The 57,671-nt window shown below is 50.8% G+C and carries 50 protein-coding genes and 1 tRNA gene (2 of these 51 cut by a window edge); 24 read left to right on the top strand and 27 right to left on the bottom strand.

The window, feature by feature from the left end; genetic code table 11:
• Nucleotides 1–579: the 3' end of a M3 family metallopeptidase gene (locus tag GmarT_RS03030; protein ID WP_002644422.1), read on the top strand. The gene continues 1,512 nt to the left of window position 1, outside the view; the window shows 579 of its 2,091 coding nt (coding positions 1,513–2,091); the start codon falls outside the window, past its left edge; its stop codon occupies nucleotides 577–579.
• 185 nt (nucleotides 580–764) lie between these two features.
• Nucleotides 765–2,084 (top strand): nucleotide sugar dehydrogenase, encoded by a 1,320-nt coding sequence (locus GmarT_RS03025; RefSeq protein WP_002644423.1) that lies wholly within the window; start codon nucleotides 765–767, stop codon nucleotides 2,082–2,084.
• 68 nt (nucleotides 2,085–2,152) lie between these two features.
• On the opposite strand, the gene GmarT_RS03020 is transcribed toward GmarT_RS03025, so the two are convergent.
• Together GmarT_RS03020 and GmarT_RS03015 are read right to left on the bottom strand one after the other, a co-directional pair.
• Complete coding sequence (locus GmarT_RS03020) at nucleotides 2,153–2,728, bottom strand: DUF1802 family protein (protein ID WP_002644425.1); 576 nt, start codon at nucleotides 2,726–2,728, stop codon at nucleotides 2,153–2,155.
• Between the two features lie 31 nt (nucleotides 2,729–2,759).
• A complete protein-coding gene (locus GmarT_RS03015; protein WP_002644426.1) occupies nucleotides 2,760–4,697 on the bottom strand; it encodes an FG-GAP repeat domain-containing protein in 1,938 nt (645 codons plus the stop codon).
• Between the two features lie 151 nt (nucleotides 4,698–4,848).
• Here GmarT_RS03015 and GmarT_RS03010 point away from each other — a divergent pair, with 151 nt between their 5' ends.
• On the top strand, nucleotides 4,849–6,411 hold the full coding sequence (locus tag GmarT_RS03010; protein WP_002644427.1) for a TrkH family potassium uptake protein: 1,563 nt from the start codon (nucleotides 4,849–4,851) through the stop codon (nucleotides 6,409–6,411).
• 76 nt (nucleotides 6,412–6,487) lie between these two features.
• On the opposite strand, the gene GmarT_RS03005 is transcribed toward GmarT_RS03010, so the two are convergent.
• Nucleotides 6,488–7,465 carry a ThuA domain-containing protein gene (locus tag GmarT_RS03005; protein ID WP_002644428.1) on the bottom strand — a complete coding sequence of 326 codons (978 nt, stop codon included), beginning with the start codon at nucleotides 7,463–7,465 and terminating at the stop codon, nucleotides 6,488–6,490.
• A gap of 217 nt (nucleotides 7,466–7,682) precedes the next feature.
• On the opposite strand from GmarT_RS03005, the gene GmarT_RS03000 reads away from it, so the two are divergent.
• Nucleotides 7,683–8,897, top strand: coding sequence for an SGNH/GDSL hydrolase family protein (locus tag GmarT_RS03000; protein WP_002644429.1), 1,215 nt, complete (start codon nucleotides 7,683–7,685; stop codon nucleotides 8,895–8,897).
• 29 nt (nucleotides 8,898–8,926) lie between these two features.
• Here the strand turns inward: GmarT_RS03000 and GmarT_RS02995 are convergent, their stop codons facing one another.
• Nucleotides 8,927–11,335, bottom strand: a complete 2,409-nt coding sequence (locus GmarT_RS02995) for an alpha/beta hydrolase (RefSeq protein WP_002644430.1) — start codon at nucleotides 11,333–11,335, stop codon at nucleotides 8,927–8,929.
• Nucleotides 11,336–11,617: 282 nt separating this feature from the next.
• Entirely contained in the window at nucleotides 11,618–12,508 is an 891-nt protein-coding gene (locus GmarT_RS02990; RefSeq protein ID WP_002644431.1) for a phosphoribosylaminoimidazolesuccinocarboxamide synthase, read from the bottom strand.
• A 369-nt stretch (nucleotides 12,509–12,877) separates the two neighbouring features.
• Between GmarT_RS02990 and GmarT_RS02985 the strand changes: the two genes are divergently transcribed.
• Nucleotides 12,878–14,383 carry an endo-1,4-beta-xylanase gene (locus GmarT_RS02985; protein WP_002644432.1) on the top strand — a complete coding sequence of 502 codons (1,506 nt, stop codon included), beginning with the start codon at nucleotides 12,878–12,880 and terminating at the stop codon, nucleotides 14,381–14,383.
• Between the two features lie 198 nt (nucleotides 14,384–14,581).
• Entirely contained in the window at nucleotides 14,582–15,067 is a 486-nt protein-coding gene (bcp, locus tag GmarT_RS02980) for a thioredoxin-dependent thiol peroxidase (RefSeq protein WP_002644433.1), read from the top strand.
• A 47-nt stretch (nucleotides 15,068–15,114) separates the two neighbouring features.
• Here the strand turns inward: bcp and GmarT_RS02975 are convergent, their stop codons facing one another.
• The 4 genes from GmarT_RS02975 to GmarT_RS02960 all read right to left on the bottom strand — a co-directional run bounded on the left by GmarT_RS02975 (nucleotide 15,115) and on the right by GmarT_RS02960 (nucleotide 18,783).
• Nucleotides 15,115–16,191 (bottom strand): Gfo/Idh/MocA family protein, encoded by a 1,077-nt coding sequence (locus tag GmarT_RS02975; protein WP_149302423.1) that lies wholly within the window; start codon nucleotides 16,189–16,191, stop codon nucleotides 15,115–15,117.
• On the bottom strand, nucleotides 16,188–17,054 hold the full coding sequence (gene lpxA, locus GmarT_RS02970; protein ID WP_044239451.1) for an acyl-ACP--UDP-N-acetylglucosamine O-acyltransferase: 867 nt from the start codon (nucleotides 17,052–17,054) through the stop codon (nucleotides 16,188–16,190). Before lpxA ends, GmarT_RS02975 begins: the two co-directional genes overlap by 4 nt.
• A gap of 84 nt (nucleotides 17,055–17,138) precedes the next feature.
• Complete coding sequence (gene lpxC / locus GmarT_RS02965) at nucleotides 17,139–18,020, bottom strand: UDP-3-O-acyl-N-acetylglucosamine deacetylase (protein WP_002648209.1); 882 nt, start codon at nucleotides 18,018–18,020, stop codon at nucleotides 17,139–17,141.
• 115 nt (nucleotides 18,021–18,135) lie between these two features.
• Complete coding sequence (locus tag GmarT_RS02960) at nucleotides 18,136–18,783, bottom strand: OmpH/Skp family outer membrane protein (protein WP_230682376.1); 648 nt, start codon at nucleotides 18,781–18,783, stop codon at nucleotides 18,136–18,138.
• Nucleotides 18,784–19,326: 543 nt separating this feature from the next.
• Here GmarT_RS02960 and GmarT_RS02955 point away from each other — a divergent pair.
• Complete coding sequence (locus GmarT_RS02955; RefSeq protein WP_002648212.1) at nucleotides 19,327–20,751, top strand: hypothetical protein; 1,425 nt, start codon at nucleotides 19,327–19,329, stop codon at nucleotides 20,749–20,751.
• A gap of 90 nt (nucleotides 20,752–20,841) precedes the next feature.
• Here GmarT_RS02955 and GmarT_RS02950 read toward each other — a convergent pair whose 3' ends face one another.
• The gene (locus tag GmarT_RS02950; RefSeq protein ID WP_002648213.1) at nucleotides 20,842–22,143 is read right to left on the bottom strand and encodes a nucleoside permease; all 1,302 of its coding nucleotides are present in this window, start codon (nucleotides 22,141–22,143) and stop codon (nucleotides 20,842–20,844) included.
• 503 nt (nucleotides 22,144–22,646) lie between these two features.
• Between GmarT_RS02950 and GmarT_RS02945 the strand changes: the two genes are divergently transcribed.
• On the top strand, nucleotides 22,647–23,060 hold the full coding sequence (locus GmarT_RS02945; protein ID WP_002648214.1) for a hypothetical protein: 414 nt from the start codon (nucleotides 22,647–22,649) through the stop codon (nucleotides 23,058–23,060).
• Nucleotides 23,061–23,133: 73 nt separating this feature from the next.
• Here the strand turns inward: GmarT_RS02945 and GmarT_RS02940 are convergent, their stop codons facing one another.
• Nucleotides 23,134–24,006: a hypothetical protein gene (locus tag GmarT_RS02940; RefSeq protein ID WP_002648215.1), complete on the bottom strand. Its 873-nt coding sequence runs from the start codon at nucleotides 24,004–24,006 to the stop codon at nucleotides 23,134–23,136.
• 710 nt (nucleotides 24,007–24,716) lie between these two features.
• On the opposite strand from GmarT_RS02940, the gene GmarT_RS02935 reads away from it, so the two are divergent.
• From GmarT_RS02935 to GmarT_RS02925, 3 genes are all read left to right on the top strand, one after another.
• Nucleotides 24,717–25,538 (top strand): DUF1571 domain-containing protein, encoded by an 822-nt coding sequence (locus tag GmarT_RS02935; protein ID WP_002648216.1) that lies wholly within the window; start codon nucleotides 24,717–24,719, stop codon nucleotides 25,536–25,538.
• A gap of 290 nt (nucleotides 25,539–25,828) precedes the next feature.
• Nucleotides 25,829–27,205, top strand: a complete 1,377-nt coding sequence (locus GmarT_RS02930; RefSeq protein WP_002648217.1) for a Gfo/Idh/MocA family protein — start codon at nucleotides 25,829–25,831, stop codon at nucleotides 27,203–27,205.
• Between the two features lie 959 nt (nucleotides 27,206–28,164).
• Nucleotides 28,165–28,647: a division/cell wall cluster transcriptional repressor MraZ gene (locus GmarT_RS02925; protein WP_002648221.1), complete on the top strand. Its 483-nt coding sequence runs from the start codon at nucleotides 28,165–28,167 to the stop codon at nucleotides 28,645–28,647.
• A gap of 265 nt (nucleotides 28,648–28,912) precedes the next feature.
• Here the strand turns inward: GmarT_RS02925 and mutY are convergent, their stop codons facing one another.
• Nucleotides 28,913–30,139 carry an A/G-specific adenine glycosylase gene (gene mutY, locus GmarT_RS02920; protein ID WP_002648223.1) on the bottom strand — a complete coding sequence of 409 codons (1,227 nt, stop codon included), beginning with the start codon at nucleotides 30,137–30,139 and terminating at the stop codon, nucleotides 28,913–28,915.
• Between the two features lie 55 nt (nucleotides 30,140–30,194).
• Entirely contained in the window at nucleotides 30,195–31,301 is a 1,107-nt protein-coding gene (locus GmarT_RS02915) for a GTP-binding protein (protein ID WP_002648224.1), read from the bottom strand.
• A gap of 176 nt (nucleotides 31,302–31,477) precedes the next feature.
• Here GmarT_RS02915 and GmarT_RS02910 point away from each other — a divergent pair, with 176 nt between their 5' ends.
• On the top strand, nucleotides 31,478–32,668 hold the full coding sequence (locus tag GmarT_RS02910) for a DegT/DnrJ/EryC1/StrS family aminotransferase (protein WP_002648225.1): 1,191 nt from the start codon (nucleotides 31,478–31,480) through the stop codon (nucleotides 32,666–32,668).
• Nucleotides 32,669–32,773: 105 nt separating this feature from the next.
• Here GmarT_RS02910 and GmarT_RS02905 read toward each other — a convergent pair.
• The 3 genes from GmarT_RS02905 to GmarT_RS02895 all read right to left on the bottom strand — a co-directional run bounded on the left by GmarT_RS02905 (nucleotide 32,774) and on the right by GmarT_RS02895 (nucleotide 34,125).
• A tRNA-Glu gene (locus GmarT_RS02905) sits at nucleotides 32,774–32,848 on the bottom strand.
• Nucleotides 32,849–33,030: 182 nt separating this feature from the next.
• Nucleotides 33,031–33,264: a carbon storage regulator CsrA gene (csrA, locus tag GmarT_RS02900; RefSeq protein ID WP_002648226.1), complete on the bottom strand. Its 234-nt coding sequence runs from the start codon at nucleotides 33,262–33,264 to the stop codon at nucleotides 33,031–33,033.
• Between the two features lie 528 nt (nucleotides 33,265–33,792).
• Complete coding sequence (locus GmarT_RS02895) at nucleotides 33,793–34,125, bottom strand: HU family DNA-binding protein (protein ID WP_044239454.1); 333 nt, start codon at nucleotides 34,123–34,125, stop codon at nucleotides 33,793–33,795.
• Nucleotides 34,126–34,546: 421 nt separating this feature from the next.
• Here GmarT_RS02895 and GmarT_RS02890 point away from each other — a divergent pair, with 421 nt between their 5' ends.
• From GmarT_RS02890 to rsmD, 3 genes are all read left to right on the top strand, one after another.
• A complete protein-coding gene (locus tag GmarT_RS02890; RefSeq protein WP_002648228.1) occupies nucleotides 34,547–35,110 on the top strand; it encodes a response regulator transcription factor in 564 nt (187 codons plus the stop codon).
• A gap of 203 nt (nucleotides 35,111–35,313) precedes the next feature.
• Nucleotides 35,314–35,892 carry an FHA domain-containing protein gene (locus tag GmarT_RS02885; RefSeq protein WP_002648229.1) on the top strand — a complete coding sequence of 193 codons (579 nt, stop codon included), beginning with the start codon at nucleotides 35,314–35,316 and terminating at the stop codon, nucleotides 35,890–35,892.
• A 108-nt stretch (nucleotides 35,893–36,000) separates the two neighbouring features.
• Nucleotides 36,001–36,606, top strand: coding sequence for a 16S rRNA (guanine(966)-N(2))-methyltransferase RsmD (rsmD, locus tag GmarT_RS02880; RefSeq protein ID WP_002648230.1), 606 nt, complete (start codon nucleotides 36,001–36,003; stop codon nucleotides 36,604–36,606).
• A 137-nt stretch (nucleotides 36,607–36,743) separates the two neighbouring features.
• Here rsmD and GmarT_RS02875 read toward each other — a convergent pair whose 3' ends face one another.
• The 3 genes from GmarT_RS02875 to GmarT_RS02865 form a co-directional block, all read right to left on the bottom strand.
• On the bottom strand, nucleotides 36,744–39,659 hold the full coding sequence (locus GmarT_RS02875) for an efflux RND transporter permease subunit (protein ID WP_002648231.1): 2,916 nt from the start codon (nucleotides 39,657–39,659) through the stop codon (nucleotides 36,744–36,746).
• A 533-nt stretch (nucleotides 39,660–40,192) separates the two neighbouring features.
• Nucleotides 40,193–40,993 carry an MBL fold metallo-hydrolase gene (locus GmarT_RS02870; protein WP_002648234.1) on the bottom strand — a complete coding sequence of 267 codons (801 nt, stop codon included), beginning with the start codon at nucleotides 40,991–40,993 and terminating at the stop codon, nucleotides 40,193–40,195.
• A 243-nt stretch (nucleotides 40,994–41,236) separates the two neighbouring features.
• Entirely contained in the window at nucleotides 41,237–42,616 is a 1,380-nt protein-coding gene (locus tag GmarT_RS02865; RefSeq protein WP_223123519.1) for a hypothetical protein, read from the bottom strand.
• A 258-nt stretch (nucleotides 42,617–42,874) separates the two neighbouring features.
• Between GmarT_RS02865 and GmarT_RS02860 the strand changes: the two genes are divergently transcribed.
• Complete coding sequence (locus tag GmarT_RS02860) at nucleotides 42,875–43,624, top strand: rhamnogalacturonan acetylesterase (RefSeq protein ID WP_002648236.1); 750 nt, start codon at nucleotides 42,875–42,877, stop codon at nucleotides 43,622–43,624.
• Nucleotides 43,625–43,656: 32 nt separating this feature from the next.
• On the opposite strand, the gene GmarT_RS02855 is transcribed toward GmarT_RS02860, so the two are convergent.
• A complete protein-coding gene (locus GmarT_RS02855) occupies nucleotides 43,657–44,571 on the bottom strand; it encodes a radical SAM/SPASM domain-containing protein (protein WP_002648237.1) in 915 nt (304 codons plus the stop codon).
• A 276-nt stretch (nucleotides 44,572–44,847) separates the two neighbouring features.
• On the opposite strand from GmarT_RS02855, the gene pyrF reads away from it, so the two are divergent.
• From pyrF to GmarT_RS02840, 3 genes are read left to right on the top strand one after another with little or no spacing between them, the layout of a single operon-like run.
• Complete coding sequence (pyrF, locus tag GmarT_RS02850) at nucleotides 44,848–45,789, top strand: orotidine-5'-phosphate decarboxylase (protein WP_002648238.1); 942 nt, start codon at nucleotides 44,848–44,850, stop codon at nucleotides 45,787–45,789.
• Nucleotides 45,786–46,421: a DNA-3-methyladenine glycosylase family protein gene (locus GmarT_RS02845; protein ID WP_002648239.1), complete on the top strand. Its 636-nt coding sequence runs from the start codon at nucleotides 45,786–45,788 to the stop codon at nucleotides 46,419–46,421. Before pyrF ends, GmarT_RS02845 begins: the two co-directional genes overlap by 4 nt.
• Nucleotides 46,422–46,451: 30 nt before the next feature.
• A complete protein-coding gene (locus GmarT_RS02840) occupies nucleotides 46,452–47,453 on the top strand; it encodes a YhdH/YhfP family quinone oxidoreductase (protein ID WP_002648240.1) in 1,002 nt (333 codons plus the stop codon).
• A 59-nt stretch (nucleotides 47,454–47,512) separates the two neighbouring features.
• On the opposite strand, the gene GmarT_RS02835 is transcribed toward GmarT_RS02840, so the two are convergent.
• Both GmarT_RS02835 and GmarT_RS02830 read right to left on the bottom strand, forming a co-directional pair.
• The gene (locus tag GmarT_RS02835; protein ID WP_002648241.1) at nucleotides 47,513–48,310 is read right to left on the bottom strand and encodes an HpcH/HpaI aldolase family protein; all 798 of its coding nucleotides are present in this window, start codon (nucleotides 48,308–48,310) and stop codon (nucleotides 47,513–47,515) included.
• Nucleotides 48,311–48,373: 63 nt separating this feature from the next.
• Nucleotides 48,374–48,718, bottom strand: a complete 345-nt coding sequence (locus GmarT_RS02830) for a cupin domain-containing protein (protein ID WP_002648242.1) — start codon at nucleotides 48,716–48,718, stop codon at nucleotides 48,374–48,376.
• A gap of 154 nt (nucleotides 48,719–48,872) precedes the next feature.
• Here GmarT_RS02830 and GmarT_RS29345 point away from each other — a divergent pair, with 154 nt between their 5' ends.
• Together GmarT_RS29345 and GmarT_RS02825 are read left to right on the top strand one after the other, a co-directional pair.
• Complete coding sequence (locus tag GmarT_RS29345; RefSeq protein WP_155367940.1) at nucleotides 48,873–49,019, top strand: hypothetical protein; 147 nt, start codon at nucleotides 48,873–48,875, stop codon at nucleotides 49,017–49,019.
• Between the two features lie 47 nt (nucleotides 49,020–49,066).
• Nucleotides 49,067–50,170 carry a mandelate racemase/muconate lactonizing enzyme family protein gene (locus GmarT_RS02825; RefSeq protein ID WP_002648244.1) on the top strand — a complete coding sequence of 368 codons (1,104 nt, stop codon included), beginning with the start codon at nucleotides 49,067–49,069 and terminating at the stop codon, nucleotides 50,168–50,170.
• 104 nt (nucleotides 50,171–50,274) lie between these two features.
• On the opposite strand, the gene GmarT_RS02820 is transcribed toward GmarT_RS02825, so the two are convergent.
• Nucleotides 50,275–50,628: a hypothetical protein gene (locus tag GmarT_RS02820; RefSeq protein ID WP_002648245.1), complete on the bottom strand. Its 354-nt coding sequence runs from the start codon at nucleotides 50,626–50,628 to the stop codon at nucleotides 50,275–50,277.
• A 344-nt stretch (nucleotides 50,629–50,972) separates the two neighbouring features.
• On the opposite strand from GmarT_RS02820, the gene GmarT_RS02815 reads away from it, so the two are divergent.
• Nucleotides 50,973–52,871, top strand: coding sequence for a CocE/NonD family hydrolase (locus GmarT_RS02815; RefSeq protein WP_002648246.1), 1,899 nt, complete (start codon nucleotides 50,973–50,975; stop codon nucleotides 52,869–52,871).
• An 80-nt stretch (nucleotides 52,872–52,951) separates the two neighbouring features.
• On the opposite strand, the gene GmarT_RS02810 is transcribed toward GmarT_RS02815, so the two are convergent.
• The 3 genes from GmarT_RS02810 to GmarT_RS02800 all read right to left on the bottom strand — a co-directional run bounded on the left by GmarT_RS02810 (nucleotide 52,952) and on the right by GmarT_RS02800 (nucleotide 55,365).
• Nucleotides 52,952–53,887, bottom strand: coding sequence for a DUF1559 domain-containing protein (locus GmarT_RS02810; protein WP_002648247.1), 936 nt, complete (start codon nucleotides 53,885–53,887; stop codon nucleotides 52,952–52,954).
• Between the two features lie 78 nt (nucleotides 53,888–53,965).
• Nucleotides 53,966–54,409 (bottom strand): hypothetical protein, encoded by a 444-nt coding sequence (locus GmarT_RS02805; RefSeq protein ID WP_002648248.1) that lies wholly within the window; start codon nucleotides 54,407–54,409, stop codon nucleotides 53,966–53,968.
• A 251-nt stretch (nucleotides 54,410–54,660) separates the two neighbouring features.
• The gene (locus tag GmarT_RS02800) at nucleotides 54,661–55,365 is read right to left on the bottom strand and encodes an ion transporter (RefSeq protein ID WP_002648249.1); all 705 of its coding nucleotides are present in this window, start codon (nucleotides 55,363–55,365) and stop codon (nucleotides 54,661–54,663) included.
• Nucleotides 55,366–55,713: 348 nt separating this feature from the next.
• Here GmarT_RS02800 and GmarT_RS02795 point away from each other — a divergent pair, with 348 nt between their 5' ends.
• Together GmarT_RS02795 and GmarT_RS02790 are read left to right on the top strand one after the other, a co-directional pair.
• Nucleotides 55,714–56,157, top strand: a complete 444-nt coding sequence (locus GmarT_RS02795) for a hypothetical protein (protein WP_002648250.1) — start codon at nucleotides 55,714–55,716, stop codon at nucleotides 56,155–56,157.
• 149 nt (nucleotides 56,158–56,306) lie between these two features.
• Nucleotides 56,307–57,236: a DUF1559 domain-containing protein gene (locus tag GmarT_RS02790; RefSeq protein ID WP_002648251.1), complete on the top strand. Its 930-nt coding sequence runs from the start codon at nucleotides 56,307–56,309 to the stop codon at nucleotides 57,234–57,236.
• Nucleotides 57,237–57,443: 207 nt separating this feature from the next.
• On the opposite strand, the gene GmarT_RS02785 is transcribed toward GmarT_RS02790, so the two are convergent.
• A protein-coding gene (locus GmarT_RS02785; RefSeq protein WP_002648252.1) for a hypothetical protein crosses the window boundary here: on the bottom strand, nucleotides 57,444–57,671 show its 3' portion. 129 nt of this gene lie beyond the right edge of the window; only the last 228 of its 357 coding nucleotides appear in the window; the start codon falls outside the window, past its right edge; the stop codon is at nucleotides 57,444–57,446.

The following is a 57,671-nucleotide window of genomic DNA, read 5'->3' as shown; positions in this document are numbered from 1 at the left end:
GGCGTGGAATGGGATGCCGTCGAACTGGCCAGCCAGTTTATGGAAAACTGGTGCTATCACAAACCCACACTACTGGGGATGGCTAAACATTTCGAAACGGGTGAAACACTCCCCGATGAACTGTTTGAAAAAATCAAAGCCGCACGCAACTTCCAGGCGGGCACTCAAATGCTGCGTCAGATTCAGTTTGGTGTCGTCGATTTAAAACTTCATAGTGAATTTGACCCCGATGGCAGTGAATCCGTCTTCGACGTCCAGCGCGAAATCAGTCAGAGCACTTCGGTTCTGCCGATGCTGCCCGAGGATCGGTTTTTATGCTCGTTTCAGCATATCTTTGCAGGGGGATATGCCGCCGGTTACTTCAGTTATAAATGGGCCGAAGTTCTCAGTGCTGACGCGTTCAGCGCGTTTGAAGAGGCAGGACTCGACGATGAGCAGGCCGTCGAAGCGACCGGACGACGATTCCGCGACACAATCCTCGCTATGGGAGGCAGTCGCCACCCCATGGATCTGTTTAAAGAGTTCCGTGGTCGGGAACCCAGTCCTGAACCACTCCTGCGGCATACAGGACTGTTGTAATACAGAGGGTATCCCAGCACTGGCAGAGCCGGTTTCGAACACTTGTTTAGTAGAAAAACCGGTCTCCGCCGTGAATGGAGTCTTACCGCTAAAATGCTTGCAGGAAATAAGTTCGAGTGATATGATCCGGCGACTTCAGCTGTATCATTTCCCTGCATTTAGGACTAAACAAGGACGGTATTTAGATGGCAAATCAGCTTGAGCAGGCGATTAAAGACAAAACGGCAACCATTGGAATTATTGGCTTAGGCTATGTCGGGCTCCCTCTGATTGACGCTTTTGTAAACAGTGGTTTCAAAACCATGGGTTTTGATGTAGATCAAAACAAAGTTGAACAGCTGCAGGCTGGTAAAAGTTATATTCAGCACATTCCCTCAAAAACAGTCACAAACTGGCTTGAGAAAAAGCAGTTCGAGGCGACCGCTGAAGCTTCACGGATGAAAGAAGCAGATGCCCTGCTGATCTGTGTCCCTACTCCTCTAACAACGAGCCGTGACCCTGACCTGAGTTATGTTGAAAAAACCACAGAGGCGATCGCCGCCAGTCTGCGTCCCGGACAACTGGTCGTCCTCGAAAGTACCACTTACCCGACAACAACCCGCGATGTCCTGCTTCCTATTTTGGAAGCGACGGGGCTCAAAGTGGGTGAAGACTACTTTCTTGCTTACAGCCCGGAACGGGAAGATCCCGGTAATCCGGATTTCTCTGCCGCTGGAATTCCCAAAGTGGTTGGCGGGATCGATGACAACAGCCTGCGAATTGCCGCCGCGTTATATGAACATGCTGTCGTCAATGTCATTCAGGTTTCCTCCGTAGAAATTGCCGAAGCCTGTAAGATTCTGGAAAACACCTATCGCGCCGTGAATATTGCGATGGTCAATGAACTCAAAACACTATTTGACCGCATGAATATTGATGTCTGGGAAGTCATCGATGCCGCGAAAACGAAGCCCTTTGGTTTTCAGGCCTTTTACCCGGGCCCTGGTCTGGGCGGTCACTGTATCCCCATTGACCCGTTTTACCTGAGCTGGCTGGCACGCAAGGAAGGGCAGACGACCCGCTTCATCGAACTGGCCGGGGAAGTCAATACCCGCATGCCACGATACGTGATTGACAGGCTCTCCGAATTTCTCAATCAGCATGCCAAACCACTCAAAGGCAGCAAAATCTGCATGCTGGGTGTGGCCTATAAAAAAGATGTCGATGACCCGCGTGAAAGTCCTTCTTTCCACTTGCTCGATCTGCTGCTGGAACGGGGTGTCGATTTCACTTATAACGACCCTCATATTCCAAAACTTCCCAAGATGCGACATCACAATGTCCCCGCAATGGAAAGCCAGGAATTAACACCCGAGTATCTGGCGGCACAGGATTGCGTGCTGATAGCCACCGATCATTCGGCTTACGATTACGACTTTATCGTCAAGCACAGCAAGATGATTCTTGATACCCGCAATGCGACCAAAAATGTAACTTCCGGTCGGGAGAAAATCTTTAAAGCTTAATTACGCTGCTTCATACAGTACACAGCCCGGCTCTCTGGATCCGGGCTGTGTTCATTTACAAACTGAGTTTATTGCGATCTTGCTACGATTTCCTGAAACGCCTGTTGTGCTTCCAGAAACTGTTCTGGATTAAGGACCGGCTTCAGATTAATTGTGTCAAAGTACTGTGAAAGCTCCACCCAGGAATGACAGCCCGCATAACGGGATTCCTGATCCACTTCGAAAGGATGCTCCAGACGAAAGATGCGAACCAGTAAAACAAACAGCCCCGGATTTTTGTATTCAAACCGCTGCTGGATTGTCTCTTCGTTCAATACCTGCAACTTCTGCAGAAATGTGAGCTGCGACGGATCTTTGAGTTCCAGAACCGCTTCGACGACAGAATAGAGGGCCAGATTCAACTTCCCGGAAGCAGGCTCCTGCGCCAAAGGGTGATTTAACAGACTGCTTTTTCCAGGCTGCAGTTGTTCTGCCCCCTGGTGAAAGCGTGTGGGAAACATCCAGAACTCATCGTGTTCCACACGGAAGCCGGCTTCTCCTTCGTGAATGCCCCCTTTCCGAACAATCACCGATTGAGTCCCCTGCTCCAGCGCAGCGCAGACAGCTCCCCATTCTTTAAAAGCGATTCGATTCTGTGACTGCATTCCTCTGCCCGATCACGGTTTGAAAACAGGATTACTTCTTTGAGCGCGGATTCTGCATCCAGTACAGATAACCATCTTCGGCCCCGACAATCAGGTCACGCACACCGTCCTGATCCCAGTCGACCGTACAGGGACTGCTGGTATGCCCGGCCAGTTTTCGTGAACTGAGTGGCCCTTTGTTTTTGAGTACCGTTTTTCCATCGACCGTTTTCTCGTTGCGGTATAAGTCGGCGTTCATACTGTTGACCAGTAAGTCGAGACGCCCATCACCATCCCAGTCGACCACATGCAGTTTATAGCGTCCACTCCCGCCTGCACGTTTGGGATTGAGTTGAATCGGCTTGAGTGATTCATCCACGAAGTTCCGCTTTCCCGGCAGTAACTTCAAATCCTGACCTGATCTAACCCGTTCGAAAAATGACAGATAACCTTCGTGATCCAGCATCACCAGATCCATGAGACCATCCTGATTATAATCGACGGCAACAGGCGTTGTACGCCACTGCGTTACCAGCTGATTGCCCCGAGGGTTCCACCAGTTCCACTCCGGTTTTGGTACTTCACCATTCCATTCCACCTGGATTGTCTGTGCTGGTGCCAGTTCCGGTTTGGTTTTTGTGCCGACATTCTGGTACCAGAGTATTTCACCCCAGATCGAATTCACGAGCAAATCGGGTAAACCATCCTGATTCCAGTCAGCAACGGTCTGGGTGGTATATCCCCACTTCGCTTCACAAGGTCCCTGAATCGAACCATTGGGGCCCGCCTGAATCCGAATCGGTCGTCCTCCCGCCTGCAGATAAACGGGGGCCGCCAGTTTGGGTGAATGCGGATCCCCATCCAGATTTTCAATCAGCCCAATATAACCGGCTGTATTTCCAACAATCAGATCTTCATCTCCATCGCCGTCCCAGTCGTATGCATAGGGAGTGGCGAGCGCTCCAAACTTGACTCCGGCTGCTTTCTGGCGGAAATACCGGGGAGGCAGAAACTGTGGCAGGCCCCCGAGAAGTTCGCCCGTATTCTCCATAAAGGCTACCCGACCGTCTTCATCACCAATCACCAGGTCGAGATCACCGTCCTGATCCCAGTCAATCGCTGTGGGAACAATCATCTGCAGATCCATCTGTAATGGCTGACCGTTATTGTGCAATCGACGCCCGGCAACATAGTGAGGCTGCGTGCGAGAGCCGGTATTTTCAAAATACGTCAGTTGATCCAGAAACTCACCACAGATCAGATCCAGATCGCCATCGTGATCGAAGTCTGCAAAGTTGGGAGAAGGCCAGCCAAACACTTCCAGAGGTTGATCGCCTACTTTGATTTTCGCTGGCTTCTCATATTCGGGTTTTTGATCCGTCCCTGCGTTGTTCAAGACATACACAAATCCATGCAGCGGGCCATTCGTCCATTGCCCTTCGGAATTGTAGGCATCATCCCAGCCATAATCGCCCCAGTCGCCGACAGCGACAACCAGATCCTGATCGCCATCGCCATCGTAGTCAACATAGTACCATTGATTCGCACGCACCTTTTTTCCATGCACATTCCGGTCAACGGGTAATTTGCTCAGCTTGTCAAATCCGTGCTTTTTGAAATCGACCACTTCCTGCCCTGAGACCAGTACACGGGGGATGCCATTTACGTAGGAAAGACAGGTATTATGATAACCTTTCCCCAGACGAACTCCCGGTTCAAAGACCGGCATTTTATCTTGACCGTCTGAACGGTTTTCGAAGAAGTAAGTACCATTAGAGGGCTTGTCCGGACAGGAAACCAGCAGGTCCATATCGCCATCGCCATCAAAATCCATCGGGAGCGGCCAGGCCCATAAACCAACTCCCAGGTCCACTTCGAGTCCTGGATTGTGATAGGTTAACTGTTCCAACTCTTCTGCTTTTGCTGCAGAAAAAAACAAAAATACAGAAAACAAAGCGAAAAAGAAACGGATACGAGACTGAGCGACCATAATGGAATTTCCTAATTCGGAATGAGTAGTATCGTTCAATTAGAACTGACGTGCTATAATCCCACGACTTTTGGTGTACCTCTATTTAACTCGAATCTACTGGAAGAATCCAGTCGTTCATTTCTGAACAAAATCAATAAGTTGAAATATAATGAACTGGTTATTGTTATCTCGCCTGCTGGGGCTTGTGGGCATGCTGGTGGGAGCCTCCATGGTCTTCAGCCTCCCCTGGGCATTTCCTGTTTTTGGTGAAGCAACGGAATTCGAAGCAGCAGGGTTCTGGGGAATCTGCGGCGCGATCGCCTGCAGCCTGGGTTCCGGTTCCCTGCTTTATTTGATCGGCCGAAAAGAGCATGGCACCATATTGCGGAAAGAAGCCCTGGCCATCGTTGGCTTGAGCTGGATCTATTCAGGAATTCTGGGCTGCCTCCCTTTTCTGTTTTCAGGATCAATGGTGGCGCCGAATGTTCCCATGACTATTCCCGACGCGCTCTTTGAATCCATCTCGGGATTTACAACCACTGGAGCTTCCGTGCTCCGTGAACTGGAAGACCCGGCGCTGGTACCGCGTTCGGTCCTGTTCTGGCGCAGTTTCACTCACTGCCTGGGCGGTATGGGAATCATTGTGTTATTCGTCGCCATTCTGAGACACCTTGGTGCGGGTGGTAAGGTACTCATGAAGCGGGAAGTTCCTGGCCCCACCAGTGAAGCAGTCAGGCCGCGCGTGCGGGAATCGGCGATTGTGATGTGGGTCATCTATGTTGCATTCACCCTGATACTGTCGCTGATCTTGTGGCTGGAGGGCATGAGTGTATTTGATGCGTTCTGTCACAGCTTCGGTTCGATGGCAACCGGGGGATTCAGTACGCACAATGCCAGTGTCGGCTATTTCAACAGCTGGCTGATTGAATTTACAATTGCTGTGTTCATGGTAATTGCAGGTACGAACTTTTCACTCTACTTCCTCTCCCTGAAAAACCTGCGCTCATCAAAAGATCATTCCTGGAAACATTTCTTTGCCCCTCTGCGGAATGATATCGAATACCGTACGTATCTGATCATCCTGGCTTCGGCTACGATTTTTCTGACTTACAACCTGTTGAGCAATCAGATCTACGACAACCTTCCAGAGGCTTTGCGCTACGCCGGTTTTCAGGCAGTCTCCATCATGACGACCACCGGATATGGGACAGGTGATTTTGATACCTGGAATGAATCGTCCAAAATGCTGTTGCTGTTACTGATGTTTGTCGGCGGATGTGCCGGTTCCACTGCGGGGGGTATCAAAGTCATTCGATTCGTTCTGTTTGCCAAAATCATCTGGCTGGAAATTGAAAAATCGTTTCGTCCGAATGTGGTCCGTCCCGTCCGGATTGGCTCTGCGAATATCGAACAGGGAATCCGCAATGATGTCACCGTCTACTTCAGCCTGGTTTTGATTATTTTCATTTTCAGCAGTCTGTTACTGACGGCAATGGAACCAAACACCGAGTGGCGTTTGAACAAACCCGAAAAACTGATCGACTGTACCAGCGCTGTCGTTGCCACCCTCAATAACATTGGTCCAGGTGTCGGAGAACTGGGGCCCACCGAGAACTACGCCGACTTCACCCTCTCCGGCAAAGTATTATTGACCGTATTAATGCTGCTGGGTCGACTGGAACTGTTTGCCATCCTCGTGTTATTTGTCCCCAGTTTCTGGAAAAACTACTGACGAAAAGCTACTGAAATAAAAGAGCACAACCTCATTTAAGACCATGCTCTTTCTATACGGTTCGCCCTGTTGACGATTACAGTTTTTTCGGCTTCTGCCCGGTTTTGTATTTCTCTGGCCCTGTACCGGAATTGTTAGGATCGTACTCTCCAGCCAGGTCTGCTTTTGCACCGTCAGTGGGAATTTTATCTTCCATTCCCAGTGACCATAAGATTCCATTCAGTGCCAGCTTCCTGACGTTAGGATCTTTAAAATCAAACGGGTGTGCAGTCGTTGTGAAGAAGACGCGTCCTTTGGTTCCCCCTTCGCCAGTATAAGTTTTAGTCCAGGCGACCGGATTATCCAGCGGGTATTTTTCCAGATTCCCTTTCATCTCGTGACCAGACTTGAGTGAGTGCCCCGTGAGTAAAGGCTGACTATCGCCGGCCAGCTGATGGCCTTCGCTTCCTCCATCCACATGGTACAACCAGGAATAAGCTTTGTAGGGTTCCACACCTCGCAAAATCGGGTGATCTTTGGCTTCGGTGTTAATCGTCACTTGAGTGAGGTACTCATGCCCGTCGCCAAAGTGGCCGTGATGCGTGATCCATTTCTGTCCGACCAGTTCTGCGATTTTTTTATCATTCCATTCTTTATAAGGACTTTTGGGATCCCGGAAGAGGAAAGCATGGGTAGCGGTACGAAAGCCGACAACCGGTTTTCCCGATTGGACGTACTTCAGAAAATGCTGGAACTGATCGGGAGGCAGATCTCGAAAGCGGGTAAACAGGACCATCAGATCAGCATCATCAAGAGCTTCCAGACCGCTGATCGACTTCTGATTTCCCGGCGCGATATTACCGTCCTCATCCAGGGAATAGCAGACCGTCACATCAAATCCGTAATCGCGTTTCAGGATTTGAGCCAGCATGGGCATGGATTCTTCAGACCGATATTCATCGTCCCCGGTTACAAACACAATATGTGGTTTTTCAGCAGCCTGCGTTTCCACAGTAATTAACGATCCCGGTAATAGCGAGAAAAAACCAATCCAGAGAAAAGACCACGATTTCATGAATACTCCTGCCAACGCTGAGGGCTTGCGGTGTGCGAAGCAGAACAACCAGCTTCGTTTCAGCTTCCATCGTAGCGAACCCGGTTACCCGAAATCAATTGTTGAACAGGAGAACTCTTGACCTTGGCCCTCAGATTCTGCATGCTGGAATATTGTACTGGTCGTTCTTTTTCCCGTTCACAACAGGAACTACATCCTTTTTTGAGTCTCAATTTATATGAAAACCTTTGCACACAGCGCTCGACTAACCGCTCTTATTGTTCTGCTGACGATCTTTGTTTTCAATGCAAGCTTAACTGCTGCGGCTCCGCAGAATCTTCCTGCGGTATCAGACAAGCATATCCATCAGCGCGGCAGCTATCTGAACAGTAAGCATCAATTCGAATCGACCAAAGCCGGACATGTTGCTTTTCTGGGCGGCTCCATTACGGAAATGAATGGTTATCGCCCGATGGTCATGGAGTTTCTCGAAAAGACTTTTCCGGAAACCAGATTTCAGTTTACGAATGCCGGCATCTCTTCTACGTGTTCCAATACGGGGGCCTTTCGCACCAGTCGTGATGTATTGAGCCAGGGGCCCGTAGATCTGTTCTTCGTGGAATTCGCCGTCAACGATGACCAGGATGCCGGCCACACTGAGACGGCTGCCATTCGTGGCATGGAAGGCGTCATTGCCCAGATCCGCCGCCATAACCCAAATGCGGATATCGTGATGGTGCACTTTGTGAATCCCTCCATGCTGGAGACCATTCAAAATCAGAAGAAACCTCTCTCCAGTTCCAGCCACGAACAGGTTGCCCGCCACTACCAGGTTTCCACCATCGATCTGGCCAGTGAAGTCGCGCGACTGATAGAGGCGAAACAGCTGACCTGGGAACAGTTCGGCGGCACCCATCCAGCTCCCTTTGGAAATGCCATCTGCGCAGCGATGATTGAAAAACTGCTGACAAACGCCTGGCAGGAATCAGGAGAACCGGTGAAACACCCTGTTCCCGCGAAATCACTGGATCCTCACAGTTTTACCAGGGGACACTTAATCGATGTCAAACATGCGAAGCTCGATTCAGGCTGGACGATCGCTGTACCAAAATGGGATAACATCCCCGGCAGTAAGCGCAGTCGCTTCACCAGCATCCCCATGCTGACCGCAGACGCAGCGGGCGCGGAACTGGAACTTGATTTTGAAGGGACGGCGCTGGGTGTTTATATCGTCGCAGGCCCTGACGCCGGTATCCTCGAAGTCAGCATTGATGGCGGGCCGTTTCAACCTTATGACCTGTATCATCATTACAGCAAAGGCCTGCATTATCCGCGTTCTGTTGTTTTTAACAGTGAGCTGAAGCCGGGTAAACACCAGGCAAAGATTCGCGTCAGTGAAAAAACTTCCAGCAAGGGGCACGCGGCGCGGATCATGTCATTCGTCGGCAATTAACGCGATGCACCTGTCATCAAAAGGGCTGTTTAAAAGAAATCGAGTCGGGCGTCAAACAGTTTCTGGCGGTCCCCTCGATTTTTGAAATCATCCAGCATGGCTTTCATATCGGGTCGCAGGAAGTCATTGAACTTCCGCTGCCCGTCGATCCGCACTTCCAGGCGTTTATCAAAATCGACCAGTTCCGGATTGAGCCAGAGCGTATTGATCTTCCCGCCGGACCTGACATAAATCACATTGCCAATCTTAATATTGACCTTCAGTTCCACCGGACGGGCACGGATACGCTGATTGCTGTTAAAGGTAACAGGCTGCATACTTTTCGCGGGCAGGTCTTCAGTGCGAACCCAGTAAAACCGGTTATCAATGGGACGCAGGATTTTTTCTTCGATATCCTTAGGGTATTTCAGCCGCTGGTGCAGTTCCATCCAGTTAAACAGATTATGAATTTCTTCGTAGTAACTTTCATAGCCGCGGCCTTTGTACTCGGCATAAATGATGTCATAGCCATAACGCATCATGCGATTGATTACCAGCGAGTTATGCTCCAGCGTATCCCGGTCCAGTTCGCCTCCCACAATATAGAAAGGCAAATCTTTGGCATTTTGCCAGTAGTGCAGGTTGAAGGCACTCGTTTTGCCGGCGATCGGCATCACACCCGCAAACAGGTCCGGATGTGACATTCCGATATCAAAGGCGGCATCGGCGCCGGTTCCGTGTCCCGAGAGAAACACACGATCGGAATCCACATTGAATCGCTTGCGTGCATCACGAATCGATTCAATCACTGCATAGTGTGCGGTGACATTGTCCTCATAATTTACCTGATCTTTCGACAGATATTCCGGGGCAATGACGATGTAACCGCGGCGTTGTGACTGACCGGGACCATTCTTATACTTTCCCCACCAGTCCAATACAGAGTTTGCATCCAGAGTAGAAGGCCGCAATGCGACTATCATCGGGTATGTATGATGCGGATCATATTCAATGGGTAACAAAACGGAATAGGATACGGGCACCTCAGCTTTCGGATCTGTGACGTGGACAGGGAAAGAATTTGTAATATCCCGCACCGGCGCATCCAGAATGGGTGGCAGGAGTGGAATCATCTGTTTGACCACCGCTGCAGAGACACCTTCCAGCTTACTCAGCGTTTCGAGCATCTGATCGCTCAACTGTTCATTCTCGGTCCTCAGGTATTCCAGCACCTGTGCCCGTGCCGTCCACAGGTTTAAGGCGGTATTCAAATCGGTCACTACATTTGCTGCACCGACAATCCAGCCTGAATAAGCCAAAGCCAGTTTTTCCTGTGCGGTCAGTGAATCGTCATTTTCGAGATTGAGGAATGCCCCCAGACGGTTGATTGTTTCGAAATTGAGTTGCGTCATCACCTCACGACGATAAGCCTGCAGCAGATTTCGCGTTGCGGGATCTTTAATCTCTGCTTCGAGCTCACCCAGTCGAATGCGGGCTTTGTCGATCTGTTCCTGCTGTTTGTTGTAATCATCCTGCACTTCTCGGATCTGACGGAGAATGGATTGCGCCACATTATTGGTTGGGAATTTCATGATGGCGTTTTGCGCCAGGCGATGCTGACCTGCCCTGCGACGCTGGTTCAGTTCATTCAGCAACTGTTGACTGTGCAGTGTGCGCAGCTCAGAAACATACGTCGCAATTTTTTCTTTGTACTCGGGAAAATCACGTTCGATCGCATCGAATGCTTCACCGGCGGGCAGATAGAGGCCGGCCTGAATATAAAACCGGGCCACGGCGATGCGCTCATTCGGGTTCAGATGATCGATGGCCTCGTTCAACATGGCATCCAGAACGTCTTCCTTGATCGAAGTCGTACGCAGCCCCAGATCCCATTGCTGCTTGAGCCCTGTCAGCTTGAGGTGATGCGGAGTGATCTCGGTAACTCCCTGCAGTAAAGCCAGATTGCCTTTACTTGTATTCAGGGTCACGGTCCGTCGACCAAATTTATCGAAGTCGGTCACATCAATATAAGAACCGACTGTTTTCAGCATCTGGTTCCGGCCTGTCACCTTCTGTGGCAGCTTGAAGGTTTCCAGTCGAGACAACTCCTGATCCTGATTCTTTCGTACCACTTGTCTGCGGGGTACAAAGTATCGCACCATCCCGTCATCGACCAGATAGATCGGCGCTCCATCGAATGTGCGTGCCGATTCCTGAATGGGGACGTCGCCCTCAAGTTTAGAAGCCAGCGCATCAGTCAGGCCTAAAATGGGAACGAGCGAGCCTCTGATAATTGTGCCATGCTCCAGCTCCACTTCTCCCGCTTGAGCAGCAGGGAACGGGAAAAAATCCAGACCGAGGAAACAGAGTATCAGCGCAAACACAATTCGGCATTGAAACAATCGACCAGTACTGTGTCGGGAAACAGAATCGAATTCAGGAAATAGTCGTACAGTCATATTGATTTCATCGACAGACTGCCTGTCGGAATTTGAGAAATTAAATACCCCTGCTGATTACCTACGCTTCCTGAATCCGTTCACTGGCAATCGTTCGGGATAAATCCCTGATTTTAGCGATCCAATGCCAAAATACCGGCATAAACAGATAATTAAGGCAATCTGTTCCGACTGAAACGATATTCCGTTTCAGCCCGACATAAATATCAACAGCATCCAGTATAATCTGCTACAAACCCCATCGCCAGATTTTCCTGAATACCAGTCGTATTCAGATCCTTATTACCAGGTGCATGCCTGGCCGGTCAGCATTTGAAATGCTTCGAAGTACTTTTCGCGGGTTTTCATCACGATTTCATCGGGCAGTACGGGAGGGGTGCTGTTTTTGTCCCAGGTCGTGGTTTCCAGCCAGTCGCGTACAAACTGTTTGTCCAGCGAAGGTTGAGCGCCCCCCGGTTGATACAGGTCTGCAGGCCAGAAGCGGGAACTGTCGGGGGTCAGGACTTCATCGATCAGAATCGGTTCTCCATTCAGCAGCCCAAATTCGAACTTGGTATCCGCCAGAATGATCCCTTTCTGGCGCGCATATTCTGAACCCTGTTGATAAATCTGAATACTCAACTCGCGCAGGCGGTCTGCCAGTTCACCGCCAATCGCATCCCGCATGGTCTGAAAAGAGACATTCTCATCATGGCCGGTCTCAGCTTTTGTGGCTGGTGTAAAGAGAGGCTCGGGCAACTGATCACTCTGCTGCATTCCTGCCGGCAGTTCGATACCACAGACGGCGCCATTTGCCAGATAATCTTTCCAGCCGGAACCGGAAAGATAACCGCGGACGACGCATTCAAAGGGAACGACTTCCGTTTTTCTAACCACCATACAGCGTCCGCGCAACGCTTCCAGATCGGCATCAGCGGGGAGAGGCAAGTCGGAGGGATTCATACTCAGCAGATGATTGGAGATTCCCGTAAACCGTTCAAACCAGAAGCGGCTGATCTGCGTCAGGACTCGACCTTTATCTGGAATTCCGGGAGTCAGAATCCAGTCAAATGCACTGATGCGGTCTGTCGCCACGAACAGCAATCGATCCCCAAAATCATATACATCACGGACTTTTCCCCGTTTTACGGGAATGCCGGAAAGCGTGCTTTCAGTAAAAGCTGCTGACGCCATATTCAGTGACCACCCTGATTAAAATCTAATGAATTTGAACATTGGAAGTGTAGCGGGATCGAAGCTGCTAAACAATTCAAGGCAGATTATAACCCGTAAATCCCTTACAAAATGAGAGATTGTCAGTGTCACACCAGATTCAGCATCTCCCTCATCATGTACATACATACGACTCTACACTTGCCTCACGTCCCTCAAACGCAATAATAGAGTTTAAGGCCCGATCTCTTGCGCGTCCGTCCCTTAAACCCATAACATCATTCATCCTGTGCGTTTCAATCCCAAAATCGCTCAGGAGACGTTACAATAAACCCGATGACAGTCTTAACTCCTTCTTTCTAAATTCAGATAACGATTGCGACCCGTTACATGGGCAACCTGCGTTTTTTAATTGCACCTTCTCAAGTACCTGATGACTGGTCTGATCTTCATCGCGCTTATCTGAATGCTGTCGATGGTCGTGTGTTTCCTACGCGAGTTGAAGTAGACGGGAATATCCTTACTTTCCGGAGGCAGACTTCCCAAAGTTGTAAACTCAACATTGTCTGGAATATTACGGACTTTGGTCGTCCTGTCGTCAGAACCGCATCGCTTCCTGAACGCGAAGAACCTTATGTCCTGATGCTTGAACTGGCGCGGGGAAAAATCTCGACGCTCAAAGACCAGCTCAGTGTCTGGCAGATTGCCGGCCTCAATATACCGGCAGAGTTAATCAGGTTACACGACGAAGCCTTCGCTGCTTTTGCACAGGCAGCAGTGATTCAGGATAAGCTTGAGGAATGCTCGGAACTGGCAGGAGTTGCATTGCAGAAAGCACATGCAGCGGCTGAAATGCTGGTTCAGATTTATGCCCGTCAGCGGCTGACAATTCTGCACCAGCGCTCGCAGACCATGAAGCTCCCGGTCTCGCTGGGCTGCAACCTGGGAGAGTTCATCCCCAATGCCAGTGAAGGCAAGCAGATCTGCCAGGCTTTTGATGCCGCTAATATTGATCTGGTCAACTGGAAACTGATCGAAAAATACGAGGGAGACCAGAACTGGGATCTGTGCGATCAGCAGGTAGAGTGGTGTGAAAAAAAACATCTGCTGATCCGGGGAGGCTGCCTGCTGGACTTTGCACCGCACGGCTTGCCTGACTGGCTGGAATCCTGGAAACTGGACATGGTCAACTTCCAGAGCATCATCTCACATTTCATCGAAACCGCGATCACCCGCTACACCGGCAGCATTCGTACCTGGACGCTGGTATCCGCAATGAATACGGGCGGCGTATTTGGGCTGAATGAAGAGACTCGTCTGACACTGACTGCCCGTGCCATTGAAATCGCCAAACAGACCGATGACTCCATCCAATGCTACATTCGCGTTGAACAACCCTGGGGAGATTATCTATCGAAGGGGCAACACCAGTTATCGCCGATGCAGTTTGTAGACGCGATAGACCGCCTGGGAGTAGGACTTTCCGGCATTGATCTGGAACTGCGGATCGGCTACTACCCCAACGGTTCCCATCATCATGACCTGCTGGATATCTCCAAGTTGATCGATAAGTGGAGCGTGTTAAACCTGCCGTTACACATCACACTCGCATTCCCCAGTGATGATGTTGCCGTGGACGAGAAAAACCCCTCCATGTCCAAGGTCCAGACCCACCAGTGGAAGACCGACTGGAGCGAAGCAGCCCAGGCCGAATGGGTCGATCTCTACCTCCCACTGCTGCTGGCCAAACCCTCTGTCACCGGTGTGTACTGGTCACGTTTTCGAGATCAGGATGCGAGACGCTTTCCGCATTCCGGCCTGATTAATCCCCAGGGACAGCCCAAACCTGCTTTGGATACGATTACGAAATACCACAAACAGTACTGGCGTTCGTAAGCAGAAATCACAGCTTCAGATTCCTGAGTCAGACTCAGTCGAAAAGCAGGTGGCAGCCTGCTAGAATAATAATGCGTGAGAAACTGACTGCCCCCTGACTGTGCTGAGAGCAGGCTTTCATGTTCACGCTTGAATTCGACAGGTTACAACGCCGTCTACTCCCCTCAATCTCAAGGCCCCAATCTCAAGGATTTTTCAATGGCTACTGAAGGCAAAGTACCAGAAGCTGGTAAGCGTGCTCCTGCTTTTAATCTCCCCGCATACCCGGAAGGGAAAGTGCGTCTGAGTCAGTTCAAAGGAGAAAAAAATGTTCTCCTCTACTTTTATCCCAAAGACAACACACCGGGCTGCACAACCGAATCCTGTGATTTTCGGGATCGCGTCGCCAAATTCAAACGCAACGATACCGTCATTTTAGGTATCAGCCCTGACTCGGTCGCTTCTCACGAAAAGTTTGCCACCAAGTTCGAACTCCCCTTCACCCTGCTCTCCGATGAAAACCATGAGATTGCAGAGAAGTACGGAGTGTGGGTGGAAAAGATGAATTATGGCAAGAAGTACATGGGCATTCAGCGATCTACATTCCTGATCGACAAGGAAGGCAAGATCGCAGCAGCCTGGCCTAAGGTGAAAGTCAACGGACACGCCGAAGAAGTCACCGCCGCCCTCAAAGACCTGAAATAAAACCGACTCTGATATTTCAGGTGAGACACAACACGCTGACTGGCTGCTTAACCGGCCAGTCGGCGTTCTTCTGTTGGGAACTGGATGAACGGCCCGACAGCGCCCTGCTGACTTCCATCCCATTCGTGCTCATTCACTGCTGCCAGCACCTGCTCTGCAACCTGCATTGCCTGCAGAGCCTGAATGCCACCCACCAGCGGTGCCGAGCCGGTCTGAATCGCTTCGACAAAACTGGCCAGTTCCGCCGTCAAAGCATCGGCTGCTGAAACTTCGGGGGTCTCCACTTTCAGAAACGTTCCGAATACATCCTGCTTTAATGCTTCCAGGTTGGCACCTGCTTTCCGGGCCCGCTCGAGGGGAGGTGTTCCATATAATAACGTTTCGGAAGGACGATAGGCGGTGACTTCACGACTGGTAAAATCAACGCTGACACACCCGGCAGCGCCCCAGAGTTGCATCGCCCGCTTCGCTGAAGGCGAGATCCGGCTTGCAGTCAGATCCGCAATACAGCCATTCTGAAATCGCAAACGTGCCTGCACGGCGTCTTCATGTTCGCCCATGACAGAGACCCCAAACGCTTCCACACTTTTAACAGCCGATTTCACAACGGAGAGTACCAGGTCGATATCGTGAATCAGCAGATCGTGAATCACGCCTATGTCTGTTGAGCGGAAGGTATATGGGCTGACCCGTTCACTGCGAATGAATCGCGGATTCGGACAGCGATCAAAGGCAGCCTGTGTCGCGGGATTAAAGCGTTCCACATGACCGACCTGCAGTAATGTTCTGTGAGCTTCGGCAATTCGCACCAGTTCTTCTGCTTCTTTCAGATTACAGGCAATCGGCTTTTCAACCAGAACCGGAATCTGTCGTGACAGGAATTCACTGGCAATCGCCAGATGCGCGTGTGTGGGGACTGCCAGAGAAACGGCATCCACCCCCTCATAGAGTTCCCGGTAATCAGCAACCCAGCGACTGCCATGCTGCTCTGCAATGGCCTGTCCCTGCACCGGATTGGTATCAGCGACCGCACACAGATTGACGCCTTCCAGGCCTGCCAGAATTCGTGCGTGATGACGTCCCAGCGCACCGACTCCGACAACGGCTACATTCAATGAACTCATGCTGCTCTCCGTGTTGTTTCCTGATTATTTGTTTCCGAGTTGAATTTTGCACTTCGAGCGGCTGCTTCACGACCCCGCCCTGCTTTACTGCCTTGAATTCCCTGAAAGTGATCAAACAGGGTTTGTAAAGCCATCGGAATCACTCCTTCCAGTTCCTGACTGAAAATCTCGCGGACTTCTTCCAGTTTTTTATTCTTACGATAAAACAGTCGGTGTGCCCGACGAATGACGGCAACCGAACTCTCTGAAATCCCTGCACGTAGCATGCCGACCAGGTTCACGGTTCTCACGCGAAAATCATCGGATCCGGTACAGATCATGTAAGGGGGCACATCAGTTGTAGTACGGGCAGATCCACTGATAAAAGCCAGGGTCCCGATCGTACAGAACTGATGCACGACTGTATTACCCGACACAATGGCCCGGTCATGGACGTGGACATGACCGCCCAGTAAAACTCCATTGACCAGTGTGACATCGTTAAAAATACGGCAGTTGTGTGCCACATGTGCGTTGCAGAGAAAGGTGTTTCGATTTCCGATGCGGGTACAGTGATCTTCTTTTTCGGCTCCACGATGAATGGTACAACCTTCACGAAACAGGTTGTCGTCTCCAATCACAACAGTTGTAGGAGCTCCGGTGTATCCAGCGTCCTGAGGTTCGCTGCCGATTACTGCTGTCGGGAAAAATCGATTGCGTTCACCAACTGTGGTATGACCCGTAATGGAAACATGACTGTCCAGTACCGTCCCATTTCCAATGGTGACATGTGGTCCGATATAACAGAAAGGCCCGATAGTAACATCTTCCCCGATTTCAGCCTGGGGATCGACATAGGATAGATTTGAAATTTTTGTCGGCATTTTCGACATCCTAAAAAGTCTGCAGTCAACGACTTACCAGAACGTAAATTGGAAGTTGCCCGTAAGCAACCGAAATGGGAATTTTCAGGCAACCTTCCAGGTACTGTCAGACCGGGCAGATACATGTGTTGCTTTTATTTGTTTGATTAACTCGCGGTTTAAAGCGTGTCCGGACTGATGAGCACAGAAATACCCCTGCAGATCACAACCAATTAACGCAAAGTCGCCCAGGCAGTCCAGAATTTTGTGACGCACGCATTCGTCTAAGGTTCGTAATTCATTATCAATCGGGCCCTCTGCTCCCAGTACCAGCAGGTCTCTGGCAGACAGTTTCTGACCAAACCCCAGCGCCTGCATGGCTTCCACTTCCTGCTCCAGAACAAATGTTCGAGAAAAGGCGAGTTGACTCATCCAGGTTTCAGGATTGATTTCCAGTGTCAGACACTGGGGAGACACGGGAGAATCGTCTCCGTAATTCAGATAATATCCAATTGCCATTACAGAACGGTTTAATGGCTTGGCCTGAATAAAACTTCCCGATTCATCCTCGACTGTCACCGGCTGTTCAACCCGGATCAGTTTTCGTTGAAAAGGCTGCTCGACAATGCCCGCTTCCAGCAGTTCTTCTGAAAGCTCCCGTGAGGAACCATCAAAACAGGGCGCTTCCGGTGCATTGATTTCAACGCGACAATTATCAATCTGCAGCCCCGCTAACGCCGCCATCACATGCTCGATCATTTCGACCGAGACACCCTTAAATTCGATGGCAGTTCGTCTCTGCTTAAAGACGGCATTTTCAATAATTGCGGGGATCGGCTTTGAACCAGCCAGATCAGTTCGTACAAACTGAATCCCATGATTTTCAGGGGCAGGACAGAAGCGAATTTTCACATCGCTGTTCGTAAAAATTCCCACCCCGGAACACTGTAATGATCTGGCCAGCGTTCTCTGGTTACGAGTTCGCATTGCCTACTCCTTCGCTGACGGTCTACTGGCAGGTGCCTGGAAAAATCACAAAAAGGATGCAGGCAGGCAGAAGTACCTGCACTGCATCCAAGAGAGTGCTTACACCGCATTCAGCTTAACGCTGAGTGCTGGTTTTAGGGCCAGTAGCGGTCCCTTTAGGCTTATAGCTGCGGTTCAGGTAATCCAGAACAGACAGTGTGATGTCATCGTCGGCACGGTGGAATACCACCTGGCGATTCATGCCCTGGATCAGCTTCTTGGGATCATCCGTATCCAGGCTTTCCCGGTTAAAACGCATGATCAAAGTGTAGTTGTAGATCTTGGCATACTTCTTGACGGTGTCTGTCACTTCCATGTAGATGGTGTGATAGATCCGTGATTCCTTTCGCAGAAAGTCGCGCTGCGCCACTTTGCGGAATGCTTCGAAATCGGAAGCAGCCTGGGCCAGCTGTTTTTCGCGTGCCAGATACTCAGGGCTCCCCTGTTTGAAGTCCTGCATCTCTTTCTGAACAGCCTGAATCTGTTCCGCCATGGCTTTGGCTTTGGAATCACTCTGCTGAATTTCTTCTTTCAGCTCTTCACGCAGCGCTGTAAATTTCTCGTAGTTCTTGAACACATGAGCCATATCAATCAGGCCCACTTTGTGTACCACAGGGGTTCCCCCTGCGGCAGGTGCGGCACCCTGTGCTGACACTGTTTCAGTGAAACAGGCAAAACAACCCGCGATGGCAACACATGTAACTGAAGCAATAAATTTTTTCACGACCGAAGCACTCCTTTGCAGAATGGACCACTCTCCGTAGTGGCGATCAAACGAATTAGAATTTCTCTTGATTTGGTAACGAAACTGTACCCAGGCTCTGATTGACAGTTTCGCGATCAAAGTCTCTTGGAAATGTGATTTTACTTTCATGATACAGCTGGATTCATGTCATATGAGCCAGCTAACCATACTGAGAGAACGATAATTTTGCATAGATTGGATTTTACGTCAATACGAAAAAGTGAGCATTTGCATTCAATTTCAGATCGATCCCCTCCTCCCCTCACTCCAACCCTGTTTTTTGACCTTCATCTTCTCAGTAAATCCCGGACCTCTCCGCTCAGCTCCGTTTTTGGCCTTGCCTTGAAATTTGTTTTTGATTATTAAACGCCTCTCTTTCAACTTCTCTACCGAGACCTTTCCCCTCAGTTGAATCCATTTCGATTCGAAATTCCTGAACATTTCTGTTGAATTAATCACATTCGACAACTCAATAAATACCTTTCAAATGGGCTGTTTATAGTCAGCACGGAGGCTTATTCCATGTGTCCGTTAGACCGCTGGATTCTGACACCTTTATTAATCACAGGGCTTTTTCTCAGTCTTGCTGACGATTGTTTTGCGGCGAAACGCACTTTTCCCTACGACGCTGTCGTCAATGCGGAAGAAGCACTGGTACGTAGCGGGAATGGAACCCGTTATTATCCAACACTGAAACTCAAAAAAGGCAGCCATATCACCGTGCATCGCCATGATCCGGGCGGCTGGTTCATGATTTCTCCCCCCCAGGGCAGTTTCAGCTGGATCCGTGCGGAACACGTGCAGAAAACGGGAAACCAGTCGGGGCGAGTCATTGAAAACGGCGTCGTGGTTCGCGTGGGAAGCTCCTTTGGTGAATCTCGTGATGTCGAGCAGATTCGCCTTTCCAAAAATGATGAAGTAACCATCCTCGGCAGCAAAAACGTTCCCACCGAATTTGGGAATGTGCTGATGTATCAGATCAAACCACCCACGGGGGAATGGCGCTGGATTGAAGGACATCTGATCATCCCGACCGACCAGTACTCACCAGGTAAAACTCCCCCAGTTCCCGTTGACCAACCCATCGCAGTCAATCAGACTGATCCGTTCAGTCCGGGCAATTCACTCAACAATCCAACTGTCCCCAAGCAGGAAATGATCAAAACTCCCACGGATGGCTCAGCCCGCCGCAGCGTGCCGGAAGAAGAACAGATGGCAGCCGCCAAAGATGCGATCAAAACAATCGACACTCAGTTCCGCGCCATGATCGAAGCAGAACCAACGGCCTGGGACCTGGATGGACTGGAACAGGATTACAAAACCCTGCAAGGGGAAATCAAACATCCTGCGATTGCCAGCAAAATTGATCTGCGGATCGAAGCCGTGAATCGTTATCGAAAAGTGCAATCCGAGTATCAGGATTTCCTGAAGCTGGCTGAAGAAACCAGCAAACGCGATGCAGAACTCGTCTCGATGGCCCCCGAACAGAACAAAACCAGCCGGTATCCAACGCCTGATTCAACCATCTCACCCGGTTCAGAATCCCTGCTGCCACCGACACCTGAACCAGCTTCCGAACCGACTGCCCCCACTCAACCACTGACACCACTGCCACAGCCCAGTGCACCACAGCCTTCTGTACCACAGCCGAGCGTGACACAACAACCAGCGCCACCGACACAGCCACAGTTCTCGGGTGCAGGTATCGTGCGTCGGCTAAACAATGTGCGACCGGGAATGCCCACACATGCACTGACTGCCCCGAACGGCCAGTTTCTGGCTTATCTGCAGCCGGTCTCACCACAAATCAATCTGGATGCTGCCCTTGGACGGCCTGTCGGCGTGACCGGAAAACGCTGGTTCCGCAATGATTTACGCGGGGAATACATTCTCGTCGAATCCATGATGCCTGTGCGACTGCAGGCAGCTCCCGTGCCACGTCAATAAATGACCGCACTGCAACTCACATGCTGAAAACAGAAACAGCCCTCTGCTCACCAGGAACAGAGGGCTGTTTTATTATCATGAGGCAGCAACTTAAACCATCTCTTCAGTCCCTGCCGCCTTGGCAACATCTTCTTCAGTGATTTCCTTTTTAGGATCGTCTTTAAACAGGATGAGGAAGACCACCATAATCACGAATGCGGCTACGGTGGGGATAATCCAGAATTCTTTCCAGTTCTCCAGCTTGGCGGCTCCTTCTCCAACCACAATCCGGTTGATTAAAATACCGCTGATCTGGGCACCAACCAGCATCCCGATCCCTTGCGTTGCAAATACCAGAAAGCCCTGAGCCTGAGCGCGGATGTCAGGCCCCGCTTTCTGATCTACATAAATCTGGCCAGTGACAAAGAAGAAGTCATAGCAGATTCCGTGCAGAACAATCCCGAAAATGATCATCCAATAAACACTGTTGGCCCCAATATCAACTGCACCTTCACCGGCTCCTGCTGCAAACAAAGCATAACGGGCCACCCAGGCAAACATACCAAACAGCAGCATGCGTTTGACGCCGAGAAATTTAAAAAAGAACGGCATCAAAATCATAAACAATACTTCGGACATCTGACCGAACGACATCTGAAAGGCCGGTTCAGAAATACCAGCGTCTGCTACAAAAACAGGGGCATAGGCATAATAAGCGGCCAGCGGAATACAGATGAGTAATGAACTTACCATGAATACGAGGAAGGAACGATCTTTTAACAGAGCGAGAGAATCCAGCCCCAGTATATCTCGAACAGAAATCGCCTTTCCCTTGGAAGGCGGGGGAGTATGAGGCAGTGTTAAGCTGTAAATCCCCATGAGCACACCCGCGCCACCAGCCACTAATAGTGGCTGGGAGGTCATGTCGGCCTTCATTACTTTACTTACAAGAATATTCGCACCAATCCAGCCGAACGTTCCAAATACACGTACCAGCGGAAACCAGACCTCCTGATTTTTCAGATGAGAAAATGCAATGGTGTTGGTCAGCCCCAATGTAGGCATATAACAAAGCATATGCAGCAGTAATAGTAAGATAAATGTTTTGCTACCCGCCCCTCCTTCACCCACCACACTGGGCGCGATATAAAGTGCAACCCCTCCAATGATCATGAGGACTGCCAGAACCCGCTCTGAAGAAAAGAATCGGTCAGCGACCATCCCCAGAATAAAGGGAGAAAGAATTGCGGCAATCGGACCTACGGTATACGCCCAGTAAATGGCATCACCCATCCCGTTAGCCCCCATGTAGTTGCCCACGGTTACATACCAGGCTCCCCACACGAAGAACTCGAGAAACATCATGATGGAAAGTCGAATACCAATAACGACTGGCGATTGCTGTGATGACATGTTGGGCTGGCCCTTCTTCTGATCTGTGGCGTATTACCGTGAGCTCTGAATCAATGATCGCTACGATCATGTCCCGAAAACACAAATCAGGCAAGTATAAAGGGATTCACTCCCGCGAATTTCTCCTGAAAGATCGCAGATGATCGCCTGAGTTACTCAGTTAGACTCTGTCACACTTCTATACACCTGCTTCTGCAGCCGGTTCTGGAATCGGCTGATTTTCGCCATCCGTCTTGCAGCTTACCGACACGGAGCTGGCTTGATCCTCAATAGACAGTCGCACGCAACTTTATCAAGTCATATCTCATTTCAATTTATAGACTTATGGCAATACAACTGAATTTTTCTAATTTTATCTATTTTTTCCATACATCTCATATTAACACTTACGAAACAATCGCTACAATCCTACTTATCCGAATAATCGTTGCAATCGGTACAGGCGGAACTCACTCTCACCTCACTCTCAATTAAACTGTCACCGCTTTCTTGAGAGGTCTGTTATGAATCTGTTGAAAAATTTCTGGAGCGATGAAGCTGGTTTAGTAATGTCCGCTGAACTGGTAATGCTCGGTACTGTTGGAGTTCTGGGTGCTACTGTTGGTTTAAGTGCGGCTTCGACCGCGATCAATGATGAAATGGTGGAGTTCAGCCAGGCTATTCGCAGCCTTGATCAAAGCTACCACATCGAAGGACACAAAAGCTGCCGTGCCTGGACCGCTTCTTCCTCTTATCGTCAGCAGGATGTTGCTGTTTCACTCGCAGACCTGTGTGGTCAGATCGAGGAAGCAGAAGGAACTGTTGATAAACGTTCCAACCTGAAGCGTCAGGCTCCCCCCAAATCAAAAGAACTGCGCAAAAAAATGGAAGCAAAGAAGAAGAAAAATAAAGCGAAGAAAAAGAAGAACGAAGCCTGATCTGCGGGCAGCCTGAAATAAAAAAAGCCCTCTTTGAATCGATTCAGAGAGGGCTTTTTTCCATGTGCATTTTTCAGCGACTCTGATTCCACTCATCGACCTGCTGTAACACTTTAATGACGGCCTTCAACGGGTCAAGTGCTTCCGCTTCAAACCGCCGGGAGACACGCGGATTGTGAGGGGGAGAATAGGAACAGCTGAATAAAAATTCGTCAGGTCGTGCGCCAGGCTCCAGTCGATAATCGCGTATTCCCAACTCATTCAGTTTTTGGACGGCGGCACTCCAGGTAACAGGATCTCGACGCAGCATTGTTTCTGCACGCTGCCGAAACTGCTGATCAATGACTTCCTGTTGAACAGTTTCTTCCTGCGAAGGGATCTGCGCATTCTGTGCAAATGGATTGATTTCCGTGTCGATCTGTTGCACTCGTCCCTGGTTGAAGGAATTCTGTGAACCTGCCGCACCGGGCTGATTATCAAATGATGCCTGCTGGATCGCACTTCCGCCCTGAGGCTGACGCAATTCCAGTTCAGACGATGCCATTTCTGTCATTTTCTGTTCGGGCTCCCTCTGGACAGGAGCCGGTTCCAGTTCCCAGCCTTCCAGGGCGCCGGCGGGAGGTAACCATTCCTCACCATGTCGCTGCCCCTTCTGTGTAGCCGCAGCCTCACCCAGGGAATTTCGCATATTCGAACCAGTCTGGCCGGATCGATCCGCTAAAGCTGTTTCGTTACCTAAATCAATTTCATGCGATGAGCCATCGAACGAAATTTCTTCGAAGGGGGAACGGGAAGCATCTTCGTTTTCGAAGAGATCGTTTTCATTGAGAGCCGACTTTTTAACGGGAGCGATTTCCGGAATACCGAATATCGCCAGCATCGGCACTGCCACCAGAGGTATCAGTACAAGCAGTGTTGATAAAAAGTCATTTGATTTGGAGCGCATTTGCGTTTCTCCTCCATGTTCGCAATCACGCTATCGGAAACTATCCGATTTGAACAATGGGAACACTCCTTGTTCTCAATGTTTTGGTTACCAGAAACCATCTTGGCCAACCACAGATCACAATCACTCACTGGCCTGCTTCAGGCTCGATTACAACCTGAAACTCATTTGAGTCATTGCTGCCTGAAACAATCGTAGTGTTGTAATAACAGTATCAGTTGAAAGGTTCAGGGGTGCGGATCATACAGAAAGACCGTAAATGGAACAATTGAACTTTAGCGAATTCTCTTCTTTTCAGGAAATCAGCGCAAAATCGTCTATTCAATTCCAGCCCCCCTGCTGTTAAAATGGGACAACAGGAAGCCTTGGCAAACATAAGCCGTACGCATCGCAATAACACGACAAGTCAATCTGAAGAATCTGTCTTGACAATTTATAAAAAAACAGGGAGAACACGCGATCTAATTGATTACGGTTTGTCTTGAGGTTCGATCTTATAGAATAGCATCGAGCCAGGATACAGTTTGGATCTGTATTCGGCATTCATTTACAAAGACCTTATCATTTCAATACAGGAAACCCCTCAGCGGTTTCGTAAATCTGTGTGGTCTATATTTCTTACTGGTTTTAGACAGCTTTTCCGCCAACAGTGCTCAAACGGAAATTTGTCCAAAGCAAGTGGATTTCGACAAAGGGAGTCACGGAATTCAATGGTTAAACAGCACTCTTACTTACAAAATACTGTACTGGTCCGCCAGACGAAGAAGTTCGTTGCCATCGCAGGAGTTCTGGCTCTGACCGCAACTGCCTGCCTGACACAGGCCACACCGTTACAGGCTCAATCTGAACATGCTCTTGATCCCGCGATTCGCCTGGCGATGAAGAGCTATGAAACAACTGCGGGAGTGAAAGACTTCCAGGGGACCTTCATTAAGCGTGAAAAAGTAGGCCGCAAGATGCAGGCCACCCAGACAATGGCAATCAAGTTTCGCGAAAAACCACTGAGTGTCTATCTGGGATTCCAGCAACCACACGCTGGTCGGGAAGTCATCTATTTCCATGGACGAAATGGAAATCAGATTCTCGCCCATGAAACAGGCATCAAAGGACTCGTCGGAACTGTGTCTCTGCAACCCAACAGCCCACAGGCAATGGATGAGAGCCGCTACCCGATTACAACGATCGGCATTCGTAAAATGCTGTATCAGATCCTGAAACAATGGAAAGAAGAACGAGCTGTCGATGCCGGCGTTGCCGTTAAATACTTCCCGGATGCCAAGCTCGGTAACATGCAGTGCAAAGTTCTGCAGACCAGCTACCCGCAGCAGAAACAGGGGATCCGCTTTCAGATGACCAGACTCTACATTGATAAGGCAACAAACCTGCCTGTCCGTGTCGAACAATATGACTGGCCGACCAGAAAAAACAGCCAGCCGGAATTAGTCGAAGAATACACCTACACCAACATCCGCACCAACGTCGGATTAACGGATGCGGACTTCGATCCTAAAAATCCTGGTTACAATTTCTAAACTCAATATTAAACATCACTAATAAATCAAAAGCCGAAGACGCCTTTTCTGTCTTCGGCTTTTTTTATTGAAATTGCCCCCTAATTCCTCGCTGAGAATTATCAGAACAAGTTGCAAGTGCCTATTTCGCATTGATATAATCAGATATTCTCATATGTGTTTATCTGATGTTCTTTTGCTTCTGTCCTCACAGAATATCGATTGTCAACCAGCACTCCTCGTTCAATCGACGTATCAGATAAAATGCCAACAATTTGATCTTATTTCATTGAACTGCCAAGGAGCCCAGAATGAGTGAAGCGCCCCAGAATGTCTCATCCCGCCGCGATTTTTTAAAGAACTCCAGTAAACTCGCAGCCGGGGCTTCTGTCTTAGCCGGTACGTCGATTCCGCATGTTTATGCTGCAGATGACAGTACAATTAAAATTGCCTTGGTTGGATGCGGCGGGCGTGGAACAGGGGCTGCTGCCAACGCACTCTCCACTACCAGCGGACCGATCAAACTGGTTGCGATGGCTGACGTCTTCGAGCATCGCCTCAATACCAGCTACAAGAGTCTTGAAAAACAGTTTGGTGACAAAGTCGATGTTCCCGATGATCAGAAATTTATTGGCTTTGACGGATATGAAAAAGCCATCAGCTGCCTGGGACCGGGAGATGTCGTACTGCTTGTGACTCCTCCTGCTTTCCGCTGGGTGCACTTCGGATACGCCATCGAAAAAGGCATCAATGTCTTCATGGAAAAACCCATCACCGTGGATGGCCCCAGTACCCGCAAGATGCTGGAGCTTGCTAAAAAATCGGAAGAGAAAAACCTGAAGGTCGGCGTCGGTCTGATGTGCCGTCACTGCAAAGCGCGTCAGGAACTTCACGATCGGATCAAAGATGGTCAGATCGGCGACATACTGGAACTTCGAGCCTACCGCATGGCCGGCCCGACTGGTTCTGCAGCCACTGGCCCCAAACCGGAAAACATGAGCAGCGAACTGCTGTATCAGATCTCCCGGTTCCACGGCTTCCTCTGGGCCAGTGGTGGTGGCTTCAGCGATTTCCTCATTCATAACATCGACGAAAGCTGCTGGATGAAAGATGCCTGGCCTGTTCAGGCCGATGGTTCCGGTGGACGTCACTATCGTGGCGACAATGTCGACCAGAACTTCGACAGCTACAGCGTGGAATACACATTCGCAGATGGCACCAAAATGTTCCTGCGGGGTCGAACCATTCCCGGCTGTCGCCAGAAATTTGCCAGTTTCGCACACGGAACAAAAGGGCTGGCCGTTATCTCGACCTCAGCCCACCACCCTGCGAAATCGCGGATTTACAAAGGCTACAACGAGACCGATGAAAACCTGGTCTGGGCTTATCCTCAGCCGGAACCCAACCCCTACCAGGTGGAATGGGAAGATCTGATCAACGCGATCCGCAATGATCAACCTTACAATGAAGTTCGACGTGGTGCAGAAGCCAGCCTGGTGACATCAATGGGTCGCATGGCTGCTCACACTGGCCAGATCGTAACCTACGATGAAATGCTGAACTGCAAACAGGAGTTTGCTCCGGACGTTGATAAACTGACAATGGAATCACCGGCACCTGTGATTGCCCGTGCGGATGGTTCTTACCCCGTGCCACTACCCGGGATTCTCAAAAACCGTGAATATTAAGATTCACCCGTTCTGTCTCTGAGACGGGGCGATAAACATCTCTTGCCTGGCGGAGTCTGATCACTTTTCAGCAACTCCGCCAGGCATTTTTATTTTTCTCGCCATCTCCCTGCCAGGCGTTAGTGACTTAATAACACATTACTATCGCACGATCAGAACTCCTGTTTCCACTGGTGTCACTTTTTCAGCTTGACACTCACACGCCTTTCGCAACACTACGGCGTATGCGTCGCGCGCGTACAACAGTTTTTGAAACCTGACGCGCATGAGTACCTGTGAAAACGGCATCCTGTCTTTCCCGCTCGATTCGTTTCATCTTCAGCTGACCATCTGATACCAGTGACCGATCATCACTCGTTTTTCTGGTCAAGTTGAACCGTTTTCGAACCGTTTTCTTCCTGATTCGCGCAAGTCCTGCGTCCACCCTGGTATCACACTGCGACAAAGTCACACCAGTTGAAACATACAATAACCAGAAAGGGATTTCTCCACTTCCATCAACAGCCCCTACTGAATCCGAGAGACAATGCGACTCTTTCAAAGTGCCACCTGTCGATCAATTCATCACTCCCGCCTTTCAACTCTGATGACTTCCGCACAGGCAAATTATATCCAGCATCACCCGGCTTACTCAGCTGAAGATCAGCCACTGCCTGACCTCAAATCGCGTTCTATTTTCATCAGCGGGCATGAAGAAATTCGATTAGAACGAACAGCATTTCTGTGAATCAAATTGTTCACGTGAAATCAGAGCTGATCAGAAAAATTGATAAAATCGACAGAATTGAACAATCAGTGATTGCCTTTTTGGAAATCCAACGGTAAATTCGACCCTTAGTGGGTTTCCTGCCCAATTGATCTTTGATAACTAGTTGATTGTGGGTTATCCGCCCAGTACAATATCGCTTACCTTCGGTATCGCTGAGAGTTGATTACACATCCCCTCGGACAGGCTGGTTATGAGCAGTGACACATTTATTACGGGAGAGACAAAGCGAACGGTCGACGACCGCTTTCGCATTTCGCTTCCCGCAGAAATGGCTCAGGCAATCACCGACGAATCAGGGGAAACGATGCTGACCAAGGAACGAGCAGGATGTCTCAGCCTCTGGAAAGCTGCCGACTGGCAAAACAGACAGCAGCAGGGTGTGGATCTGATTAAACAGAAAATTCAGTCACACCGTCTTGAGAACCGCTGGGATGAAGTGCAACGCCTGGGACGATTACTGTCAACCAGAAATCGTACCATTCAGTTAGCCAATCGCTCTCGCTGTACAATTCCGGAAGGCTTTCGCGAGTTTCTGGGAGTTCAGCCGAACCAGGATGTGATGATTGTCGGCGCAGTAATCTGCGTGGAAATCTGGAATCTGGAAGCCTGGCAAAATCTGCTGGAACAGGACATGCCCGAATTTGGCACGCTCTTCAAAGATTTATCCGGTTAACTCACAATCCAGTAACAATACACATTGTACTACAGCGTCTTTGACTACAGGAGAGGGTTGCGACTCATTCAGTATCCCCATCACATCCGGTAACCCTAAAGGCTTATATTCCATGGAAGGTCTTTTTGGCACGGATGCCGCTTTCTTCTCTTGAGTCAAATGCGTTTTCCCCATTCTCAATCTCAGGCAATTTTGAGAATGGGGATTTTTTTGCGCCTGCCACTTTTTGAATGACTCACAAAACAGCGGCACTTTCATCAACAGGCTACATCCGCTCTGCCAGCAGTTTCGCGAATTTCCTTCCTGTCACTGACAGGGGATATGAATCCAGTTCATTCACTGACACCCACTGATATTCCGAATTGCCGGGCGGACTGTTGAGTTGAGTCGTCTTTTTTTTCGCTGCTCGCGGGTCCAGTTGCGCCACGAAGCAGAGTAGACGAATCTTATACCGGGTGACACTGTGCCTGATTTCAGTCATCAACTGCTGCATACTTGCTTCAATGCCTGCTTCTTCCTTCAAGTAGTTTTCGAGTCGAGAAATTACAGCAGGGGAAAGCCCCTCCGGTATCTCGACCCCTGCACTTTGCTGTGCAGAAAACAATTCTTTCTGTCGGCCTGTTTTTTTGCGAACGATCGTCGGATGCGGACTTCCGTTCATTTCCTCAAGCGTCAACCTGGGAAAGTCCCAGAGCCCGGCCCAGCGTTCTCCCGCTGTTCGTTGACGTATCATCACATGGCTGCCGGAAAACACTGCGATACTCACATCCGTCAGCGGCGTAATCTCCGGCCTCACCTTGGGGACAGGGATCAGATGCTGCCGTTGACGAAGAAAGGCTTCACAGCCTGCATTCACCGGACAATCCTCGCAACCTGGATTCTGCGGCGTACAGACCAGGCTCCCCAGGTCCATCAGGGCCTGATTAAACTCTCCCGGCGACTTGCGCGGCAGGATCAGTTCTGCAAACTCCCACAGTTGATTCTGCCCCGACTTCGAACGGGGGTCCTCTTCCAGTCCGATCAGGCGGGAATACAAGCGCAAAGTATTCGCTTCAACAATCGGAGCCCGCGTGTCATACGCAAACGAACAAATGGCGCCCGCCGTATAACGGCCAATTCCCGGCAGTTTCTGCAGCGATTCGACATCGCGGGGAAAACGCCCCTCCAGTTCGCCGGCAATCCGCTTCGCCGCCTTGTGAATGTTACGCGCGCGGCTGTAATAACCGAGGCCCTCCCAGTGCTGCAGCACTTCACTCTCGTCAGCCGCCGCCAGCGTCTCCACATCAGGGAAGCGGGACATGAACCGCTTGAAGTAAGGGATGACGGCAGCCACTACTGTCTGCTGCAGCATGATCTCACTGATCCAGACGGCATGAGGATCGTGTTGTCGCCGCCACGGTAAATCTCGTTGATGTGATACGTACCATGACTGCAACTGCCGGCGAAACTTCTGCCGCCGACCTGCATCAAATATCTCACTGAGCTCAGACATCAAATTCCACTAAACGTAGACGCCACTCTCAACTACCGTTAACAGAAACCAAAGCCTATTGTGGCGTCGCATACCGATGCGTAGGCACAGGTCTCCCCGGACGGAAACTCTGTGTCTGGCGAAACTCCAGCTTCGCATTCAACGCCTGAGCACAATTCTGCAGCACCTGCTTCACCTGCGCTGTTAAAGCTTCGGGATCACAGGCCACCCGCGCATTCACAATCAGATCCGCTTCCGTTACCGTACAATCAGATGATAACGACAACCTGGGTTCGCTGTCATTACTGACGAGATTGGCAACACCAAAAAATCCTTCCCATAAACCGATTGTTTTCAGATGCGCTGTTTCAACCGACTTTTCTTTGAAAGAAGTCTGCAGTTGCGATATCACATCCAGCAGTAACTGGTCCAGTGAAAACGAATTCTCTGCGGAAATATGCACACTGCTGTTCAACCAGCCCAGTTCTGCTTCCCCTTCCGCATAAATGTCGTAATCAATGTCGAGGATCTTACTGCCGAAGTCGCCGTCCTGTTCCAGAAATTCCAACAACGGTTCAAAGCCTTCTCCTGTGAGAGCGGACGTGCGTAACACGGGAGTTCCTGGAAACTGCTCATTCACCAGCGCCGTGATTTCATCCACTTCTTCTGCAGACAGTTCATCAATCCGGTTGATCAGAATCAGATCTGCCTCTTCCAGCTGTTTCTTCAAAATGTATGCCGCCTTGGGTGAGAAACCGGAGCCCTTGTCATTTTTCAAAATCTTCAGACCATGACTGGGCTTCATCAGTACGGTATACGGCAGTATGGAAAAGTCGGCGTCAAACAGCCGTTTGATCGGCTGAATCACCGTCGCCACCAGATCCGTGCAACTGCCCACCGGCTCCGCCAGGATGACATCCGGTTTTTGCTCAGAACCCAGTTCTTCAATCGTGTCCATCAACGCATTAAAATGGCAGCAGAAGCAGGCACCGGCCACTTCTCCGACATGCAATCCCTGAGACCGCAGCGCGTTTGTATCCACCAGATCGGCTGCCTGATCGTTGGTAACCACACCCACATTCAAACCCTGATCGGAATAATATTTTGCCAGCCGTCCCAATGTAGTGGTTTTTCCTGCTCCTAAAAAACCACCTACCATGATAAATTTGATCTGATGTGCCATAATATGACTCACTTGAATATTAAAGTTGTAGAACAAACAAGAAGTTTCACAGGTATCGCTGGAAATCTGCCGACAAGCCGTGCTGCCCCCAGTTTAATCAAACGTTCTTCAGAATAACACTATGTTATCTATGAATTCCGATTTCCTACCTTCTATTTGAATCGGTTCTATTACCAATGAACAGCCTGCTCTCTGAAAAACCTGCGATTCTCGGCGGAGTTCCTGCCTTCCCTGAAGGGCCCCCCGAATGGCCATTCCCCGATCTCGCCATCAATCAGGTACTACAACAGGCACAGCAGACAGGTGACTGGGGCAGGTATCATGGTCCCTGTTCTGGACAGTTACAAAATAAACTCGCAGATCTGCATCAGGCAGAGCAGGCGATTCTCTGCTCAAGCGGAACGGCTGCTGTTGAACTGGCTCTGCGGGGACTGGGGATCGGTCCCGGTGATGAAGTCATTCTCGCCGCCTATGACTTTGAAGGGAATTTTAAAAACATCGCAACGGTCGGTGCCACTCCCGTCCTGGTTGACGTTGCTGCAGATAATTTTAATCTCGACCTGAATCTGCTGGAACAGGCCATTACCGAATCCACAAAAGGAATTCTGGTCTCCCATCTGCATGGCGGTCTGGTTTCCATGCAGCGACTCACCAGCATCGCGAAGCAATACGAAATTCCTGTGATAGAAGATGCCTGCCAGGTGCCCGGGGCCCGTATAGAAGACCAGATCGCGGGTAGTTGGGGTGAGATTGGTATTCTCAGCTTTGGAGGCAGTAAACTGCTCACAGCGGGTCGCGGCGGGGCGGTCCTGACACGATCACCGCAGATTGCACAACGAATCCGTCTTTATTCACATCGTGGGAACGAAGCCTACCCGCTGACCGAACTGCAGGCTGGTCTGCTGCTTCCTCAACTGGAAATGCTCGAGACCCGGAATCAGATTCGCCAGAAACACGTGGACACTCTTCTCACACAGCTTGGTAATGACTCGGGACTGATCGCTTTTAGAAATCAGCAACTCTCTTCGCAGACAGTCAGCACACCTGGCTATTACAAGCTGGGCTTCCTGTATCAGCCTGCGGCGTTCTCAGGGCTCTCACGTGACCTGTTCTGCCAGTCAATGCAAGCAGAAGGGATCGCCGTCTATCCGGGATTCAGGGCACTACACGCCATACACAGCCGACGTCGATATCGAAAAACAGGCGCACTCAACGTCGCGACTGAATGTGACCACAATCTGATTGTGCTGCATCACCCGGTCCTGCTGACCAGTGAAGCAAACATGGCTACCATTGCAGCAGCTGTATTTCGCATCGCTGAATTTGCTGAGGAAATTCTCAACTCTGCCGACAGCGGACAGGCTTAAACGTTTTGCATGCTTTCTCTCAGCGTTATCGCGGAGAACGGGCAACAGAAAAAGGCGCATAAAAAAAGCAGCGACTATCCAGGATAATAGTCGCTGCTGGGTAAATGACCCCAAGGGGATTTGAACCCCTGTTTTCGGGATGAAAACCCGATGTCCTGGGCCTAACTAGACGATGGGGCCGTCAAGAAATAGTAATCTAAGCTTTCCATCGGATAAGTCAAGCGGACGGCGTTAATAGAATTCAGGATCTCTGAAAAAAACTTCTAATTGCTCTGGCTGGACTGATTTCCGCAGAATTGTAAAGCTAAAAAAAGCCGCGGTGAAGCGGCATGTTAGTATTCATAGATGAACAGACAGACCTTTTACTGCAGTAACTCCGAAGCATCATTCTTCGCATCGGGAACTGACTTCGGTTCTTCGGGAACGGAATTCTGCTCGTTCTGAATTGCGTCATAGACTTCACTACGATGAATGGGCACTTCTCGAGGTGCCTCGATCCCCAAGCGGACTTTATCACCGCGTATCTCGACGATCGTAATGACGATGTTTTCGTCAATCACGATTTTCTCATTCTTCTTTCGGGATAAAACTAACATGCCAATGTTCTCTTTCAGGATACATAAAGCATCCTACGTAAATCCTGACGTGGTGTTGACTGGTAGGCTTTCCACCACTGCAATCTATCAGTGAAAATACTGATGATCTATTAACGTACAGATTTTACATGTCCACATTTAGAGCGTCAAGAGGTTGGCGCAACGCACCAACGCACTGATAGCGCAAACGGGCCGAAAGAGAATCGGATGAATAGTACCTGAGGTATTACACTGCAATCGCAAGATATAACTCAAGAAAGACTTACGACAATCCGTATATCTACAGTCGCCGCAAAACCACTCTTTACAAAAAACACCTAAATTTCAAATAAATTTGCTGTTTTAGGGTCTTAAGACCTGAAATCCGATACTACTTGCGAAAAAGTCAAGTAAGTTTCGAACAGGTTCAGACAAGCGAGTGATGCACTGTAAATGAAACGCGAACTGCAGATTAACCTGTCGAGATGCAGCATCCTGAATCAGGAGCTGCATCTTTGAGGGTCATATCTCAGTAAGAAGGGATGGCGCTTAAACCATCTCTTTCAGTGCTTTGAGAGGTCGTACTTTGACGACGTTGCGAGCTGGCTTGGCAGCAACCTGCATCATTTCGCCAGGCTTGAATGGGTTGGGTCGTGTGGTTGCTTTGGTGGCAGGTTTACGCTGAACCTGAATCTTCAGAAGACCAGGCATGTTGAATACACCAGGACCACGCTTGCCCAGATTTTTTGAAATCAGAGAGCTTAATTCATCCAGAACTGCGGTCACTTCTTTCTTGGTGAGTCCAGAACCTTCAGCCAGCGCATTGAGGATCTCTGTTTTGGTAAGTGGCTTATCTTTAGTCGTCGTAGCCTTTGCTGCCATCGTGAACTCCTGATACTGGAATTTGAAAATGAAAGAAGTGGATTTCCACCTCGTCATAATGAGTTGCCAATTTGTTTTCAGACTTGGATTCAAGACAAAACTCTCTCCAAGCCAAGCGTAAGTAAAGTAATCTTAATTCCAAAAGTCAATGTATTTGCCCTGTTTTTCAGGACTTTTTGCTATTTCCCTCGAAAAAAAAACTTTTGCCGTGTTAATTAATTAACGCTATGGGATAATAAACCTGACGCTTTTATCACAAGATCATTGAATTTCATAACGGACATCTATTGACGAATAACAACAGTTTAACTCAAGCAATTGATACCAGGGCAGTCTCTGCAAACAAAAAATCGCTGCAGATTATTCCATATCGCAAACCCGCCCGATGGAATCGGGGACACTGAAATGGAGAGTCTCCACAATGGCTATCAATGAAATACGCTCGGAACTGACTTCCTCGATCGTCAATCATATCCTCGTTGTCGAAGACGAACAGGACACTGCTTTTTTCCTCAAAACACTGCTGGAAGAGCATGCCTATCATGTGACTGTCGCCAAAGATGGCGGACAGGCACACTCCTCATTCAGCATGCACAAACCTGATTTTGTGATTCTGGACCTGATCATGCCTCAGGAAAGCGGGTTTGAAATCTGTGAACGGATGAAGCAGAAAGAAAGTGATGTTCCCATCCTGATCCTGACCGCCATCGACTCACCGGAATCACGTCAACTGGCGCATCGCGTTGGCGCAGACGGTTATCTGGTGAAGCCGTTTGACCCAGATGAGCTGCTCGAATTGATCAAGGTGATTTCGGACGATGTCTGGGAACACGCTCACAGCGAAACCGCTTCGAATACTCCAGAAAAACACATTCACTTTTTCTGCCCCTGCGGGAAAAGGATCAAGGTCAAAGTGAAGCACCGTGGACGCACCCTGACCTGCCCTGCCTGCAAAGACGCACTTATCGTTCCCCTGCATGATTAATCGATTCGCACTGTTTTTCAGGGGCAGAACCTGCTTCTGTTGCTGACGACCGGTTTTCTTTTCCTGTTTTTTTATGTAATGCGCTCAATGAAAACTGATACCGCCAGATCAGCTCCTGCCTGCCATTCAGCCATGTTCGAGCGCCTGACAATATCCACTGTTGACACCCCGGAATTCACATCATCATTTAAGGGCCACTACGAATGACAAAGTTCATTATCCAGTCGGGAAAGTACAAGGGAAAAACTCTGAAGCTGCCAGAAAGAAACATCACAATCGGACGAGAACTCGACTGCGATGTCCGCGTCTCAGATCCGGATGTCAGCCGCAGACACTGCGAACTGCAGATCCGTGACGGACAACTTTATGTAGTTGATCAGAACAGCCAGAATGGAACTTTCGTGAATGACAAACCGGTAAAAACAGAAAGCCCGCTTCATCCCGGGGACCACTTACGCGTCGGCCCGATGCTGTTCGAACTGGCGGGCAAAAGAAAGGCGATCGCCAAACCGGCTAATCTCAATCCGGACAAATCAGCGCCCCTGTCAGATGATGAAATCTCAACCTGGCTTTCGGAAGAAACTGACGAAGCAGAAGCGGCCTCCGGTGACACAACCATTATTCACGCTTCGCAGTTGCCTGCCTCCGAAACAACCGCCGCAAAACCCGCAGCTACCGCTTACCGGGTGAAAAAGGAATTCCACTCCGTCGCTGAAGAAGCCGCCGAGATTATCAAACAGCACTGGGAACGGATTGCCCGCGAGCAGCAGGAATCGCAATGATCCTTCTCATTCCTTAACAGCCTCTATACAATCGCCGAAGAAAAGCAAACTGATTACTCGTGTGCACCCGTTAAAGGTTCACATCCGTTCTATTGAAATGGCATTACAGTGCGAATTATTGCAGGCAAATATCGTCGACGGAAACTGCATTCGAATCCCGGGCAGACCACCAGACCTATAACCGACTTTGTCAAAGAAGTTCTGTTTGAATGGCTGGGCGACACCGTCAAAGACAAACGCGTGGCCGATATCTATTCGGGTACCGGTTCCCTCGGGCTGGAAGCTCTCAGCAGAGGGGCTGCCAGCGTGGTCTTCATTGAACAGGACTACAAAGCACACGAACTGCTCAAACGCAATGTGGAAAACATCGGAGCGGAAGACACCACACTCTGCTGGAAAACCAACGCATTGCTTTCTTCCTTTCGACCCAAAAATGTTCCAGACTTTGTACCTTTCAGCCTGATTTTTTTGGATCCGCCATACAAAATGATTGATGATCTCAAGCCTGGCTCGCGCCTGTATGTCTCGATGGAACGCCTGTCGAAAGAGAATGTCTCTTCTGCAGACTGTCACCTTCTTCTCAGAACGCCCCGGGATGCAGAATTCGAATGCCCGCCCGTCTGGGAACGCTACGAACTGCTGCAGAAATCCAGCATGGATATTCACTTCATGAAAAAACGGGACATCGAACCGACGGAAGATCAGTCTGCTTAGACTGTGTCCCGTTTTACTGTAACGTCTTAATGACCATTTGGACCAGGTTTTACAGACCGAAAGACGCTATGGTTAAATGTGATGCAATCTGGTGACGCTGAACCAGACGGCAAGCATCCACCGAACGCTGATGCCACTCAGGTCTCCAGAGACTTTTCCGACTGTGACCTCTTGATTGCATGCGACAGATGCGGTTTCGTTTCTTTGCCATCCTGCAGCAAAGGCACACTCTCAGCCAGTTCCCGTTCTTTGTTCAACGAAGCCACAATCAAAGATCCGAGAGGTCCTGCCAGTAAAGCGGGGAGAAAAATGATGTCTGCCAGTAACGCCGCGGTGATCAATGCACACATCAGAATTCCGAAGCGACTTACCAGCAGCAGCTCGGCTGGATACAGCATCGCCAGGCTGATACCGACGGCAGCGCTGGTCTGCCACATCGCCGGACCACAATGGCCGAGCGCAGCGGCGACTGCTTCGCTTTTCGTCTTGCCTTCCTGAATCCCGATCTTGAACCAGGTCAACAGGTGCAGCGTACCATCCACGGCAATGCCGAGCGCCACCGAGGCGGTAATCATCGTGCCGATATCCACTGAAATCCGCATCCACGATAACAGACCGAAAATCACGCCAATCGGCATCAGGTTCGGCAACATGGTAATCAGGCCCCCCAGGATGCTGCGCAACAGGACCATCATCACAATCGCAATCACGATAAACGCCAGGCCAAAGCTTTTGATCAGGCTCTCCAGAACCGCCTGTTGAGTCCTTAAAAACAGGGGAATGGTGCCTGTCACCAGGTGTGTTGTTCCCGCGTGATCACGCAGTACAGACTGTGTCATCTGGTTCAGATCATGTGTCAGATCACCGTAATCCAGGTCGGTCATAATCGCCACCTGGGCAGTGATACGCCACAACTCATCCCCTTTTTCTACCACTACAGTTCGAGTCCCGTAGTCCGTCTCCTGCTCCATCTCAACGGTCTTATCAGCGACATGGATAAACGATTTGACTGTTCCGTCTCTTACCGCGCCCTTTTCACCGAGTTCTGATTCTTCTTCTTTCAAAGATTCCTTCACACGGCGTTCTGTTTCATTGATGAATTTCGCATTACGAAGCTTCTTCAATGTACTGGCATCCGGTGCTAAAGGTTCGTAGACCGGCCGAAAATCGGCCAGGGAAATGGAACCGCTGATCTCAGCGTGTTCGGCGATTTTGTGTTCGATCTGGCGGACCAGTTCCACCCGTTCGACGAAGTTCATATTTTTCTGGGCTGTTTCGTCGAAACAGATTACGGTGTCGACGGGCGTAATTCCCGACAGATTTTCTTCCAGAAACAGATAATCCTGAATCACACGAGAAGAATCCGGGAAGTAGCGAATCACTTTGGTTTCCGTTCGAAACCACTTAAACCCATAACAGGCGGACACAAAGAGGACCAGACAGGTCAGGGAAACCAGCATTTGATGACGGGACAGAATTCGGCCAAACCGATGCCAGTGCTTGACATCAATCTCCGACGCTTTGGGAGGCTTAGCGGGCCATAACTGTAACAGAGAAGGCAGACCGTACAGCACCATCAGCAGTGAAATCACACAGCCAATCGACGAATACAAGCCGAAATCGCGAACCGGCGACAGCGGACTGGTCAGCAGCGAGGCCAGGCCAATCGCCGTTGTCAGGCTGGCCATCACACAGGGGGCCCGTGCCATTTCAACCGCCTTGGTGACAGCGGTTTTCATATCGACGTGCGCAGCGTGCTTCCAGTAATTCGCAACGTGAATCGAGCCAGAAAGCGTCAGCACCGTTAACAGTGTCGGCATGACGACCAGTACCATATTCATGGTACCACCAGTCAGAGGCACAATCGAAACAGCCACGAATGTGGTGTAGTAGGAAACCAGTAATACCAGGCAGGCCAGACGCACGCTTTTCAGCATCAGGAATGCCAGCGCGATACCAATCAGTCCGGAAAACAGCGTGACAGAACGTCGATGAAACTGCCAGATCGGATAAGCAGTATTCCATGAGGACTCTTTCACCATCCGGTTCAACGCAGCCCCGGCGACAGGGCGTCCCCCCAGATGCAGACTGTCATCCGGAATCCCGACTTCGGCAGCCGCTGTCTTCACGGCAGTAACTGCAGCGGCATGGTCGGCATCACCGGCATCGGATAACTCAATCGCGACCGCAATCGGAGTTCCAACCGCGAAGAAACAGTCTTTTACCAATGCCGGCTGAGATTCGGGGGGATCGTTCCCCTCCTGTTTTCCGGCAGTAGAAGCCCCTGGAATGATACCGGGACGTTTCAGAGAAAGTGCCAGCGCTTTGATCTGCCTGGTCAGTTCAGCGCCAGGCTGCATGCGCGGCCAGGTCAGCTGGAAATTGTGAGTCGGGATCTCAGCCACCAGGGCTTTAAAATCCACCTGATCTTCGTCGTCGTCTTCTGCTACAGAATTCGCAACGGATTCCGCGCCCTGCGTTTCATCGACAATTTCCACCCACTCTTTGAACGCTGGTTTAACAGTGAGCTCCACGCCGAGTTCCTGCCTGGCTTTGGTAAGCAGTTCCTGAATGGTCTGTTCCTGTCGTTTCTGGCCTGCTTCGGTTAACTGCACCTTCAGCATCCCCGTACCAACCAGAACCCCTTTCAGACGCTCTTGCGCTGCTTCCGGCTCGATATGATAATCCACCATTTTCTGAATGGCGTCCTGCGGCGTATACACTGTCTGAATATACGGGGAGCCACCACGACGAACTCCTTCTTCATCAGGAGTTCCCATCAAAGCCAGTTTCAAACGGTCTGCCCGCGAGTCTGACAGCGAGCTGTTATCCCAGGAAAGCAGCAGACGATCTTCAATACCGAAGCTGTGACGATGCCACGACAGAACTTTCGATTGGGGATCATCTTCAGGCAGCCAGTTCTCGACGTTATTTTCCTGACGGATCTCCCGCAGTACTCCAAAGAGGAGCGGAGTGATGAAGATCATCAAAACGACTACCCACAACGACAGACTATGTCCCCATGGATCGCGCTTTTCAAAAAACGAAGCCATTAATTAATCCAATAGCCACAGAGGCTTTATCTAATCTATGAATTTCAGCCCAGAAAGGCGGGAATTAAAATTCAAATAGAATTATGTTTGATCCAAAACTGCATTACAATTACATCCGACTTGAATTTATTTCCGGCGAGAACCGGCTCTTTTCCAAATCAGAACTCTTGAATTGTCACTGTTTCGCTAAATGAATCAATCTCGAATGCACAAAAAAATTGAATTGCCCGCTTCGGATGCTGAAGCATAATCGCTTTTTCCGATCGCTCCATCCTGGTATTCTTCGTCGCCGTATCGGGTTGAACTTGTCGTATCACAGACAACATTTGTGATTGTGATAAAGATCGTGCTTATGATAGCAGTTTTGCGGATTATAGCAGCAGGAATATCACTGTCTCTCCCCTGATCTGACGCAAAATGTCTAAAAAAAGCGGCTGAAAGGCCGCTTTAGATGAACTGTTCATCATTTTTGGCGACGCTCCAGAGACGGGAACCGTCGCCAACATGAACAGAAAAACACACATGTCAGGCTGTTATTCTGCGGTCTTGGGGTCGAATCCTTTTAAAAGTTCTTCGTCCCACTCATCCTGGAGAGGCCAGTCGACAGCACAGGTTCCGAAGTCGGCCATATGCAGATACGTATTCAGACGATCAATGGTCGACTGTAACAGTTCCTTCCTGTTTTGAAAGATCGGGCCATGGCTGGGCAGCAGCCACCTGGCATCGCAGTCGCGAATCCGTTCCAGTGACTTGATGAAATCAGGAATATCCGACCCATGATGGGCATCAATGTGGCCGACACACCCGTCCCGGTAGATGTTATCTCCGGAAAACAGTAAGTCACCAGATCGAAATGCCAGTTGCCCATCGGTATGCCCGGGAGTGTGCCAGACTTCCAGCTTTACATCGCCCCCCAGGTCGATCACATCTCCCTCTGTCACTTCCAGATCGACTTTACAGGCGGGCATATCAATCGAAATCCCCTGCGCACTGATTTCCGCATAAGTACTGATGCGATCGCCAACTTCCAGCAACCGGGCAGCACTCGGATGTGCCACCACCTGCGCGGAAGGGAGCAGTTCTTTGGCGCGGCTCAAGCCCTGAATATGGTCCACATCAGCATGCGTGGCAATCAGATATTTGCAGTTGGCCAGCGGAAAATCCATCTGGCGGATCATTTCGATGATTTCACCAACTGTATCTTCATAACCGATGTCAATCAGCAGCCATTCGTTCTGGTCGTTGAAAACGAGATAGACACAACATCCCAAACGCTGTCTGGCCTGATAGTTGATTTCAATAACGTGTGGAAATACTTCGCGGCGGGGCAACATACCCGTAAGCTCCTCGTGGTCTAAGCGCGGTTTCTGTTTTTTGAATCCAGACTGGAAATGACTGGTTGAGAGATATCGAGCGGGAAAGCATGCTCAAACGTGAAGTGTTTCTGAAAAGACTGCCCCTGTCGAATCTCGGTACGCAGGTCATTCTATGCAGGCTAATTCACTGAAACAACCATTATCAAAGCAGATGTGGCGGTATTCAGCCCGATTTTCAAAAGTATTGAGCTCTTTCCGCGATCAGCCACCAGCCTGCGGGGAGTCAGGCTCAACGCGTTTCCAGTACTCGGGCAGCCCCCGTTTCGTCTCGAGCAGGATTTCCAGAATGGCCCGCCGATCGGCTGCACTCAGATGGGCATATTCACTGCTTTGATCCTTACCTGACAGAATTTCCCAGAGCCGACGATACACCACATCCAGCACCGGTCCCGGCAGTTTATTGAACGATTCCGAATAGATCAGGTAACTGCAGGGATATTTAAACAACCGGCGTTTCAGATCAAAATCCCGCAGCGACCGCCCCTGCTTGTCCCGGGGACCGGAGCGGGGAAACTCCGATTCAAATCGGGACGTCCCCTGGATCTTCCCTTCCAGCTGCAGTTCGTCGACAAACAACAGGTAATCCACCAGTCGATTGGCGGCACTTTCATACCGGCGTTTTGTACTGTCACTCTGAAACGTCGCTTCGCGTTCCAGCATGCGGTTCATTACCGTCGCATCCCGCTCGGTAATGCGTCCTTCAATCTGTGCCCGGGTTATCAGATTATGCATTTTGACCTGATGCTCCAGTACCATCAGCGATACGATATCGCTGTGAGGCGACAGGTACGCGCTGGTATCAAACCACCTTTCCAGATCAACGGCATTCGCCCCCGGTTCGCGATCCAAATTACGAGAGCTGTCATCCTGACGAAAAATCAGGTTTCCCATGTGTCGCATTTCGCCATGCGTGCCTGAGACATACCAGCCACCCCAACGCTCAGAAAAAGGGCTGGAATGGTCGCTGCGGTAAGTCCCCTCTCGGAATGCAGGCATCCCGTCCGGCCCGGGATAGACCGACCGCATGATATGCCCGGGCACTCCCTGCGTCATTGAGGACGCGTGGCACTGGGTACATTCAAACGTCTTGCGCACAAAAGTGGGATGGGATGTCTGCGATTGGGACATGGTATAAAATACCGTCCCCAGTTTCGGATCACTGGCAGAGACTTCCAGCACCGGCCCCCCCTGGACAAAGCCCACATACAGGTCATCGTTAAAATACAACGCGCGGGGCGACTGCGGATCGATATGCTTCACCTGCAGGCTCGTCTTCGAGAATACCAGCGTCTGAGAGGAAACCGGAATCTTCAATGCGTCCAGTACTGCAGGCAGATAGCCGGACCGGTTCTTCCGCTGATACGCCAGCTTGATCTCCCCCGCATCAAGCCGTTTCTGAAAGCGCGAAATCAGATTGTCAGGCTCTGCCTTGTTGTAATTGATCGGCGCTTCTTCAAAACTGAGCTGGGCTGAAACGATCACAGGAAGAAGGAAAATACTCAAAAGCAGACCGCCAGTGAATATCGACCGCTGCAGTGTTCGAGAGCTCAGTTTTAATTCTTCACAACGGTACATTGGCATGCTAATCTATCTGACTGAAAGGTGGGAGGTCCATGCTTGCTGCTGAAACCAGACAACTTACACAAACTTGAATCGGGCAGGAATACGATCATTATCGGATAGCAACATCCATTTTAATGCCCCCTTTAACTCTGTCAACTCATTTTAAACTGAAATGATGCGGCTTAAAACCGGTAAATTACTGGAGTCCGTCGCTCCACTCCAAATCACATCCCCAAATAACAAAACGTTTCCCCAGGTCATCAGGAACCGGATATCATGCCTCAACTTATTCACCGCATTCACTTTACACTGACCATAACTCTTCTGGTCAGCCTGCTGTCATTGACAGCGCAAGCCGATGCAGCACCGCCAGTCCGGATCCTGATGATCGGCGATTCCACCATGGCGACCTATAACAATCCTCCCAAAGACCGGCCCGACATGACAGGCTGGGGCCAGATCTTTGGCGAGTACTTTACCGACGATGCCACCATCCTGAACCACGCCGCCTCCGGGCGCAGTTCCAGCAGTTTCATCAGGGAAGGACGCTGGAAAAAAGGGCTCGCGGAAAAACCCGACTACCTCTTCATTCAGTTTGGCCATAACGACTGTCCCGGCAAAGGAGACCGCGAAACCGATCCCGCTACCACCTTTCAGCAGTACCTGAATCAGTACATCAATGAAGCACGGGCCGCGAATATCAAACCGATCCTGGTCACCCCCATGACGCGCAGGCGCTTTCAAAATGGACAGATCTGGACCATCCTGCGACCTTATGCAGACGCCATGCTCAAAGTCGGTAAAGAGCAGAACGTTCCCGTAATCGACCTGCATAAAAAAAGTGTGGCACTGTTCAATCAACTGGGAGACGCAGGCAGCAATGACTTCAGCGCCAGTAAATCCGATCGCACCCACTTCTCACGCAAAGGAGCACTCGAAATTGCCAGGCTGGTCGCAGAAGAAATTCCCGCGACGGTTCCCGAATTGAAACCTTACCTGAAACAACCCACGCCCGGAAAAGACTGAGAAGCGAAACGTTCTCTGTAGTAGAAACAATCTCACATGAATGTGCATTTATTGCAGGGAGACACGCTCAGGCGCGATACGGTAGACTCTCTCAATTTTCGATATTCGGGAGAGTTGTAAATTTCCAGCACATGCTGGTCATTCACGTTGCCGATGGGATATTCCGCCTGCCCGTCGGCACAGCAGTGGGCGACTTCACCCGTTGCCGTAATCGACAGTTCAAACCAGCGCTCGCAACCCATGTTGGGGACTTCATTGACAACTAAGCCTTCAACCTGTCCGGTCCAGGCCATCCGGGGGAACACACTCGATTTGAACAGCGGATAGTTGATACTGCACCACTCCACAAATTCCTGATCGGCCGCTGTGCCGTCACCCACGCGCGAGAGCACCACCGGAAAATAAACATCGCCATCGGCAAATATATCGTGAATCATTTCCAGACGCTGAATGGTTCGCTGATACTTCAACCCCATCACACGCTCGTACTCATCTTCGCGATGGTCATTAAACGAGATCCAGAGATAGCCGATGTTCTTCACATCCTGCAGCGTTTCCAGCTTGTCTTCCGTGATTGCCGACGCATTGGAAGTCAGCGCGATCTTCGCCTGTGGCAATAACCGGTTGATTTTTTCCAGCGTGTCAAACAGTCGCGTATCCAGAAAAGGCTCGCTGACTTTGAATGGCGAGATCTGAAAGTTCATTTCCGGCGGAATCTCGGTCAGTTCATTCAGCACTTTATCAATGAGCTCATCACTCATCTTCGTATGCTTGCGATTCAAATTCGGATACGGGCAGAAATTACAGCTCGCATTACACCGTGCCAGCGTCTCCAGATGCACGTGGCGGGGATAGTCCAGGTAATGAGAATGACGCATCCGGGCAATCCCGGCATCATACTCGGCGCGTTGTTGGCTGAAGTGATAAGGGCTGAGAATTTCCAGCATATCGATGATTCTTCCTTGAATCCGGGATTTGCGATTAACGCTGCTTCACAAGCATCGCAGGCAACCAGAGTTGTGTCAATGAGAGTTACCGTGCACCCATCCTGAAGAGGATCACACCTCTGATACCTCGTTCAGTAAAAACTCTCATCCAGCTCCTGAATTCCAAAACCGGTATTATTCCATTGTCGGCTCATTTTAGTATGATTCATGAAAGAAATCTGCCACATCCACAATGAGCCAATACACCTAACCTGAATCACTGAAAGCAGTTACCAGATGCACCATTTTTCCGATCGACTCAATGCGGCCATCCAGAAGAAGAAAACCCCCGCCCTGGTCGGCCTCGATCCCCGCTTTGACTGGCTTCCCGCCGACATTGTCAGCAACGCGAACAGGAATCATCACACCCAGGCGGAGATCGTCGCTGCTGCCTTTGAAGAGTTCTGCCTCCGCATTATTGATGTCGTTGCGCCACTGGTTCCCGCCGTCAAACCACAGGCTGCTTTTTTCGAAGAATGGGGGCCCGCCGGTTGCGCTGCCCTGCAGCGGGTCATCCTGAAAGCGCGCGAAGCAGGACTGGTCGTGATCTGTGATGCCAAGCGGGGCGACATCGGTTCGACAGCAGAAGCGTATGCCCGCGGCTACCTCGCCGGAGAAAATCCCGATTCTGCCATCTGGGCCGCCGACTGCCTGACGGTGAATCCCTACCTGGGGAGTGACACTCTGGAACCATTCGTGAATATCGCCATCGAACGGGGCGCCGGCATTTATGTCCTCGTCCGAACGAGTAACCCTGGTGCAGGCACCTTTCAGGATCGTAAAACCGACGGTACGAATCTCTACGAATGTGTGGCCGCCGCGGTCGAAGAGCTGGCGGTCAAAACCAAAGGAGCAGGTAACTACGGTTCCATCGGCGCGGTCGTCGGTGCCACCTATCCCGAAGAACTTAATCAGCTCCGCGCACTCATGCCGCACACTCCCCTGCTCGTTCCCGGGTATGGCAGCCAGGGCGCGGGAGCCGGCGATGTCGCGGGTGCCTTTGACAATCAGGGACTGGGCGCGATCATCAACAGCTCACGCGGCATCAACTTCGCGATCCGCAAAGCCCCCTATTCGGAAAAGTTCGCTCCCCAGGAATGGGAACAGGCGGTCGAAGTCGCCACGATTGACATGATTGCCGACCTCGCGAATCACACACCCGCGGGTAAACTGCAATGAACGATCACGCCGCGACATTCCTGAAAGCGTCAAAACATCTGAGCAAGGCAGACCCGCTGCTGAAACCTGTGATCAACAGCATCGGCCCCTGCCCGCTCAAACCATATCGTTACCGCTTCGCACTCCTGTTGCGCTCGATTGTCTCACAACAGATCTCTACTTCGGCTGCCCGCACGATCTATCTTCGACTGCACGCCTTGACCGGCAAAGGCCAGCCGACGGCAGAAAAAGTCATGCAGCTTTCACACGAACAATTGCGATCAGTCGGTCTGTCCAATCAGAAAGCGACCTACGTGCGACACCTGGCCGAAATGGTTATGCAGAATAAAGTCCGCCTGCATAAAATGCATCTGCTGAGCGACGAGGATGTCACCAGCGAACTGATTCAGGTCAAAGGCATCGGCGTCTGGACCGCGCAGATGTTTCTGATGTTCGGCCTCTGTCGTCCCGACATCTTTCCCCACGATGACCTGGGCATTCAGAACGGGATCCAGAAAATCTACGAACTGAAAACCCGCCCCGACAAACAGACCTGTATTGAAATCGCCCAGCGCTGGCAGCCTTATCGTACAGTTGCCAGCTGGTACTGCTGGCGTATCCTGGAAATGGAAACTCCGGACGGTCCCTGGTAACCAGCTGCTTCGAAACCGAAAGAATTACTTATGCAAAATTCAGTCTCCTGCTTTCAAGTCAACAAAAACGAACAGAAAGAAATCACAGGGGGCCTGCAGCCAGTCCCTTCTGATGATCTCCCCTCGGGCGATGTGACGATCCGCGTAGTTTATTCCTCCATTAACTATAAAGACGCGCTCGCTGCGACCGGGCATCCTGGTGTCGTGAGAAACTTCCCGCATATCCCCGGCATTGATGCCGCCGGCTATGTAGTCGAATCAAAGTCGGATCAATTTCAAGTCGGCGATGCGGTGATCGTCACCAGTTATGAACTGGGCGTCGAACGCTGGGGCGGCTGGTCTGAATTCATTCGCGTCAAACCAGAGTGGGTGGTCCCCTTGCCTGCGGGACTGACGCCAAAAGAATCCATGATCCTCGGCACCGCCGGCCTGACCGCCGCCATGTGTGTCAATAGCCTGATTCAACATGAGATCCCCACAGATCCGGGAAATGTGCTTGTCACCGGTGCTTCCGGCGGAGTCGGCTCATTCGCCTTGTCGCTGCTCAAACGCGCTGGCTTTCATCCGGTAGCTGTCACCGGGAAACCTTCCGCAGCCCTCCGCCTGGTTGAGCTGGGAGCCCGCGAAGTCATCGGACGCGATGAACTTGAGGACGATTCAAAAAAGCCGCTGCTCAAAGCCCGCTGGTCTGCCGCTATTGACACGGTAGGCGGTTCGATCCTGAGCAACGTCATTCGCTCAATTCAACCCAATGGCTGCGTCGCCGCCTGTGGGAACGCGGGCGGTGCAGAACTCGACCTGACCGTCTTCCCTTTCATTCTGCGGGGCATCACCCTGGACGGCATCGACTCAGCGTGGTACCCGATTGAGAAACGAACAACACTCTGGCAGAAACTGGCGACCGACTGGAAACTGCCAGACCTCGACTCCCGCGCGGAAATCATCCCGCTGGAACAGGTTCAGGATACCGTCAATGCGATGCTCAAAGGAGAACACCAGGAACGCACGATCATTCAGATCGGTGCCGAGTAAAGAAACAAGCGGCTCTGCAATAATGCAAAGCCGCTTGTTGTTTTCAAACCCTGATTCCATTAATAGCGTGCCAGGTCGGCTGCTTCGGCTTTGAGGTTCAAACCGCTCACAATCCGCTGGGCATCGTTGACCATGAATTTCACTTCACTGCCACACGCGATGAACCGCCAGCCTTCTTCGATTCGCTGCTGGACGGCTTCGATGGTCTGCACATGCAGGCCGACGGGAGTCCCGGTTTTCTTGCCGGTTTCCAGAATCTTCTGCAGCATCGCTTCCAGTTCATCGGGAGCAGGATGCACGCCGTTTTTTTTGCTCATCTGAAAGGTCAGGTCATTCGGTCCCACGAAGATCGCATCCACGCCTTCCAGGCTGTAAATCTCTTCCGCGTTCTCGACCCCTTCGGGAGATTCGGTTTGCAGAATGACCAGGATCTCATCGTTGGCATGTTTGTAATAATCGCCGGCAGTCGCATCGAAGTTCATCGCATGCAGCACGCCACCCACAGAGCGGTTCCCTAATGGCGGGTACTTGACCGCATCGATCACCTCTTTAGCCTGTTTGACCGTGTTGATCATGGGTGCGACAATTCCATGTGCCCCGGCGTCGAGCGCCCGCTTGATCAATTCATATTTCCCCAGAGGAACGCGGCACAGAGGAACACAACCCGCATCCGCAATCGCACCGAACAGATGCGCGGCTTGCGACCAGTCGATGGGAGAATGCTCCATATCAACTGTCAGCCAGGGAAAGCCTACGCGGGCCATCAACCGGGTCATCATGATATCCCCCGAAGAAAGCCAAGTTCCTACCTGGGGTTTTCCTTCACGCAACGCCGCCTTGACCGGATTCTTTTTCATCAGTCTGTGTTTCTTTTCTGAAATCGGTTGGAAATAAAAGTGTATTGAAAACTGCTGTTTACCCTACCCATTCTCGACAGGCTCATAGTGGATTGCAAGCCAAACGCTTTCCCGATCTGCGGCCGTCGCGTCGACCCGATGACGACAATGCGGGGGAATGTTCACTGCATCCCCGGGAATCAGTGTCCGTCCTTCGGTTTCTCCCTCAAATCGCAGTACCGCCGATCCCGAGAGTAAAATCACCCATTCGGCATGCTCCTGATCGTACCATTGTCCCTCACGCGTCGCCTGACCGGTAGACACAATCCGCTCCACGCGGCACGACTGGCCACGGAAGAGATGTTCGAAGAGTTCTTCGTTCGGGGGTGTGACTTGCGGGGTAAGCAGGTTGGTAATGTCGGGAATCATGACGGAACTTTGCTGGAATCGAATGAGGACGGTGCAGTCTTATAGATTACTTTACGGGAGGAGAGCCGACACAACAACCGTAGTCAATGTGCATTATTACAGGAAAGCCAACCCGTTTCGATTCGATCAACAATCAACTGCGGGGTGGCCTCGAATGAAATTCGAGGTTGTCAAAGACAACAGGAAACTGACAGAGCAATGGCGCGATCTGAATGACAACTTCCCGATCCAGGATCATGATGCACTGACACCAGTTTGTGTATTCATCAATCTGCTTGTTGGCTTACCGGGGAAGTGGTAGCATTGCATTCTCGCCGACAACCGATTCCCTTGCCTCTGGAGCCTTCCATGAAAATCACAGGCGTCGATACGTTTCTGGTAGATGTCCCCCTGCAGACTCCCGTTTCTCCCTATCAGTCCCGCTATATCTGCTCTACGAGCACCGGTGCCCTGCTGATCCGCATGGAAACGGATGCCGGCATCATTGGCTGGGGCGAAACTCCACAACGGCTCTCGTTTCAGAATGCAACGAGTTTTACCGACGAGGAAGCCGACTACTTTCGACCGATACTGCTGGGAAAAGACCCGACTGACATCTCGGCTCTCTACGCCGACTGGGGCATAGAAGAACCCTATCTGCAGTCACTGGTCGAAATGGCCTGCTGGGACATCCTGGGCAAACAGGCGGGACTCCCCCTGCATCGTCTGCTGGGCGGTCTGTATCGGGAGCGTGTGGAAGTCACCTGCTGTATGGGCATTCGTGGCCCGGAAGAAGCGGCCACTATTTCAAAGCATTATGTCGATCTCGGTTTCTCTACACTCAAAACCAAAGCGGGTCGTTCGCCGGAAGAAGACCTGGCGATGGTCCGCGCGATTCGCGAAGCGACCGGCGACCGGTTGAATCTCCGCATCGATCCCAACATGGGCTATACACCCGAAGTCGCTCTGCAGCTGGCCCGCGATCTGGAACCCTATGACTTGCAATACTTCGAACAGCCGATGCACAAAGACCTGCTGCAGGAATCCGCCGAGATCCGCCAGCAAACCACCACGCCGCTGGCACTCAATGAATCGGTGACCACCATGGAAAACGTCCGCAAGATCTTAGAACTGGACGCCGCCCAGTACCTGCTGCCCGACACTTATCAGTGTGGCGGCATCTGGGCCGTCAAACTCGTCGGCGAAGTCGCGGCTTCTGCAGGCGTCCCCTGTATCTTCCACTGCGCCCACGACCTGGGCCTCCGCACTGCCACCATGCTGCACATGGCGGCTTCTTCCCCTAATTTCCCCCTCGCCAATGACTGCACCTATTACAGTCTGGAGAACGATATCATTTGCGAGCCGTTTGAAATCAAAGAGGGCACGATCGCAGTACCGACGAAACCAGGGTTAGGGGTGGAGATTGATGAAGCGATGCTGAAACGGTATCTGGTTAAGAGTTCGGTGAAGTGATTTCCTGATTTAAAGTCAAAAGAAGGGATGGCCCCGAATGGAATTCGGGCCTACCCGGTGAAGAATTTGGCCCACCGAGGGCTTCCGGCTTCAATCAGAAAACATTACGGGCTGTTCAACTGTTGAAGACGATAACCAAGCTGACTGGTGGGCAGACCATTGATGTAGTAAACCCGGGGACCAGGGCCGTAGTGAAACTTGAGCTGCGGCCCATCGATGCCCAGGGTTTTCTGGAGCCGTTTCTCTGCCGTTTTGCGGGGATAACGCTTCCGTAAATCGACCAGTCTATTTTCCGTTTCCCAGTTTTCAATTGCGGGAATGTTTGTCAGAAAGACTCGCTGATGTGGTTTCACAGCAGAAACAGGCGCCTCTGTCTCCTCCGATTGCGCTTCGTCTGGAACCAGGCTGATCAGAGCCAGTAACATTCCTGTCAGCAAAGTGAAAGAAGTTTTTCGCATCTCTCCGATTCTCCTCTGATTAAGATTCCCAGTGCCTGCTGGTACGAGGCGGGATTTTATGCCAGAACAAAATTACAGGCAAGATCCGTTTCGACAGGGAACATCATCCCGATTGAACGGTTTCCCTGCGACCTCCTGTTGTCTGCGACAACCTCGAATTACATTCGAGGTCACCCTTGATTTGACATCTATTCCAGATTCAACACATCAGCCTTTGATTGACATCTCCAGTGCCACCAAGTAGCCTGCAGAGACAGGGTTTACTGCAACCGCCCTGCTTCCCACCTGCGATTTCCGGCAATAACCACCGCCGAAATAACAACCGATTTTAGAAAGTAGGCACCATGATTTCCCGCTTTGTTTTTCGTTCTCAGCTGCGGCTGACGGTTTCCGGTTTTCTCTTCTGCCTGCTCATCACTTCATCTGCGTTTGCCGCCGGTGGTCCGTATGCGGTGGAAGTGCGCAAGAACGTGATGGTCCCCATGCGGGATGGCGTGAAGCTGGCGACCGATATTTATCTCCCCGTGGAAGATGGCGACGTACTCGATCAGAAACTTCCCACCATTCTGGAACGTCGACCTTACAACAAAAACGGCTGTAAATCGTCGGGCACCTATTATGCTTCACATGGCTATGCCTTCGTGGCGCAGGACACCCGCGGCCGCTACGGTTCGGAAGGCGTCTGGCATATGCTGACTGATGACGGCGTGGACGGTGTGGATACCGCAGCCTGGATCGGGAAACAGCCCTGGTCGAATGCAGAGATCGGCATGATTGGCACATCCTATGTCGGCGGGACACAACACGCGTTGGCGATGGAAAGAGCACCCGAACTCAAAACGGTCATCCCTGTAGATGCGATGTCCAACTTGGGTTATGCCAGCATGCGAAACGGAGGGGCGTTTGAACTGCGATTCTGGAACTGGATCTACCTCAACGCCGGCAAAGGGAGTCGTCAGTCACACGATCCCGGCACTGCGGCCGTCCTCAAGGAAATGGCAGAGAACCGCGTGCAGTACCTGTTTCAGCTCCCGCTTCGCAAAGGGACGACCCCGATGAAGCTGGCGTCCGAATACGAAGACTGGCTCATCGCCGGTATGCAGCATGGTGCCAACGATGATTTCTGGAAGCAGAACAACATCATCGATTACCCCGAACAATACAAAGACATTCCCGTGTACCTGGTGAGTGGCTGGTACGATTCCTGGAGCAGCAATAACACGGCGAACTTCCAGGCGCTCTCAAAAACCATTAAAGGTCCCGTGTATATGATCATGGGTCCCTGGATTCACGGTCGGCAAGGCTCTCATTCCCATGGACAGGTCACTTTCGGCAAAGAAGCCGCGATCGCTGATCCCCTGGGCTGGCGGAAGGAGTGGTACGACCACTGGCTCAAAGGCATCGATAACAATGTGGGGACCGCTGCTCCCTTTGAAACGCCGGTCCGCATTTTTGTGATGGGCACCGGCGACGGTTCCAGAAACCAGGACGGCAAACTCAATCATGGCGGCTACTGGCGCAATGAAAGTGAATGGCCGCTGAAACGTACCGTTTACACGAAATACCATCTGCAGCCGGAAGGTGGGCTCTCTACTCAGGCCCCGAAAGCCGAGCAGGCTGCGACCACCTTTCTGTTTAATCCTGCCGACCCGGTCCCCACGATTGGCGGCAACATCTCCAGCGGTAACGACATCCTCGTACAGGGAGGCTGGGATCAGAAAGGGAGCGAGCACATCTGGAACTGGACACAGCCGATTCCGCTTTCCGCCCGCAAAGATGTGATCGTGTTTCAGACCGAACCACTGGCAGAAGATCTCGAAGTCACCGGCGAACTGACCGTCAAACTCTGGATCTCATCCGATGCGAAAGACACCGACTTCACCGCTAAACTCATCGACGTGTACCCTCCCAGTTCTGATTTCCCGGGCGGCTTCGATCTTAACATCGGCGATGGCATCATTCGCACCCGCTTCCGCGATTCGCTCAAGACCGAAAAACTGATGGAGCCCGGCACGATCTATCCTGTGACGATCAAACTCTATCCGACTTCGAATGTCTTTAAGAAAGGGCATCGCATCCGCGTTGATATCTCCAGCAGCAACTTCCCCCGCTTCGATATCAACCCCAATACAGGCGAACCGCTGAATAATAACCGCCGTACGCAGACGGCCAATAACACGATCTATCACGACGCAGAACATCCCTCGCACATCGTACTGCCGGTAATTCCTGCGAAGAATTAGTGTTTACAACCGATGAAAAAACGGCCAGAGAAAATAGATTCTCTGGCCGTTTCTGTTTTACCGTTTCAGCGTTCGGCGGCTTAATATTCGCCGACCACATTTCCATCCGCTTTATTTCCCAGGTCCTGCCAGGTACCCAGGTGAATGTTCTCAGAGACGAAGCGAATACGCCCGTCAGCAAACAGGGTGTGAACGCCACCCACGTGCTTACTGCGCGAGCCCAGCAGTGCTGTTCCGCCGGTGCTCTGGGCACATTCCATTAGATCTGAATTGGGACCGATCAGCGTCGTATAACTCCAGGCGTACATGGCCTGGGCATAAAACCAGGAAAAGCCACGCTGCTTCTGATTGGCAGTTCCAGTGCAGACAGTACCGGATGTCGCGTTAACGTTAGAATAGGGATGGCCCACAATACACTCGGAAGACAACATGGTGTTGGAAGTTCCGTCTTCGATGTCCTTGATCTGAGTCTTGCTGTTCAGAAACATGATCGAACGACCGTTGTTCTGATAGGTCGAACCGCCGGCCGCATAGCCTCCGCTGTTCGCAGTGCAGGTGACATAGTTGGTGGGACCAAAGCTGGACTGGCCGGTCGTTCCGCGGTTACCTGGATCACTGGGGCAGCGATAAGCGGGAATTTCATAATTCCGTGCTTCCGTATTGGCAGTGCCGCCACTACCCGGCTCAACACTCCAGTTGATTTTATTAAACAGGGGTGCCTGATCCATGTAAGGCAGAATGCGGGCCTGCCAGCCGATCATGCTGGTTTCCCATTCGCTGGTAGCCCCCTTGCGGCGGATGGTCGCTGGAGGGAAAGTGCGAAAGGTATCGTGATAATTGTGTAAAGCCAGACCGATCTGCTTCAGGTTGTTCTTACAACTGGAACGGCGGGCTGCTTCACGAGCCTGTTGCACAGCTGGCAGCAGCAGTGCGATCAGAATGGCGATAATGGCGATGACGACCAGCAATTCAATTAAAGTAAATCCCTGGCGACGCTTCAGAAATAACGCTTTCATAGTTTAGATTAATCCCTCTGATTGATTTATGAGAAGAAAAAACATCAGTACGCGGAATACATACTGGACGAAAAATGACTATTTGGCTTCGAGTGTGAAGTCGGCGGTATTCTCGCCCGCTTTGACTTCGTACTTCAAAGTGGTTTGTGTGTTGTACCGGGCGGGAATGTACTGCTGCATGATCTCAGTTTTCTGACCGTCCGATTCCTCAAACTTGCCTGTGTTGCGAATCGCATTGATCAGAACTTTATTATTGCCGACAGCGGGTCCTTCTTCGGCAGCAAGGGAGTAGGACCCGTCTTTGATCAACGCCTGTGCCAGCTTGCCACGCACCGGTTTACCGGCTGCATCGACATCGGGCACAAACTGGATACTCCCCTCGGGCAGCGGTTTGCCATCGTAGGTAACAGATCCGGAGACGGCAGCGCGTTCGATATGCTCGGCAGAGCCACCAAAACAGCCTGTCAGGGTTAATGCGCAGAAAAACAGCGCAACGGAATTCTTTCGCGAAACGGGGAACATAGCGAGCCTGTCTGTTCTAACAATTTCGAAATTCAGTTGTCGGGTTTAGAAAAGCAATCGGCTTGAAATCTCAGCTGACAAAATCGACCGGCAGGTCAGAATCGGGAGGGTTCCATCTGATTCTATAAGGCAGGTATCTGAGGCGTGATTGTTTCCATCTGAGCTGAATTATAAATGACTAAGCCCCCCATCCACAATGAAAAACAAGAAGAATAACAGAGCACATCAAAGGTCGCCTGTGAACAACCTGATCATAATTCCATCTCCCGGGCCTTGGACAGTGCCGATGCCACCAGGCCCGCAGGAATAGAAACAATCCCCAGGCCCACAACAAGAATACAGAACGTAAACATTTTGCCCCCTGCAGTAACAGGATAAATATCGCCGTACCCGACAGTTGTCAGAGTGGAAACAGCCCACCACAGACTATGAAAGACAGAACTGAATTCCTCTGGTTGAGCGGGGTTTTCAAAGTGATAAATGCCCACTGCTGCGAGATAAAGCACAATCATGCTGGCAAATAGAAATAAAGCCAGCTCTTCTTTGGCTATCAGAAAGGCACGATGGAATCGCTTTGCAGCAGCACTGTACCGGGCCAGCTTTAGAATCCGAACCAGTCGCAGTAACCGAAATGACCTGAGTGATCTGAGATCCAGTCCTGTACTGAGATAAAACGGAAGTACCGCCAGTAAGTCGATGATACCGAAAAATGAGAAGATAAATGCAGTCTTGTCTGAGGCAACACTGACGCGTGCCAGATATTCTACGGTAAAGATAATAACGCTGATTACTTCGATGACATGCAGCAGCGTTCTACTCTCATCCGAAAGGTCAGGCAGAGTTTCGATGGAGAAGCAGATCAGCGACAAAACGATAATCGCTTGAATCGTAAGATCAAATGTTTTGCCTGCTTTTGTGTCTGAGTCTTCGATAATCTGTTTTAACCGCTGTTTCATAGCATTTCTCCCCTTACCAGTCTGATTGAACTGCCTGCCAGAAGCATATTAAACCCCGTTCACACCAGGCTCTCAACTCCACCAGGTCTCACCCGACTGGAAGTCGAACACGGACTGATCGCTGCCTCCGCATTAATTTTTCCTATTTTTAAATTTCTGCGAATAGAAAACATATCATGGGGGTTAGATATGTAGATTGCTGCGACACAATACCTGCCCGGCGTAAGCCTTGATCACCCCGATCCTCCTGAAGACGCTCTAAGACGCGCTTTCTTATTTAGCCAGAGCAGCAGCCCGATTTTATTAATCCTTACGTTTCCACTTTCGCTTAGAGAGTACAGGCACGCCATGCTTCACGTTTCCCGTTCGACTTTTTCTGCGCTGACTTTGTGTGCATTGACACTCAGTGGCTGTTTTGGTGGATCGCAAGACGGCCTGGAGCGCGCTGTTATTACCGGGACGGTCAGTTTTGACGGTCAGCCGCTGCCCGAGGGGAGTATTCAGTTTATCCCCGATTTGGATGCAAAGGGCCAGCGGATTCACGGGAAAGCCGTCCAGGCGATTATCACCAACGGCGTCTATTCACTGGAAGCAGACCAGGGGCCGGTCGTCGGTGCGAATAAAATCATGGTTAATGCCACACGGAAAACGGGTAAGTTTCAAAACTTTGACGGCGTGAAAACCGAGATCATGCAGCAGTATATTCCTGCAAAATACAACGCTGATTCCACGCTCAGGTATGAAGTGAAGGCTGGCGAAAACACGGCTGATTTTTCACTTCAGACCCGCTAGATCGCATCACAATTAACCATAGCGTCTCCCGGATTCAAATGGCCCTGGAGACGCTACAGTAAAACTGGACACGGTCTAGTAATTTCTCTGCAGTCTGATGATCTGACCGATCATATTATTTCAAATCTTATTAGGGAAACACCAACACTATGAAAACTGTCTTTCTGAAGCGTCGCCAGGGATTTACTTTGATCGAACTGCTGGTCGTCATTGCCATCATCGCCATTCTGATCGCGTTATTGCTGCCGGCCGTGCAACAGGCACGGGAAGCAGCCCGCCGTTCCACCTGTAAGAATAATTTGAAACAGATCGGTCTGGCTCTGCATAACTACCATGATACCGCGCTCACGTTTCCGTCCGCCCATGTGCGCACCGTCGCGAACAGCTGGCTCTCAAGCCAGATTGGCTGGCAGGCACGCATTCTACCCTATGTAGATCAGGCGAATCTGTACAACATGATCGACTGGAGCATTCAGCCCGGCAATACCGGAACCGCAAACACAACCGCCATGAAAGAGGAACTGCCTGTCTACCGCTGCCCCAGCGATCCTGGTAATCGCGGAACAACCGGCCAGTCTGGCTATGGGCCGACCAACTACGTGGTCTGCTCTGCTCAATACGGCACATTCTCGGCCGGCGGAACCGACTTTGCCAACAACGGGAAGTCCATCATGTTTCTCAACAGCGCCACCCGCATTCGCGACATTACTGATGGTACTTCGAATACGATGATCGCTTCGGAATGCAAAGTAGGACTGCCCTACGCCAGTGCCAATACAACTTCGGGAACAGTTTGCACCGGAACCGCGAACCAGTTACTGAGAGGCTACACCTGGTTCTGGGGACAGGCGATGCACATGTGGAGCTACACAACCCTGATTGGACCTAACACAGATTTGCTTGAGTGTTCCAGCGGAACCGGTGGACCGGCCCTGATGGGAGCCCACAGCCAGCATACAGGCGGCGTGCATGTGCTCTTCGCGGACGGACGAATTCAGTTTATCTCTGAGAACATCAATCTTGGCACCTGGCAGGACCTGGGTGACAAGTCAGACGGCAATGTGATCGGCGAGTATTAAACGATCCCGCCAGCTTGCTGAAAACAGAATCGGCCAGTGGAGAAATCATCCACTGGCCGTATTTTTTTACGATCCCGTTCCCGAATGTGAACGGCAATCATCCGATTGATGCGTTACAGTACCAGATGCTCCGTAGAAACCAGCCTCGAAACCGGTTCTGCGAAAAAGACGGAATTCGTCGGCTGATGAAGTTGATTCAAAGACGTTTCAGCTGCATTGTTCCGCACCACGCGTGATGCCTCCCAAATCGGCTGCCAGTCGATCAGCGATCAGACGGCACACATCGGAGCACTCCGCGAGACCTTCGACAATAATTACTTCAGGAACGTCTTCGATCTGGAGTCCCAGTTCCTGCAGTTCCTCGTGACATTCAAACAGCACGTTTTCGGTCGGCTGAATATCAACGGTAATGATCAGCTGATTTTTGTTTAACTT

This window comes from Gimesia maris, assembly GCF_008298035.1.
In the GTDB taxonomy this organism is placed as follows: domain Bacteria; phylum Planctomycetota; class Planctomycetia; order Planctomycetales; family Planctomycetaceae; genus Gimesia; species Gimesia maris.
The sequence above is the reverse complement of the archived record's forward strand: the minus strand, read 5'-3'. Positions and strand labels throughout refer to the sequence as shown.

Bases quoted from the DNA above. Each gene is read 5' to 3' on its own strand.
- GmarT_RS02910 (WP_002648225.1), top strand. From the start codon at position 31,478: ATGAACAGCCTGCTCTCTGAAAAACCTGCGATTCTCGGCGGAGTTCCT.
- GmarT_RS02830 (WP_002648242.1), bottom strand. From the start codon at position 48,718: ATGATTCCCGACATTACCAACCTGCTTACCCCGCAAGTCACACCCCCG.
- GmarT_RS02925 (WP_002648221.1), top strand. From the start codon at position 28,165: ATGAGCAGTGACACATTTATTACGGGAGAGACAAAGCGAACGGTCGAC.
- GmarT_RS02815 (WP_002648246.1), top strand. From the start codon at position 50,973: ATGATTTCCCGCTTTGTTTTTCGTTCTCAGCTGCGGCTGACGGTTTCC.
- GmarT_RS29345 (WP_155367940.1), top strand. From the start codon at position 48,873: ATGAAATTCGAGGTTGTCAAAGACAACAGGAAACTGACAGAGCAATGG.
- GmarT_RS02890 (WP_002648228.1), top strand. From the start codon at position 34,547: ATGGCTATCAATGAAATACGCTCGGAACTGACTTCCTCGATCGTCAAT.
- GmarT_RS03020 (WP_002644425.1), bottom strand. From the start codon at position 2,728: ATGCAGTCACAGAATCGAATCGCTTTTAAAGAATGGGGAGCTGTCTGC.
- GmarT_RS03005 (WP_002644428.1), bottom strand. From the start codon at position 7,465: ATGAAATCGTGGTCTTTTCTCTGGATTGGTTTTTTCTCGCTATTACCG.
- GmarT_RS02995 (WP_002644430.1), bottom strand. From the start codon at position 11,335: ATGACTGTACGACTATTTCCTGAATTCGATTCTGTTTCCCGACACAGT.
- GmarT_RS02870 (WP_002648234.1), bottom strand. From the start codon at position 40,993: ATGTTGCCCCGCCGCGAAGTATTTCCACACGTTATTGAAATCAACTAT.
- GmarT_RS02990 (WP_002644431.1), bottom strand. From the start codon at position 12,508: ATGGCGTCAGCAGCTTTTACTGAAAGCACGCTTTCCGGCATTCCCGTA.
- GmarT_RS02950 (WP_002648213.1), bottom strand. From the start codon at position 22,143: ATGTCATCACAGCAATCGCCAGTCGTTATTGGTATTCGACTTTCCATC.
- GmarT_RS02945 (WP_002648214.1), top strand. From the start codon at position 22,647: ATGAATCTGTTGAAAAATTTCTGGAGCGATGAAGCTGGTTTAGTAATG.
- GmarT_RS02875 (WP_002648231.1), bottom strand. From the start codon at position 39,659: ATGGCTTCGTTTTTTGAAAAGCGCGATCCATGGGGACATAGTCTGTCG.
- GmarT_RS02940 (WP_002648215.1), bottom strand. From the start codon at position 24,006: ATGCGCTCCAAATCAAATGACTTTTTATCAACACTGCTTGTACTGATA.
- GmarT_RS02800 (WP_002648249.1), bottom strand. From the start codon at position 55,365: ATGAAACAGCGGTTAAAACAGATTATCGAAGACTCAGACACAAAAGCA.
- GmarT_RS02795 (WP_002648250.1), top strand. From the start codon at position 55,714: ATGCTTCACGTTTCCCGTTCGACTTTTTCTGCGCTGACTTTGTGTGCA.
- GmarT_RS02860 (WP_002648236.1), top strand. From the start codon at position 42,875: ATGCCTCAACTTATTCACCGCATTCACTTTACACTGACCATAACTCTT.
- GmarT_RS02855 (WP_002648237.1), bottom strand. From the start codon at position 44,571: ATGCTGGAAATTCTCAGCCCTTATCACTTCAGCCAACAACGCGCCGAG.
- GmarT_RS03015 (WP_002644426.1), bottom strand. From the start codon at position 4,697: ATGGTCGCTCAGTCTCGTATCCGTTTCTTTTTCGCTTTGTTTTCTGTA.
- GmarT_RS02955 (WP_002648212.1), top strand. From the start codon at position 19,327: ATGTGTCCGTTAGACCGCTGGATTCTGACACCTTTATTAATCACAGGG.
- GmarT_RS02895 (WP_044239454.1), bottom strand. From the start codon at position 34,125: ATGGCAGCAAAGGCTACGACGACTAAAGATAAGCCACTTACCAAAACA.
- GmarT_RS02790 (WP_002648251.1), top strand. From the start codon at position 56,307: ATGAAAACTGTCTTTCTGAAGCGTCGCCAGGGATTTACTTTGATCGAA.
- lpxC (WP_002648209.1), bottom strand. From the start codon at position 18,020: ATGCGAACTCGTAACCAGAGAACGCTGGCCAGATCATTACAGTGTTCC.
- GmarT_RS02820 (WP_002648245.1), bottom strand. From the start codon at position 50,628: ATGCGAAAAACTTCTTTCACTTTGCTGACAGGAATGTTACTGGCTCTG.
- GmarT_RS03000 (WP_002644429.1), top strand. From the start codon at position 7,683: ATGAAAACCTTTGCACACAGCGCTCGACTAACCGCTCTTATTGTTCTG.
- GmarT_RS02930 (WP_002648217.1), top strand. From the start codon at position 25,829: ATGAGTGAAGCGCCCCAGAATGTCTCATCCCGCCGCGATTTTTTAAAG.
- GmarT_RS02840 (WP_002648240.1), top strand. From the start codon at position 46,452: ATGCAAAATTCAGTCTCCTGCTTTCAAGTCAACAAAAACGAACAGAAA.
- GmarT_RS02825 (WP_002648244.1), top strand. From the start codon at position 49,067: ATGAAAATCACAGGCGTCGATACGTTTCTGGTAGATGTCCCCCTGCAG.
- csrA (WP_002648226.1), bottom strand. From the start codon at position 33,264: ATGTTAGTTTTATCCCGAAAGAAGAATGAGAAAATCGTGATTGACGAA.
- bcp (WP_002644433.1), top strand. From the start codon at position 14,582: ATGGCTACTGAAGGCAAAGTACCAGAAGCTGGTAAGCGTGCTCCTGCT.
- GmarT_RS03025 (WP_002644423.1), top strand. From the start codon at position 765: ATGGCAAATCAGCTTGAGCAGGCGATTAAAGACAAAACGGCAACCATT.
- pyrF (WP_002648238.1), top strand. From the start codon at position 44,848: ATGCACCATTTTTCCGATCGACTCAATGCGGCCATCCAGAAGAAGAAA.
- GmarT_RS02835 (WP_002648241.1), bottom strand. From the start codon at position 48,310: ATGAAAAAGAATCCGGTCAAGGCGGCGTTGCGTGAAGGAAAACCCCAG.
- GmarT_RS02845 (WP_002648239.1), top strand. From the start codon at position 45,786: ATGAACGATCACGCCGCGACATTCCTGAAAGCGTCAAAACATCTGAGC.
- GmarT_RS02985 (WP_002644432.1), top strand. From the start codon at position 12,878: ATGGGCAACCTGCGTTTTTTAATTGCACCTTCTCAAGTACCTGATGAC.
- GmarT_RS02805 (WP_002648248.1), bottom strand. From the start codon at position 54,409: ATGTTCCCCGTTTCGCGAAAGAATTCCGTTGCGCTGTTTTTCTGCGCA.
- GmarT_RS02975 (WP_149302423.1), bottom strand. From the start codon at position 16,191: ATGAGTTCATTGAATGTAGCCGTTGTCGGAGTCGGTGCGCTGGGACGT.
- GmarT_RS02935 (WP_002648216.1), top strand. From the start codon at position 24,717: ATGGTTAAACAGCACTCTTACTTACAAAATACTGTACTGGTCCGCCAG.
- GmarT_RS02865 (WP_223123519.1), bottom strand. From the start codon at position 42,616: ATGCCAATGTACCGTTGTGAAGAATTAAAACTGAGCTCTCGAACACTG.
- GmarT_RS02915 (WP_002648224.1), bottom strand. From the start codon at position 31,301: ATGGCACATCAGATCAAATTTATCATGGTAGGTGGTTTTTTAGGAGCA.
- GmarT_RS02885 (WP_002648229.1), top strand. From the start codon at position 35,314: ATGACAAAGTTCATTATCCAGTCGGGAAAGTACAAGGGAAAAACTCTG.
- GmarT_RS02810 (WP_002648247.1), bottom strand. From the start codon at position 53,887: ATGAAAGCGTTATTTCTGAAGCGTCGCCAGGGATTTACTTTAATTGAA.
- mutY (WP_002648223.1), bottom strand. From the start codon at position 30,139: ATGTCTGAGCTCAGTGAGATATTTGATGCAGGTCGGCGGCAGAAGTTT.
- lpxA (WP_044239451.1), bottom strand. From the start codon at position 17,054: ATGCCGACAAAAATTTCAAATCTATCCTATGTCGATCCCCAGGCTGAA.
- GmarT_RS03010 (WP_002644427.1), top strand. From the start codon at position 4,849: ATGAACTGGTTATTGTTATCTCGCCTGCTGGGGCTTGTGGGCATGCTG.